The 49,684-nt window shown below is 43.2% G+C and carries 46 protein-coding genes and 2 tRNA genes; 7 read left to right on the top strand and 41 right to left on the bottom strand.

The window, feature by feature from the left end; all coding sequences use genetic code 11:
• Positions 1-241: 241 nt before the first annotated feature.
• The 10 genes from Q0I54_RS05170 to Q0I54_RS05125 all read right to left on the bottom strand — a co-directional run bounded on the left by Q0I54_RS05170 (position 242) and on the right by Q0I54_RS05125 (position 7,458).
• Positions 242-331, bottom strand: a tRNA-Ser gene (locus Q0I54_RS05170).
• Positions 332-368: 37 nt separating this feature from the next.
• Positions 369-454 (bottom strand) — tRNA-Ser (locus Q0I54_RS05165).
• Between the two features lie 137 nt (positions 455-591).
• Positions 592-1,290 (bottom strand): 2-C-methyl-D-erythritol 4-phosphate cytidylyltransferase, encoded by a 699-nt coding sequence (gene ispD / locus Q0I54_RS05160; RefSeq protein ID WP_296117009.1) that lies wholly within the window; start codon positions 1,288-1,290, stop codon positions 592-594.
• A gap of 1 nt (position 1,291) precedes the next feature.
• Positions 1,292-2,317 carry a tRNA (adenosine(37)-N6)-threonylcarbamoyltransferase complex transferase subunit TsaD gene (gene tsaD, locus Q0I54_RS05155; protein ID WP_296117007.1) on the bottom strand — a complete coding sequence of 342 codons (1,026 nt, stop codon included), beginning with the start codon at positions 2,315-2,317 and terminating at the stop codon, positions 1,292-1,294.
• Positions 2,318-2,358: 41 nt separating this feature from the next.
• Complete coding sequence (locus Q0I54_RS05150; RefSeq protein ID WP_296117006.1) at positions 2,359-3,270, bottom strand: ribonuclease Z; 912 nt, start codon at positions 3,268-3,270, stop codon at positions 2,359-2,361.
• Positions 3,264-3,494, bottom strand: coding sequence for a hypothetical protein (locus tag Q0I54_RS05145; RefSeq protein ID WP_296117005.1), 231 nt, complete (start codon positions 3,492-3,494; stop codon positions 3,264-3,266). Before Q0I54_RS05145 ends, Q0I54_RS05150 begins: the two co-directional genes overlap by 7 nt.
• On the bottom strand, positions 3,491-4,063 hold the full coding sequence (gene rimI / locus Q0I54_RS05140) for a ribosomal protein S18-alanine N-acetyltransferase (RefSeq protein ID WP_296117004.1): 573 nt from the start codon (positions 4,061-4,063) through the stop codon (positions 3,491-3,493). Before rimI ends, Q0I54_RS05145 begins: the two co-directional genes overlap by 4 nt.
• Positions 4,050-4,769, bottom strand: coding sequence for a tRNA (adenosine(37)-N6)-threonylcarbamoyltransferase complex dimerization subunit type 1 TsaB (tsaB, locus tag Q0I54_RS05135; protein ID WP_296117002.1), 720 nt, complete (start codon positions 4,767-4,769; stop codon positions 4,050-4,052). The genes rimI and tsaB overlap by 14 nt, the downstream gene beginning before the upstream one ends.
• On the bottom strand, positions 4,766-5,200 hold the full coding sequence (gene tsaE, locus Q0I54_RS05130; protein ID WP_296117000.1) for a tRNA (adenosine(37)-N6)-threonylcarbamoyltransferase complex ATPase subunit type 1 TsaE: 435 nt from the start codon (positions 5,198-5,200) through the stop codon (positions 4,766-4,768). Before tsaE ends, tsaB begins: the two co-directional genes overlap by 4 nt.
• Before the next feature lie 59 nt (positions 5,201-5,259).
• Positions 5,260-7,458, bottom strand: coding sequence for a Tex family protein (locus Q0I54_RS05125; protein ID WP_296116998.1), 2,199 nt, complete (start codon positions 7,456-7,458; stop codon positions 5,260-5,262).
• 129 nt (positions 7,459-7,587) lie between these two features.
• On the opposite strand from Q0I54_RS05125, the gene Q0I54_RS05120 reads away from it, so the two are divergent.
• A complete protein-coding gene (locus Q0I54_RS05120; protein ID WP_296116996.1) occupies positions 7,588-8,070 on the top strand; it encodes a hypothetical protein in 483 nt (160 codons plus the stop codon).
• On the opposite strand, the gene Q0I54_RS05115 is transcribed toward Q0I54_RS05120, so the two are convergent.
• Positions 8,065-8,502, bottom strand: a complete 438-nt coding sequence (locus Q0I54_RS05115; protein ID WP_296116994.1) for a DUF2752 domain-containing protein — start codon at positions 8,500-8,502, stop codon at positions 8,065-8,067. The genes Q0I54_RS05120 and Q0I54_RS05115 overlap by 6 nt on opposite strands.
• Positions 8,503-8,556: 54 nt before the next feature.
• On the opposite strand from Q0I54_RS05115, the gene Q0I54_RS05110 reads away from it, so the two are divergent.
• Positions 8,557-9,291: a DUF975 family protein gene (locus Q0I54_RS05110; protein WP_296116993.1), complete on the top strand. Its 735-nt coding sequence runs from the start codon at positions 8,557-8,559 to the stop codon at positions 9,289-9,291.
• Positions 9,292-9,357: 66 nt separating this feature from the next.
• On the opposite strand, the gene Q0I54_RS05105 is transcribed toward Q0I54_RS05110, so the two are convergent.
• From Q0I54_RS05105 to Q0I54_RS04980, 26 genes are all read right to left on the bottom strand, one after another.
• Positions 9,358-10,563 carry an aspartate kinase gene (locus tag Q0I54_RS05105; RefSeq protein WP_296116991.1) on the bottom strand — a complete coding sequence of 402 codons (1,206 nt, stop codon included), beginning with the start codon at positions 10,561-10,563 and terminating at the stop codon, positions 9,358-9,360.
• Entirely contained in the window at positions 10,557-11,768 is a 1,212-nt protein-coding gene (locus Q0I54_RS05100; RefSeq protein WP_296116990.1) for a cofactor-independent phosphoglycerate mutase, read from the bottom strand. The genes Q0I54_RS05105 and Q0I54_RS05100 overlap by 7 nt, the downstream gene beginning before the upstream one ends.
• 85 nt (positions 11,769-11,853) lie before the next feature.
• A complete protein-coding gene (locus tag Q0I54_RS05095; protein ID WP_296116988.1) occupies positions 11,854-13,056 on the bottom strand; it encodes a homoserine dehydrogenase in 1,203 nt (400 codons plus the stop codon).
• A 6-nt stretch (positions 13,057-13,062) separates the two neighbouring features.
• On the bottom strand, positions 13,063-13,506 hold the full coding sequence (locus Q0I54_RS05090; protein ID WP_296116986.1) for an ACT domain-containing protein: 444 nt from the start codon (positions 13,504-13,506) through the stop codon (positions 13,063-13,065).
• A 160-nt stretch (positions 13,507-13,666) separates the two neighbouring features.
• Positions 13,667-14,512: a TPM domain-containing protein gene (locus Q0I54_RS05085; RefSeq protein ID WP_296116983.1), complete on the bottom strand. Its 846-nt coding sequence runs from the start codon at positions 14,510-14,512 to the stop codon at positions 13,667-13,669.
• Positions 14,513-14,522: 10 nt separating this feature from the next.
• A complete protein-coding gene (locus tag Q0I54_RS05080; RefSeq protein WP_296116982.1) occupies positions 14,523-15,632 on the bottom strand; it encodes a TFIIB-type zinc ribbon-containing protein in 1,110 nt (369 codons plus the stop codon).
• Between the two features lie 10 nt (positions 15,633-15,642).
• A complete protein-coding gene (locus Q0I54_RS05075; protein ID WP_296116980.1) occupies positions 15,643-16,899 on the bottom strand; it encodes an SPFH domain-containing protein in 1,257 nt (418 codons plus the stop codon).
• Between the two features lie 66 nt (positions 16,900-16,965).
• A protein-coding gene (gene prfB / locus Q0I54_RS05070) for a peptide chain release factor 2 (RefSeq protein WP_296116979.1) occupies positions 16,966-18,091 on the bottom strand; the annotation gives its coding sequence in 2 pieces (ribosomal slippage) (positions 16,966-18,015 and positions 18,017-18,091; 1,125 coding nt in all).
• Positions 18,092-18,139: 48 nt separating this feature from the next.
• On the bottom strand, positions 18,140-19,510 hold the full coding sequence (gene glmM, locus Q0I54_RS05065) for a phosphoglucosamine mutase (RefSeq protein ID WP_296116977.1): 1,371 nt from the start codon (positions 19,508-19,510) through the stop codon (positions 18,140-18,142).
• Positions 19,511-19,573: 63 nt separating this feature from the next.
• Positions 19,574-21,397, bottom strand: a complete 1,824-nt coding sequence (cysC, locus tag Q0I54_RS05060) for an adenylyl-sulfate kinase (RefSeq protein WP_296116975.1) — start codon at positions 21,395-21,397, stop codon at positions 19,574-19,576.
• On the bottom strand, positions 21,398-22,291 hold the full coding sequence (gene cysD / locus Q0I54_RS05055; RefSeq protein WP_296116973.1) for a sulfate adenylyltransferase subunit CysD: 894 nt from the start codon (positions 22,289-22,291) through the stop codon (positions 21,398-21,400).
• A 22-nt stretch (positions 22,292-22,313) separates the two neighbouring features.
• On the bottom strand, positions 22,314-22,577 hold the full coding sequence (locus Q0I54_RS05050; RefSeq protein ID WP_296116972.1) for an HPr family phosphocarrier protein: 264 nt from the start codon (positions 22,575-22,577) through the stop codon (positions 22,314-22,316).
• Positions 22,578-22,618: 41 nt separating this feature from the next.
• Entirely contained in the window at positions 22,619-23,917 is a 1,299-nt protein-coding gene (locus tag Q0I54_RS05045) for a YbbR-like domain-containing protein (RefSeq protein ID WP_296116971.1), read from the bottom strand.
• The gene (gene cdaA, locus Q0I54_RS05040; RefSeq protein ID WP_367270781.1) at positions 23,883-24,758 is read right to left on the bottom strand and encodes a diadenylate cyclase CdaA; all 876 of its coding nucleotides are present in this window, start codon (positions 24,756-24,758) and stop codon (positions 23,883-23,885) included. The genes Q0I54_RS05045 and cdaA overlap by 35 nt, the downstream gene beginning before the upstream one ends.
• Positions 24,759-24,829: 71 nt before the next feature.
• Entirely contained in the window at positions 24,830-25,864 is a 1,035-nt protein-coding gene (locus tag Q0I54_RS05035; RefSeq protein ID WP_296116968.1) for a hypothetical protein, read from the bottom strand.
• 30 nt (positions 25,865-25,894) lie between these two features.
• Entirely contained in the window at positions 25,895-26,308 is a 414-nt protein-coding gene (locus Q0I54_RS05030; RefSeq protein WP_296116967.1) for a hypothetical protein, read from the bottom strand.
• A gap of 148 nt (positions 26,309-26,456) precedes the next feature.
• On the bottom strand, positions 26,457-27,152 hold the full coding sequence (locus tag Q0I54_RS05025; protein ID WP_296116965.1) for a ComF family protein: 696 nt from the start codon (positions 27,150-27,152) through the stop codon (positions 26,457-26,459).
• Positions 27,153-27,155: 3 nt separating this feature from the next.
• A complete protein-coding gene (locus Q0I54_RS05020) occupies positions 27,156-29,360 on the bottom strand; it encodes an ATP-dependent RecD-like DNA helicase (protein WP_296116963.1) in 2,205 nt (734 codons plus the stop codon).
• Positions 29,361-29,411: 51 nt separating this feature from the next.
• Positions 29,412-30,407, bottom strand: coding sequence for a rod shape-determining protein (locus Q0I54_RS05015; RefSeq protein WP_021740650.1), 996 nt, complete (start codon positions 30,405-30,407; stop codon positions 29,412-29,414).
• A gap of 403 nt (positions 30,408-30,810) precedes the next feature.
• Entirely contained in the window at positions 30,811-33,636 is a 2,826-nt protein-coding gene (gene uvrA / locus Q0I54_RS05010) for an excinuclease ABC subunit UvrA (RefSeq protein ID WP_296116962.1), read from the bottom strand.
• Between the two features lie 49 nt (positions 33,637-33,685).
• On the bottom strand, positions 33,686-35,668 hold the full coding sequence (gene uvrB / locus Q0I54_RS05005; RefSeq protein ID WP_296116960.1) for an excinuclease ABC subunit UvrB: 1,983 nt from the start codon (positions 35,666-35,668) through the stop codon (positions 33,686-33,688).
• A 146-nt stretch (positions 35,669-35,814) separates the two neighbouring features.
• Positions 35,815-36,042 carry a hypothetical protein gene (locus Q0I54_RS05000; RefSeq protein WP_296116958.1) on the bottom strand — a complete coding sequence of 76 codons (228 nt, stop codon included), beginning with the start codon at positions 36,040-36,042 and terminating at the stop codon, positions 35,815-35,817.
• Complete coding sequence (locus Q0I54_RS04995; protein ID WP_296116956.1) at positions 36,032-36,523, bottom strand: DUF3990 domain-containing protein; 492 nt, start codon at positions 36,521-36,523, stop codon at positions 36,032-36,034. Before Q0I54_RS04995 ends, Q0I54_RS05000 begins: the two co-directional genes overlap by 11 nt.
• Entirely contained in the window at positions 36,520-36,702 is a 183-nt protein-coding gene (locus Q0I54_RS04990) for a DUF3791 domain-containing protein (protein ID WP_296117012.1), read from the bottom strand. Before Q0I54_RS04990 ends, Q0I54_RS04995 begins: the two co-directional genes overlap by 4 nt.
• Positions 36,703-36,877: 175 nt before the next feature.
• The gene (locus tag Q0I54_RS04985; RefSeq protein ID WP_296116953.1) at positions 36,878-37,477 is read right to left on the bottom strand and encodes a helix-turn-helix domain-containing protein; all 600 of its coding nucleotides are present in this window, start codon (positions 37,475-37,477) and stop codon (positions 36,878-36,880) included.
• 119 nt (positions 37,478-37,596) lie between these two features.
• A complete protein-coding gene (locus Q0I54_RS04980) occupies positions 37,597-38,328 on the bottom strand; it encodes an alpha/beta fold hydrolase (protein WP_296116951.1) in 732 nt (243 codons plus the stop codon).
• A gap of 807 nt (positions 38,329-39,135) precedes the next feature.
• On the opposite strand from Q0I54_RS04980, the gene mgtE reads away from it, so the two are divergent.
• The gene (mgtE, locus tag Q0I54_RS04975; RefSeq protein WP_296116950.1) at positions 39,136-40,530 is read left to right on the top strand and encodes a magnesium transporter; all 1,395 of its coding nucleotides are present in this window, start codon (positions 39,136-39,138) and stop codon (positions 40,528-40,530) included.
• A 110-nt stretch (positions 40,531-40,640) separates the two neighbouring features.
• On the opposite strand, the gene Q0I54_RS04970 is transcribed toward mgtE, so the two are convergent.
• A complete protein-coding gene (locus Q0I54_RS04970; protein ID WP_296116947.1) occupies positions 40,641-40,838 on the bottom strand; it encodes a DUF6472 family protein in 198 nt (65 codons plus the stop codon).
• 107 nt (positions 40,839-40,945) lie between these two features.
• Complete coding sequence (locus Q0I54_RS04965) at positions 40,946-41,746, bottom strand: DAPG hydrolase family protein (protein WP_296116946.1); 801 nt, start codon at positions 41,744-41,746, stop codon at positions 40,946-40,948.
• 223 nt (positions 41,747-41,969) lie between these two features.
• On the opposite strand from Q0I54_RS04965, the gene Q0I54_RS04960 reads away from it, so the two are divergent.
• The gene (locus tag Q0I54_RS04960; RefSeq protein ID WP_296116945.1) at positions 41,970-42,680 is read left to right on the top strand and encodes a response regulator transcription factor; all 711 of its coding nucleotides are present in this window, start codon (positions 41,970-41,972) and stop codon (positions 42,678-42,680) included.
• A complete protein-coding gene (locus tag Q0I54_RS04955) occupies positions 42,664-44,118 on the top strand; it encodes a sensor histidine kinase KdpD (protein WP_296116944.1) in 1,455 nt (484 codons plus the stop codon). The genes Q0I54_RS04960 and Q0I54_RS04955 overlap by 17 nt, the downstream gene beginning before the upstream one ends.
• A 137-nt stretch (positions 44,119-44,255) precedes the next feature.
• Here Q0I54_RS04955 and secA read toward each other — a convergent pair whose 3' ends face one another.
• Positions 44,256-46,820: a preprotein translocase subunit SecA gene (gene secA, locus Q0I54_RS04950; RefSeq protein WP_296116942.1), complete on the bottom strand. Its 2,565-nt coding sequence runs from the start codon at positions 46,818-46,820 to the stop codon at positions 44,256-44,258.
• A gap of 305 nt (positions 46,821-47,125) precedes the next feature.
• On the opposite strand from secA, the gene Q0I54_RS04945 reads away from it, so the two are divergent.
• Together Q0I54_RS04945 and Q0I54_RS04940 are read left to right on the top strand one after the other, a co-directional pair.
• Entirely contained in the window at positions 47,126-47,383 is a 258-nt protein-coding gene (locus Q0I54_RS04945; protein ID WP_296116941.1) for a TIGR03905 family TSCPD domain-containing protein, read from the top strand.
• A gap of 1,094 nt (positions 47,384-48,477) precedes the next feature.
• Positions 48,478-49,335 carry a DegV family protein gene (locus Q0I54_RS04940; RefSeq protein ID WP_296116939.1) on the top strand — a complete coding sequence of 286 codons (858 nt, stop codon included), beginning with the start codon at positions 48,478-48,480 and terminating at the stop codon, positions 49,333-49,335.
• A gap of 241 nt (positions 49,336-49,576) precedes the next feature.
• Here Q0I54_RS04940 and Q0I54_RS04935 read toward each other — a convergent pair.
• Positions 49,577-49,684 (bottom strand): heavy metal-binding domain-containing protein (locus Q0I54_RS04935; RefSeq protein ID WP_296117011.1); only part of this gene is annotated, 108 nt, incomplete at its 5' end.

Genomic DNA, 49,684 nt, shown 5'->3' with positions numbered 1-49,684 from the left:
TAAATCGCGAATTGCTTCGCTGTTCTCAATGAATCTTTCAAGGTTATTTCACTGTTCAGTTATCAAAGTTCTTTGTGCTCTGCTGTTGTTCAGCAACTTTTGTATCTTACCAGATATCCAAGTGTTTGTCAACAACTTTTTTATATTTTATTTTGTCGCTCTTTTTTTTGCGACAGCTCAATCATATTATCATAATCATAATTGTTTGTCAACAACTTTTTTATGTTTTTTTGATTGATAGCGGAGAAGGAGGGATTTGAACCCTCGCGCCGCTGTTAACGACCTGCACCCTTTCCAGGGGTGTCCCTTCGGCCAGCTTGGGTACTTCTCCGAATTAACAAATATATGATCATCGACTTAGTCGATAACGGAGAGAGTGGGATTCGAACCCACGCGCCCTTGCGGACAAACGGTTTTCAAGACCGCCTCGTTATGACCACTTCGATATCTCTCCTTTTTCTGTGCGCATTTGACCAGCGCAAGAATTATTATACATATACCCCCCTATCTTGTCAACAAGTTTTTTTATTTTTTTTGTTTTTTCGAGTAAAACTCCTTATCATTCATACAAAACAGACTAAAAAGAACTGTTTAGGTGCAAAGGAAAGCCCCTGCTATCACCAGATCTTCCGGCGTTGTAATTTTTATATTATCATAACTTCCTTCATATAACTTAACCGGGGTCTGAAGCATTGTTTCCACTACCATGGCATCATCCGTAATCTGTATCTCCGGCATATTTCGGTACATTTTTTCATAAGCCTCACGAATCAGTGGATATTCAAACACTTGTGGTGTCTGAATCGTCCACGTATATTTTCGCTGTGGTGTGTCTGCCACAAATCCTTCTTCATTTATAATTTTAATAGTATCTTTACTTGGCATACCAGCTGCGCACGCATGATACTGTTCTACGTTCTGTTTTGCTCGCAGTAAAAGTTCATCATCTATAAACGGTCGTGCTCCATCATGGATATAGACATAGTCTGCCCCTTCTAGTGCAGAGAGTCCGCGATATACAGAATCATAACGTTCTTTTCCTCCTGCGATCACGTGAGATACCTTATGAAAATCATATTTTTCCACTATTTCTTTCTGGCAATATAATTCCTGACCCACACCTGTTACCAGCACGATTTCATCCACAAAGCTCTCCTCAAATACCCGAAGTGCATAGTAAAGCACTGGCTTCCCGTTTAACATCAGATACTGTTTCGGGATATCACTTTTCATTCGTGATCCTTTTCCAGCTGCCAGTACAATGGCAACATGCCGTTTTTTTTCACCCATTCTATCGTTCTCCCAGTTTCAAGTTTGGAACTGCATTCAGATCCCATCCGTGACGTGTTCCTGCCATATACTCATAATATGCAGCTGCACCAATCATAGCCGCGTTATCTGTACAGAAAATCGGTGACGGATGATAAAAAGCGATTCCTCGTTTTTCACACGCTGCTCTCATCCCCTCACGCAGTACACTGTTGGAAGCCACGCCGCCTGCAATTGCAAGTTTATGGATTTTAAATTCTTCCGCTGCATACATAGCATGGGCAATCAGCACATCTGTCACTGATTTCTGGAAAGATGCTGCAATATCTTCCGGCACGATCTCAATATTTTTCATCTTACAGCCATTAATATAATTCAGCACAGCTGATTTTACGCCACTGAAACTAAAGTCATACGGATTATCGTTGACTTTTGCTTTCGGAAATGGGATTGCCATAGGATCTCCATTTCGGGCCGCTTTTTCGATTTTCGGTCCACCCGGATAGCCAAGACCAATGGCACGAGCCACTTTATCAAATGCTTCTCCGGCAGCATCATCTCTGGTTCTTCCAAGGATCTCATATTTGCCGTAATCTGCTACTTTTACAAGGTGTGTATGACCGCCCGACACCACAAGGCATAAAAACGGTGGCTCAAGGTCTTTATTTTCAATATAGTTGGCGCTGATATGCCCTTCAATGTGATGTACGCCTACCAGTGGAATCTTTTTCGCATAACTGATAGCTTTTGCTGCTGCTACGCCAACCAGCAGGGCGCCTACTAATCCCGGGCCATAGGTTACACCAATCGCATCAATGTCATCTAAAGTTACGTGCGCTTCGTCCAACGCTTCCTGAATAACCTGATTGATCTTCTCAATGTGTTTTCTGGAAGCAATCTCAGGCACAACGCCTCCATATAATGTATGCAATGCAATCTGTGACGAAATCACATTGGATAATACTTCTCTGCCATTTTTTACGACAGCTGCTGCCGTCTCATCACAGGAGCTTTCGATTGCAAGAATCAATACATCTTTCTCTGCCATAATTTTCTCCCATCTGCCGCATTTGACACGACATTCATCTATTATTCTTCTTCAAATTCAAGTTCTACGCTGCGCCCGTCTTTGCCAAGAGATGCTCCCGGAAAGATTTTATGTACCTCGTCCATATAACTCTCAGCTCTGGTTAAGGATGGACTGTAGTGCGTCAGCCACATTTCTGCTACTTCTGCTCGTTTAGCGAGATCTGCAGCTTCATAAAAGGTCATATGTTTATACTGGCGGGCCTTTGCTTCTTTCTCTTTTTCTGCATACATGCCCTCACAGATAAACAGATCCGCATGCTTTGCACATTCTGCGATAATCGGAATCGGTCTGGTATCCGTACAGTAAGTCAGTTTTATTCCTTTTCGCTGCGGACCAAGTACCATTTCCGGTGTCAGCCTACGATCTCCATCTTCAATGATTTCACCTTTTTGCAGACGACTCCAGAATTTCTGTGGTATTTCCTGTCCACGGGCACGTTCCACATCAAATCTGCCCTGGCGCTTAATCTCCAGTGTATATCCATAGCAGGTCACATTATGATTTACGCGAAAAGCATGGATACAATATCCATTCATCTCAAATTCCTGCTCTTTTTCCGTTATTTCATGGTATTCAATCGAAAATGGCAGTTCCGGTGCAATGGTGCGCAGTGCATTTACCACACGCTCCAGTCCTTTCGGGCCGATCATATGCACTGGCTTCGTGCGATCTGCATTTCCAAGAGTCAGTAAAAGTCCAGGAAGTCCACTGATATGATCTGCATGATAATGGGTAAAACAGATTACATCAAGATCATGCACACTCCATCCTTTTTCCCGGATGGCAACCTGCGTCCCTTCACCACAGTCAATGAGCAGATTACTTCCATTGTATCGCGTCATCAACGCGGTTAATTTTCGATACGGCAGCGGCATCATGCCCCCCGTACCAAGTAAACATACATCTAACATTCAAATATTTCCGTCCTTTCCACGGTCTGTGGCGGAATCCGAAACTGTGCCATCCATTGCGTCAAGCAGGATTCACAGATATCCGCTGTCTGACTGGTACCATCTTTTTGTGAAAAATAGCCCCAGGTCTTTTCAAAATGGAAAAAATCTTCCCGTCGGGCATCACAGTTCTCAGGAATCATTTTTCCGCAGCAATTACAATATAATACGCCTGCTTTTCTCACTCATTCATCCTCCGTGTCATATCACAGCACATCACAATGGCATGCTCTGTTGGCTTGCGATAAAAGTTTTTCCTGATGCCGCAGGGTACAAAACCATGCTTTTCATACAGTTTTTGTGCTGGAATATTGCTCTCCCGCACTTCCAGATAAATGGTCCGGATACCTCGCTTCTGTGCCGCCAAAAACACTGCCGTCAGAATCGCATCGGCAATCCCCTGCTTTCTGTGATCCGGGCGCACTGCCACATTTGTGATCTCGCCCTCATCCGCAGACAGATAGATTCCGCAATACCCCAGCAGGTTGTTACCCATACCGATGGCTGCCATCATCAACGCTTCTGGCTGTTTTAAGGCATCCAGGAATGCCTGCTCACTCCAAGGTTCTGAAAAACACGCTGATTCCAGTGCCGCTACCGCGGAAACATCTTCCGGCCGCATTTCACGGATGACAATTGTCTGTTTTTCTCCATTTATATTTTGGGAAATGCACTCCTTCTTGTCACACAAATCCACACTTTTTTCTTTTTTTACCACATTTTCTAAAGGATGACTCACACTATTTTCCGACATTCTGCTTCTCCAGCATTTCCTGACGCTCACGTTCGGCCTGTGACAAACGCAAATAATCCGGGCAATGCTCTGCTGCTGTCTCTAATCTGCCTTCTTTTGCATACTGAAGTCCAAGCCATGCTACTGCCCCTGCCCTCTGTTTGTTCATATGCGCCGGTGCGTAATCATGAAGCACCGTACAGTTTTCTTCTATATAATCACGAAATACAGCCACGCCATCTCCAAGGAATGTCACTGCTCTGCCAATTTCATTGATCTGCGCAATGATTTCATTGATTCCAACCGCGCACTGCTGCTGCAAAATCTGAAGCGCACCATCTCTGAATTCATAAATACCGGTATAAGTCTGCTGCCGTCTTGCATCCATCAACGGACAGATCAGAGACTGATGTCCCCAGAGATTGCAGGCCAGTGCATCTACTGTCGGAATGTGGATCAACGGTTTGTCCAGAGCCAGTCCAAGTCCTTTTGCGGTAGCAGAACCTATGCGGAGTCCGGTAAAAGAACCCGGTCCTGCCGCAACGGCAATGGCATCAAGGCTATTCAGATCCAGATCGATCATTTTTGCAACTTCATCCAGCATCGGAAGTAGTGTCTGTGAATGCGTCTTTTTATAATTTACAGTATATTCTCCCAGCATATTGTCATCTTCCACGATGGATACGCTGGCTACAAGCCCTGAACTGTCTAAGGCTAAAAGTTTCATGTGTGATGCACCTCCCTGATAGTTATTGTACGATAATCAAATCCTTTTTCCAGATTTTTTTCAATCTGAACTTCCCGGTATTTCTCCGGTAAGATCTCCTCGATCAGGTTTGCCCACTCAATCATGGTCACACCGTTTCCATAAAAATAATCTTCATAACCAATCTCATCCATTTCTTCAATATCACCAATGCGATATACATCAAAATGATAAAATGGCAGTCTGCCTTCTTCGTATACTTGTACGATAGTAAATGTCGGGCTGCTGATCGGCTCTGTAATTCCGAGCCCATCTGCAAATCCCTGGGTAAATACGGTTTTCCCAACACCAAGGTCACCAACCAGAGTCAGCACGTCTCCCGGATTGGCTTCACTTCCCAGTTTTTTCCCTAATGCATAGGTTTCTTCTGCCGAAAATGTCTCTATCTTCATACTTTGTTTCCTCAATTAATTTGTCAGTCTGCGTGTTACATTTCCATGAAATCCGCAGGTTATTTTTTCTTCTTCTGCGTATTTTTGTGCTGCTTTTCTGCGGATGCATTTTGATCCTGAATCTTCATCGTCAGCGCAATTCGTTTTTTCGCCACATCCACACTGAGCACCTGCACGTCCACAACATCTCCGACAGATACTGCCTCCAGCGGATGTTTAATAAAGCGGTCACAGATCTGTGAAATGTGTACCAATCCGTCCTGATGTACGCCAATATCCACGAAAGCGCCAAAATCAATGACGTTTCGAACCGTTCCTTTCAGGATCATACCCGGCTTTAAGTCTTTCATTTCAAGTACATCGGTACGTAAAATCGGTTTCGGCATATCTTCACGGGGATCCCTGCCCGGTTTTTCCAGCTCACTCACAATGTCACGCAGTGTCAGTTCTCCGGTTCCAAGTTCTTCTGCCAGTTTTTTATAATCACTGATTTTCTTATGCAGTCCTGGAATGGCACCTTTTTTTAATTCATCTTCAGAATACCCCAGACGTTTCAATAAGGCTTCTGCCACTCCGTAGCTCTCCGGATGCACACTTGTAGCATCCAGCGGCTGTGTACCATCGCTGATGCGCAGGAAACCGGCACACTGTTCAAATGCTTTTGGTCCAAGTTTTGCTACCTTTAATAAATCTTTCCGATTCTTAAATATACCATTATCTTCCCGATATGCAACAATATTTTTTGCAATCGTTTTATTAATGCCGGATACATGTTCCAACAACGGAACAGAAGCAGTATTTAAATCTACTCCGACTTTGTTTACGCAGTCCTCTACCACGCCTTCCAGCGCCTCTCCGAGACGTTTCTGATTCATATCATGCTGATACTGACCAACGCCAATGGATTTTGGATCGATCTTCACCAGTTCTGCCAGTGGATCCTGCAGACGTCTCGCAATGGATGCCGCACTTCGCTGTCCTACATCAAAATTTGGGAACTCTTCTGTAGCCAGTTTACTTGCAGAATACACACTGGCTCCGGCTTCATTTACGATTACATACTGTACCGGAACCGGCAGTTCTTTTAATAATTCTACAATCACCTGCTCCGACTCCCTGGAAGCAGTTCCGTTTCCAACGGAGATCAGCGTAATATGGTATTTTGCAATCAATTTTTTCAAAACAGCTTTGGCTTCTGCCACTTTATTCTGCGGGGCAGTCGGGAAAATCACTACTGTATCCAGCACTTTTCCAGTAGCATCTACTACAGCCAGTTTACATCCGGTACGGAACGCCGGATCCCAGCCAAGTACCACCTGCCCACGGATTGGCGGCTGCATCAGAAGTTGTTCCAAATTTTTTCCAAAGACACGGATTGCGCCTTCCTGCGCTTCCTCTGTCAAGCTGTTTCGGATTTCACGTTCAATCGCCGGTGCGATCAGACGCTGATAACTGTCTGCGACAGCTTCTTTTAAATACGGTGTTGTATACGGATTATCTCTGCGAATCGTCTTTTTCTCCAGATAACGGATAATCTCTTCCTCCGGGGCTTCCAGTTTCACTGTCAGAATTTTTTCCTTTTCTCCACGATTTAGCGCCAAAATCCGATGTCCCGCCAGTTTGGCCACAGGCTCTTCAAAATCATAATACATTTCATATACAGATTCCGCATTTTCATCCTTCGCAGTGGAAGTCAATCTTCCCTTTTGCATTGTTTTTTCTCTGATATAAGTTCTATAATCGGCTTCATCTGCAATGGCTTCTGCCACGATATCCATGGCACCCTGTAATGCTTCCTCGGCGAATCCCACACCTTTTTCCTCGGAAATATAAGCTACTGCTTCTTCCTCGGCAGAATGATCTAACTGCTGCAAAGACAACAGATTTGCCAGCGGTTCCAGTCCTTTTTCTTTTGCAATTGTTGCACGGGTACGGCGTTTTGGGCGATATGGACGGTACAGGTCGTCCACGGCCACCAGAGTATCTGCTGCCAGAATCTGTTTTTTCAGATCCTCGGTCAGTTTTCCCTGTTCCTCAATAGATGAAAGCACCTGCTCCTTTTTTTCTTCCAGATTGCGCAGATAATTCAAACGCTCATACAGATTTCTGAGCACTTCATCGTTCAGTGCACCGGTAGCTTCTTTACGGTAACGGGAAATAAATGGAATGGTATTTCCCTCATCTATCAGTTTAACTGCTGCCTGTGCCTGCCCTGGGCGAATTTGTAATTCTTCTGCAATTTTTTTTATGATATCCATATTTGGTAATCCTTTCTGTACTTCTATCTTTCCGTTCATACGCTATATCGTATCATATCATACATTCTTCCGGTTGTCATTTTCTGATGCACATGTTAGAATCATGTTTTAAAGGAGGCAAATTATAATATGTACGAACAAAATAACAATCCATGGAATGATTCCTGGGAACAGCCGAATCAGCAGGATCCGAATTACCACAATCCCGCTCCGGGAAATGCATCCAACGGTCTTGCTGCGGCTGCCCTGATCTGTTCCATTCTCAGTATTGTATCTGTTTGTTGTCTGTATGGCGCGTTTATTTTTGGCGGTCTGGCAATTATTTTTGCCCTGCTCTCCAGAGGCAAACGCAAAAAGGCGACCGGAGCTGCACGCACCGCTCTGTTCCTTGGCACTGCCGGTTTATTGATCAGTCTGGTCATCACCATCGGCAGTTTTATCACTGTCAGCCGTCAGTACGGCGGATTTGACAAGTTTCTGGAACGTTATACCTATACCTTAGAGCACGATTTCGGCATCGATTTGAATCCGGGCAGTGATGGTTCCGGTACAGACGGCGGTTCCGGAAGTGATTCTATCCCGGATGGCAACGGTTCCGGAGAATATTTATAAAAACGGTTCGATTCCGGTTTTTATATAAAACAGATTTTTTACTATAAAATGAATGATTACGATAACAAGCGAGGCATATACCCACGCATGGCGGTATTTCATTCCTATTGGAATCCGATGTCTGCTGACTTTGTCTATGGTCTGACTGATCATAAACCAGACATATACCACAGCAGCATACATAATCATCGGGAAATCCACCGCGCAAACGAGGAATCTTCCGGATAACAATGCTTTCAGGCTTCTGGTTCCGCCGCATCCCGGGCAAAAATAACCGGTCAGTGTATGAAATACACACGGAGGCATCCGCCCGCCTGTAAACAAATCCGTGAAAAAGAATCTTTTTAGAATTATCCCTGCACCGAGTAGTATAAAAATTACCCAGCCACAGCGGTATAATCCATTTTCCAACGAAACTTTCGATTCTTTCATCTTTGCTTCCTCCTTGTCTCACACTATTTTAACAGATTGGAGCATGATATCAATATGAAATCTTTTGCAGATTTAAAAGCAAATGCCAGAGATGCTTTGCTTGGACGTTACAGTGTGCTCATCGGTACCGGCATTCTTGCCTGGCTCATCTCCACACTGATCGAACTCCCGTTTTCCCGCATGTTGGAACAGGGAATTTATTATATGCACATAGGACGTATCATCTGGGCTTACACCGGTATGCTTTTTGTCGGCCTGATCGGTTCACTTTTTAACATTGGCATCACATTTATGCATATGCAGGCAGCCAAAGGCATCCGCCCGCAGTTTTCGGATCTGCTGCATCCGTTTCGCAACCGCCCGGACAAATTCATCGGATGTGAGTTCATCCTTATTCTAATTTCCTTTGTCTGCACACTTCCGGGAGTGATTGTCACCGTAATTGCCGCATTTCAGGGTAGCACGATCACAGATCTTCAAATTAACACAATGCTGGTTATTGGAACTATTCTGATAGTCATTGGTTTTATTGTTCAGATCATACTTGGCTTTGCATTTTCCCAAGCTGTTTACCTGCTCATTGATTATCCGGATTATCAGGTAACAGAAGCGCTTCGCCAGAGTTTTATTCTGATGAGAAGACGGAAAATGCGTTATTTTATGCTGCAACTGTCCTTTATCGGATGGGGATTGCTGGGCTGTCTGACACTTGGTATTGGATTTTTGTGGATTATTCCTTACGTTGCTCAGACAAATACACAGTTTTACCTAGACTTAAAACAAGTTTGATGTATCTAAAAAAGCAGGATTCCATCTCTTTGAGAAATCCTGCTTTTTCTATCTTGCTTTCATTTATTACTCTTCGATAAATCTGTCGTGTGCGGCACGCATTGCTTTGTCTACATCTTTCTCGTCTACCAGAACAGTAACACGAATCTCAGATGTTCCGATCATACGGATGTTTACACCAATATTGTAAAGTGCCTCAAACATACCTGCTGCCACACCAGGATGTGTCTGCATACCAGCTCCAACGATGGATAATTTTGCAACAGTCGGATCTGCCTCAATCTTCTGGGCTTTGATACGCGCCTGATTCTCCTCAAGTACTTTTACAGCCTCATCCATCTGATCTCGGGATACCGTAAAGGAAATATCCTTTGTACCGTCACGTCCGATGGACTGTAAAATAATATCTACATTAATATTCTTCTTTGCCAGAAGATCAAAAATCTTAAATGCCATTCCCGGCTCATCTTTAATACCAATTACTGCGATTCTCGCTGCGTTTTTATCTACTGCTACACCACTAACAAGCATGCCTTCCATTTCTGTTTCCTCCTTAACAATTGTTCCTTCTGCTCTGTTTAAACTTGAACGTACAACTAACTGCACACCATATTTTTTAGCAAGCTCAACAGAACGGTTATGAAGAACTTTTGCTCCAAGTGTTGCCAGTTCAAGCATCTCATCGTATGTGATTTCTTTCAGTTTTTTTGCGTTTGGAACCACACGCGGATCTGCTGTGTATACACCCTCTACATCGGTGTAGATCTCGCAGGCATCTGCATGCAGAGCTGCTGCCAGTGCAACTGCCGTTGTATCGGAACCACCACGTCCCAGTGTTGTAATGTCATCGTATTTATTTACCCCCTGGAAACCGGTGATGATAACAATTCTTCTCTGCTCCAGTTCGTTGAAAATACGCTCGGTATCGATACGTTTAAATTTTGCATTGCTGTATGCTGATGTTGTATGCATAACTACCTGAAATGCATTCAAAGATACTGCAGAAACGCCAAGAGACTGCATTGCCATGGACATCAGAGCAACAGATGTCTGTTCTCCGGTTGCCAGAAGCATATCCATCTCTCTTTTTGAAGCTTTCGGATTGATGTCACGTGCCATCTCGATAAGATGGTCTGTTGTCTTTCCCATTGCGGACAGAACAACAACTACATCATTTCCTGCTTCATAATCTTCGATACATCTCTTTGCTACATTAAAAATTCTTTCTTTATCAGCCACAGAACTGCCGCCGAATTTTTTTACAATTAGCATGTCTTCCTCCCAAATAAGTAATCTATGATTTCATGGCCACACGCCACGTAGTTTCCACTGGCCTCGCCCTCAGCCTCATTGTATTTCCAGTCATGCTTCTGAAGGTTTGTGCTGTCATATAAGAGATATGGCACACTGTCAGATGAATGCGTCCGCATGCAGATTGGCGTCGGATGATCCGGAAGAACCAACATTCGGAAATCCTCTCCTGCTGCTTCAAGTCCTTCCTTCACTGGCTTGATAATCCGTGAATCCAGATATTCAATTGCCTTCACCTTACGCTCAACACTGCCCTGATGACCCATCTCATCCGGAGCCTCAACGTGGATATATGCAAAATCATATCCCTCTTTGGTCAATACTTCAATTGCTGCCTGCGCTTTTCCTTCATAATTGGTATTCAAACCGCCATTGGCTCCTTCTACTTCAATTACTCTCATGGATGCACCTACAGCTATTCCTTTTAACAGATCCACTGCAGAGATCATCGCACCTTTCAGATGTGTTTTCTCTTCAAAGGAAGAAAGAGCCGGTTTTGTACCTGCGCCCCAGAACCAGCAGGAGTTTGCCGGATTGAGACCCTGTTTCTTTCGTTCCACATTGATCGGATGGTTTACCAGAATGTCATAACTTTTCTTCATCATTTCGCGAAGAATATCATCCTCCGGAAGATACTGACCAATCGTCTGTCCAAGGACATCATGAGGCTGTGTCAGTTCCACCACTTCTCCGCGATCCCAGATTAACAAATGACGGTAGCTGGTTCCGACGTAAAACTTATATGTTTCATTTTCCAGCCCTTCTCTGACTGCGTCCAGCAAAACAGCTGCATCTGCAGTACTGATCTCACCGGAACTGTGGTCAATGATCGTACGATCCTCATAATTTTCCTGTTCTTCAGACAATGTAACCAGATTGCAGCGAAGTGCAATATCTGTCTCCTTCATGTCCACACCAATACTCAATGCCTCCAACGGAGAACGGCCAGAATAATAAATTCTGGGATTGTATCCCAAAACTGACAGGTTTGCTGTATCACTGCCCGGTTTCATCCCATCCGGAATCGTGTGTACCATTCCAATTTCTGATACTGCTGCCAGTTGATCCATCTCCGGCGTATCTGCATAAGCAAGCGGGGTCTGATCGCCAAGTTCTGCGATCGGACGGTCTGCCATTCCATCTCCTAAAACCACCACGTATTTCATCACTTTTTACCTCTGTTTATTTCTATCTTTTTACTCTCACAAACAATTTTTCACATTTTATTTACACATGCAAACAGAATGTTTCTTATTTTACGCGAATGCACTGAGACACTTCACCAAGTTCAGCCTCTGCTTTATCATATGCAAAGCCATCCATTTCTGCTGTAACAAATGCGTTCTCGCCTGTCACGCCATCTGCCTGTACATAGGAAACGCTTCCAAAAGCTTTCTCAATAGCAGCTTTGTCAGCTTTTGTACGGACAAAATATTTATTTTTGAGCTGTCTGTAATCGGCAAGCTCCAGTTTTTCCTCGCGCCATTCCACTGGAATATTCTCATCCAGATGTTTTGCAATCTCAATGATATCTGCAACAACTGCACTTGCGGTCGGAAGTTTTCCAGCTCCACTGCCGTAGAACATTGCATCACCAAGAACGTTTCCATGTACAAATACCGCATTGAATACGTCATTTACATTGTACAGCGGATGTGTCGGCTCCAGCATGAACGGTGCTACCAACGCACAGTAGCTGTCGCCAGTCTGATAGCTGGATGCAAGAAGTTTAATGCTTCTTCCAAGTGCTTTTGCATATTTGATATCAGTTGCAGTGATCTTTGTGATTCCCTCGGTATGGATATCCTGAAAATCAACCTGCTGTCCGCATACGAGAGATGTCAGGATCGCGATCTTTCTGCAGGCATCATGGCCTTCAATATCAGCGGTCGGATCTGCCTCTGCATATCCTTTCTGCTGTGCATCTTTTAATACATCTTCAAATTCGGAACCTTCCTCAGACATTTTTGTCATCATATAGTTTGTGGTTCCATTTAAGATACCGGATACTTCCTCGATCACATCTGCAGTCAGACAGGAATTTAATGGGCGGATGATCGGGATTCCGCCGCCCACACTTGCCTCAAACATACAGTTCACATTTTTCTCTTTTGCAATGCGGATCAGCTCTGCACCTTTTTCTGCGATCAATGCTTTATTGGATGTAGCAAAATGTTTGCCACTCTCCAGTGCCTGTTTTGCAAACGTATAAGCCGGCTCCACGCCACCCATGGCCTCAACCACGATTACGACCTCCGGGTCGTTCTGGATGACTGCATAATCATGAACAATCTTGTCTTCCATCGGATCACCTGGGAAATCCCGCAGATCCAGGATATATTTGATAGCAATTTCATCTCCCACACGTTTTGTGATGCTTTCTTTGTTCACTTTTAATACTTCGGCTACACCGGAACCAATGGTACCATAACCTAATACTGCAATCTGAATCATCGTTTGTCACTCCCTTGCTAATATTTTTAAATAATGAATGCCTTGCTGCTGTTCAATGGTATCTACCATCTGGGAAATATCCCCGGTCTCATTTAACACGTCCACACTTAGTGTCAATGAAGCAATTCCGTTAACCGGGATACTCTGATGAATGGTAAGGATATTCGCATGATAATCTGCTACGATCCGCAAAACCACGGATAACAGTCCTGGTTCATCATCCAGCTGAACGACCATAGTGATTGTCTTTCCTTTTGCATTATCATGGAATGGAAAAATATCATCTTTGTATTTATAAAAAGAACTTCGGCTGATGCCTACATTCTCCGCTGCCTCCTGCACAGAAGCAGCTTTCCCCGAATCCAGCAGCCGTTTTGCCTCTACTACCTTCAGTAAAACCTCCGGCACTGCTTTTTGTTTCAGGACAAAATATTTCGTTTTTTCTGCCATTATGCTCCCCCTCTGTGTATTTCTGAGAAATACATCTGTTTTCACAGTAAAGATATAGTATCATAATCAAACCCTTGATGCAACCCCGTTTTTGTGTTTTTCCAGATACCAAGAGCAGGAAATTCATCGTAATTTCCTGTCAAACAAAAAACCGGGGATTTTAAAATCCCCGGCCGCCACCGCCAAAAGTACGCCCACCGGCGCCCTGATGAACAGAACTGGTTCCACCGCCTCCTGACGGCGGATCATCTTTCGGAAGCTTTCTGCGCGTAATAAACTGACGCACAAAATGGTCTTCACTTCTGTGAAGTTTCACTGCTCCGTGTTCCCTGGCATTATAATGATATCTACCAAATTTCAATCTGTATTTTCCTGTAATAAACAGGCAGAATACCAGACAGGCTGCTGCGCCAGCCAATGTTGCAAATAAAAGTTCCATCTTATCCAGGTGCGGCTCACTGCTTCCTTCCTCCTGGTAATAAATACCACTGTCTTCATCATAAATCGCCAGATTATTCGGCTTTCCAGCCTGATAATAGATAAGCGTATCTTCCAGCATAGAATCCATAGCCTGCTTATAATCTCCGGATCCTGCATACTCCGTCGCATGATCCAGCATTTTATTCAGACGGGTATCTACAATATATTTGTAACTCTCACCGGCTGTCGCAATATAGAACACCCGCGCATTCATATCAAGGACAAAGGCTATACCATCGTCACTCTCTGTGTACTCGTTAAATTTTTCTTCTGCATAATCCTGTGTGGACACCACGGATGCATCATCTACCGTCAGAAGCATCAGATCCCAGCCGGTCTCACTTTCTGCTTTATCCACGGCTTCCGTAAGTTCTGTTATTTCCTCATCGGAAAACAGTCCGGCATCATCATATACCTGCCTTCCCGACGCATAAGCTGAAAGACTGACCGACAAACTCATTACAATACAAAGAAGCACACCCGCAAGGCAGATCCGACTTTTTGTTTTTCGCTGTATTATCCTCATTTTGTTCTCCCTAAAACACAAAATATCCCAGTAGCAGCATGATTGCAAAGGCAATCCCACCGATCAGAATTCCACACAGAGAAACTTTCTTCCGGTCGATTGGAAGTTCACCATAAGTTTTTCCATTCTGTCCGTTCATTGAATAGTAATATATTTTTCCATTCAGCCCCTTATATGTTACCGTCCATACCGGAAGTAATGTATACTTCCAGTTTTCCTGCAGTAATCTGATATTATCGGATATAATATGTACTCCGGTATAGCCTTCGATGGTGTCCTCCAGCAGATCTCTGGTGCAATTTTCCACCTCACCGCGCACTTCCGACTCCAGCTCGGTTCTCTCAATATCTCGTTTTTCCGCATAAAAGCCGGACAGATATCCCATATGAAAAGGTTCTGCCTTGGAAAAATCATACGGCAATACCCCTTCTGCCAGCAGACGGTCTGATTTTTTCAGTGCGTGTTTTGTAATCTCACGCAGAGAAACCTCACCCTGGCGTTCCATACGGAAGATACGCGTTTCTGTAATTTCCTCATCTCCGGCTACAAATACCCGGACTTTGCTTCCCTCTGCTGTCAAGGCACCGTCCACCTCGGCATCACACACCCAGTATGGATAATAAATTCCCGTCAGTTTTTCAATCTGCTGCTTCTGAAAAAATGCATTCGGCACAAATTTCTTTTTCTGAACAAAATCCAGGAAATGCTGCTCCGCCTGCTTCCGGTCAATCTCAAAGGGTACGATCTGATCCGGATGAAAATCTCCGGTCAGCTGTTCCGAGAGAAGCACCGGATTATGACAATAATAACAGAACGTTGCAGCCGTGGTCTGATCTGTCACGATCTGTGCACCACAGTTCGGACAGGTATACACAACTGCTGAAGCCTCCTGGTCTTCTGCTTCAGAATCATGAGAAGCTGTTTCCGCAAATAATCCTGCAGTTGTTCCGCCCCCGGCCGATTCCGCTGAATCTGAAGTCTCCTGTGTCCCGCTATTTTCGGTTTCGATCTCATCCAAAGCAAAATCTGAACCGCAATATTCACATTTATATTTCTGACTTTTCGGGTCAAAAATCAATTCGCCGCCACAATTGGGGCATTTTATACTGATCGTTGACATATCATTCCTCTTACGCTTTCGGTTTGCCACACTCAGAACAGAATTTTCCACTGTTTACTGCCCCACAACTGCAGGTCCATGGTGCTTCGGGTGCCGGTTTTCCACATTCGGTACAGAATTTTCCACTGTTTACTGCCCCACAACTGCAGGTCCATGTGGTCGGCATCGGTTTACCGCACTCGGAGCAGAATTTCCCGGTGTTTGTCGCTCCACAGCTGCAGATCCACTCATTGGAAGTTCCATGCTGCTGTGCTGCCTGTGCCTGCTGACGATTCATCTCCATCTGACGGATATTTGCTTCAGATGCAGCGCCCATAACACCTGCTCCTGTCTGCATTCCCATACCCATGCCCATAAAGCCGGATACGGAACCTGACGCATTAGAGCCTGCTGCTTCCATACCCCGGGCAACAGACCCCTGCACATATCCCTCGCGGATCGTCGGATCAGAGAGCATTGCGCCCTGATTTCGCATGTTGATCAGCTTTGTGGATGCATCGTCATAGGAAATGCTCGCAATACCAACCGATGCGATCTCCACACCGCGGTTTTGCTTCCAATCCTCATCCAGAATATCGGACATGTATTTGCCAAGTTCCCGCCCTTTAGAGGTCACAAAAGAAATTCTTATGCCATCCGCAGACATCTGATTGATGGCTGACTGCAGTGCCTCTAAAAATTCATCCAGAAACTGTTCGTTGACATCTGATACTTCCACCTGTGCCATATTCCGCGGAATTACTTCTGCATAAAATTTCAGCGGATCACTGATGCGGATAGAATAGGTTCCGTGTGTCCTTAAAAACAGCTCTGCATTATAAAAGTTATCAAAATAATTGATCGGATTTCTCGTACCGAATTTGATGCCTTTGATTTCCTGCAGATTCAGATAATATACTTTCTGTTCGGTCGGGGACTGTCCGCCGTATTTGATACGTTCAAACGTAGCCTCCATGGCACTGGAAAAATCTCCATGAAACAGAGAAGGCTCCATGTCATTTTTCACTTCAAAATACCCCGGCTCGGCCGTGTAATCAATAATCTTGCCGCCATCGGTCAGGATCATAAACTGATTATCATACACATGAATGACAGAACCATCGGAAATCACATTTCTGCTGCCTTTCCGGTTCTGGGATTTTTTATTTATCAAAACACCCGGTGTCATCAGTGTCTGCGCACCCATATCTGCCGGTTCGATTACTTCCAGCCACTGATCTGCCAGACCTGAACTGATACTTTTTACTGCTGCTCGAATGATTCCCATGGTAATTTCTCCTTTTTGCTGTCACATACTCTCAAAAAATCACTTCCGATTCCCCGGAGTATAGTTCTATGCTTCCTGATCGTTTTTGGACAATGTAATCCATTTCAGGTATGCATTGATAAACAGATCAATATTTCCATCCATGACACTGTCCACATTTCCGGTTTCTGCGTTGGTACGATGATCTTTTACCATCGTATATGGCTGCATAACATAGGAACGGATCTGATTTCCCCAGCCAATCTCTGTCACATCACCTCGAATATCTGCCGCTTTTTCTGCATTTTCCTGCTGTTTTAACAAATACAGTTTTGCTTTCAGCATCTGCATTGCTTTATCTTTATTCATATGCTGAGACCGCTCATTCTGACATTGTACCACGATACCGGTCGGTAAATGTGTGATACGGATGGCAGAAGATGTCTTGTTGATATGCTGACCACCGGCTCCGCTGGAACGGTAGGTATCGATACGCAGATCATCATCATTGATCTCGATTTCCACATCTTCTTCAATATCCGGCATAACATCGCAGGATACAAAGGATGTCTGACGTTTTCCTGCCGCATTGAACGGGGAAATACGAACCAGTCTGTGAACACCTTTTTCTGATTTCAGATAGCCATAGGCATTTTCGCCATGTACCTGAAATGTCACAGACTTGATACCGGCTTCCTCCCCGTCCAGATAATCCAATACTTCCACCTCAAATCCTTTGGCAGATGCCCATCTGGTATACATACGGTACAGCATACTTGCCCAATCACAGGACTCTGTGCCGCCGGCTCCTGCATGCAGAGTTACGATCGCATCGTCTCTGTCATATTCGCCGGAAAGCAATGTCTTCATGCGAATATTCTCAAAACTTGTTTCAAATTCATCCAGCAATTCCTGAATCTCCGGAATGACTTCCGGGTCATTTTCTTCGTATCCCATTTCGATCATGAGCTCCATGTCTTCCATCTGGGATACCAGCTGTTGGTAAATCTCCACATCATCTTTTTTGCTTTTGAGCTCTTTCATAAGCTCCTGGGAACGCTCCGGATCATTCCAGAAATCCGGTTCCTCCATCTTCCGCTCTAACTCCTGAATCCTCTGCTCTTTGTTAGCGAGGTCAAAGTGAATCCCTTACTTCCTGGAGCGGGTGTTTGTATGCGTTCAACTTTGTTTTGAACTGGTCTAATTCAACCACCGAAATCACCTCTTTCTCTTATTTCAGGATATTTTATCCTGTTTATTCTTATACAGTATGTCCTTTTTCTTTGATCACTTCAATTACCTGATCGACATATTTCTCACAAAGACTTTCTGTCTCTGCTTCTACCATAACACGGATCACCGGCTCTGTTCCGCTCTCACGAACAAGGATACGTCCGGTATCGCCCAGTGTTTCTGCAACCTTTGCTACTGCCTGCTGTACATCAGTATCATTCTGTGCTTCTGGTTTGCTCTTTACTCTTACATTTTTGAGTACCTGTGGGTAAATGGTCACCGGCTCAGCCAGTTTGCTTAACGGCAGTTTCTTCGCCAGCATAACTTCCATCATTTTCATGGATGTTAAGATACCATCACCTGTGGTTGCATATTTGCTGAAAATAATGTGTCCGGACTGCTCACCGCCAATACGATGACCATTCTGAACCATGTTCTCATATACATATTTATCACCAACTGCTGTTTTCTCATAATTAATACCAGCCTCATCAAAAGCTTTGTACAGACCAAAATTAGACATAATGGTCGTTACAACAGTATTGTTCATGAGTTTTCCTCTCTCTTTCATATATTTGCCGTAAATATATAAAATCAGATCTCCGTCGATAACATTTCCTTTTTCATCTACTGCAATACAACGGTCTGCATCTCCGTCATAAGCAAAGCCAACGTCCAGATTGTTGTCTTTTACAAATTTCTGAAGTACTTCAATATGTGTGGAACCTGCATGATTATTAATGTTTGTTCCATCCGGCTCTGCGTTGATGACATATGTTTTTGCGCCAAGTGCGTCAAATACACTCTTTGCGATCATCCAGGAACTTCCGTTTGCGCAGTCAAGCCCAACACGGACATTTTTGTAAGAATAAGTAGCCAGCGAAATCAGATAACCTACATAACGGTTTCTTCCTGCTGCATAATCTACGGTGCATCCAATCTCCTCGCGGACAGCAAACGGCACATCTGCCATCTCTTCTCCGAAGAGATTCAGTTTTCCATCAATGTAATCCTCGATATAGGAAATGGTTTTCTCATCCATCTTCTCACCATTTCCATTGATCAGTTTGATACCATTATCATAATACGGATTGTGGCTTGCGGAGATCATGATACCGCAGTCAAAATCTTCTGTTCTTGTCACGTAAGATACGGACGGCGTTGTGGTTACATGAAGCAGATATGCATCTGCGCCTGAAGCAGTCAGACCTGCAACCAGAGAATACTCAAACATATAGCTGGAACGTCTTGTATCTTTTCCGATTACAACTTTACATTTTTTTCCTGTAATCTGATGATAATACCATCCGATAAAACGTCCTACTTTGTAAGCATGCTCTACTGTTAATGTTTTGTTGGCCTCCCCACGGAAGCCGTCTGTTCCAAAATATCTTCCCATTTTGAATCCTTTCCATTTGTTATTAACTTATGATTATATATATTTTTTTCAAAACGCATGAATCTACAGCCGGTCTTTTAACTGTTCCAAAATCAGATCCACGCACTCTTCCACGCTGTATTTTGCCGTATCGATCACTGCATCCGGATGCTTCGGCGCTTCATACGGACTGGAAATACCGGTAAAGTGATCCACCTTTCCTTCACGGGCCATTTTATACAGGCCTTTGACATCCCTGCGCTCACACTCCTCGATCGGAGTATTTACATATACTTCCATAAATGCATCTCCGATGATCTCACGGGCATTCTGACGGTCCTGTGCAAACGGAGAAATAAAAGATGTCAGTACGATCAGTCCCGCATCGTTCATCAGTTTGGATACCTCAGCGATTCTACGAATATTTTCAATTCGGTCTGCCTCACGGAAACTCAGATTTTTATTCAGTCCCATACGGACATTATCGCCATCCAGCAACATCGTATGTTTGCCCATGGCCACCAGACGCTTTTCCAGTTCATTTGCCAGCGTCGATTTTCCGGAGCCGGACAGACCAGTAAACCAGATCGTCTTTGCATTCTGGCCAAGCTGTTTCTCACGGAATTCCCGTGTAATATCCATATCATGCCAGGTCAGCTGATTTTCTCTGTTTAATGTATGCTCTACAACACCACATGCTGATGTCATATGAGATACCCGGTCAATCAGAATTAAGGAACCTAACGCATTATTTTTTTCAAATTTATCGAAAACCAGTTTTGAAGCAGTTGCAATTTCGCAGCGCGCAATCTCATTTTTATAAATCGCCTCTGCATATACTTCCTCCCCGGAATTGACGTCAATCTTGTACTTGATGTTCATGATCGTTGCAGGGACACTCTGTGTGCCGAGTTTCAACAGAAAATTCTTTCCTGCCACCAGCTTCGTATCATCCATCCAGAGCAGTGTTGCAGAAAACATGGAATTTACATTCAGTGAAGTACCTTCCACCAGCACACAGCCTCTGGAAATATCAATCTCTGTATCCAGCTGAATGGTTACGGCATGACCCACAGAACTGGTCTGTACTTCTTTGTCGCCTTCATAAATCAGTTTTACAACAGCTGTTTCACCACTTGGCAATACCTGAATCGTATCGCCCACTGACACACTGCCACTTTCGATCTGTCCCTGGAATCCACGAAATGTATGATTCGGTCTGCAGACACGCTGTACCGGCATGGTAAATCCTGTCTCTGTCGGATTTTCCTTTACGTCAATGGTCTCCAGATAATCCAGCAGTGTTTTTCCTGTATACCACGGCATATGGGAAGAACGCTTTGTAATATTATCTCCCTCAGTCGCAGATACTGGGATCATCTGTGCAGTGCTGTACTCAAATTCTGCCAGCAGCACTTTAATATCTTTCTTGATCTTCCGGAATTTTTCCTGTTCAAAATCGATCAAATCCATTTTGTTGATGGCAAATACAAAGTGTTTGATTCCCATCAGAGAACAGATCCGGGTATGGCGTCTGGTCTGTGTCAGTACGCCCTGGCTGGCATCTACAAGGATAACCGCCAGATCCGCAAAAGATGCACCTACTGCCATATTTCTCGTATATTCTTCGTGTCCCGGTGTATCAGCCACAATAAAAGAACGGCGCTCTGTCGTAAAATAGCGGTAAGCAACATCTATGGTAATTCCCTGCTCACGCTCCGCCATCAGGCCGTCCAGAAGTAAACTGTAATCAATAGCTCCGCCTCTGGAACCGACTTTGGAATCCAGTTCCAGTGCACGCTTCTGATCTGCAAATAATAATTTTGCATCATAAAGCATATGTCCGATCAGTGTGGATTTTCCATCATCCACACTTCCACAGGTAATAAATTTCAACAATGCGTTCATCTAGAAGTAGCCCTCCCTTTTCCGTTTCTCCATGCTGGCCGCTCCACCGTCCTTATCGATCACACGACTGGTACGTTCAGAAGATACCGCACTTAAAGTCTCCTGAATGATTGCATCCAGCGTATCCGCATCAGACTCCACGCCACCGGAAAGCGGATAACATCCAAGGGTTCGAAAACGAACTTTCTTCATCATCGGTTTTTCTCCCGGAAACAGACGCATACGGTCATCATCTACCATGATCAGATTGCCGTCACGCTCTACGACAGGACGCTCTGCTGCAAAATACAACGGAACGATATCAATATTTTCCCGCTTGATATACTGCCAGATATCCTTTTCTGTCCAGTTAGAAATTGGAAATACGCGGATGCTTTCACCTTTGTTGATCTCCGTATTGAACAGCTTCCACATCTCCGGACGCTGATTTTTCGGATCCCAGGCGTGCTCTGCATTACGGAAAGAGAAAATACGCTCCTTGGCACGGCTCTTTTCCTCATCACGTCTGCCGCCACCAAATGCTGCAGTAAAACCATACTTATTTAACGCCTGCTTTAAGGCCTGTGTTTTCATGATATCGGTATAGGCTGCACCATGATCAAAGGGATTGATTCCCTGTCGAACACCGTCTTCATTAATGTATTCCAGCATCTCAATTCCATATTTTTCCGCTACTTTATCGCGAAACTCAATCATTTCTTTGAATTTCCATGTAGTATTTACATGTAAGAATGGGAATGGTGGTTTCTCCGGATAAAATGCTTTTAACGCAAGATGCAGCATAACCGATGAATCCTTTCCGATGGAATATAACATTACCGGTTTTTCACACTGTGCTGCCACTTCTCGCATAATGTATATTGCTTCCGCTTCCAGTTCATCCAAATGATCCATACTTTTGTCCTCTTTTCCTGTGTTATTCCCCCAAACCGTTTTGTATCGCGGATACGATTCCTGCCAGCGCCTCGTCTTCGTCTTCTCCCTCACATACAAATTCAATTTCATCATTGTATTTGATACTCGCCGCCAGCACACTTAAAAGGCTTTTTACATTTGTCGTCATATTTCCTCTCTGAAAAGAAATCTTTGACTTGTATTTGATCGCCTCATCACACAATTTTCCCGCAGGGCGCAAATGCAGTCCTGCAGGGTTTTTAATTCTTACTTTCTGACAAACCATTTTGTATCCCCTCCAAATACATCCTTGGTATCTTTACCTTCTTATTGTGTGGAACTGTCTGTTCCTCCTGTATTATCTGTACTGTCTGTATTTCCCGTATTATCTGGCTTTTCCGTCACTGTCACGGATGTGTATGGTGTCTCACTGACTGTGTAGCCACCGTCAATGGAAACCTGCGCTGCCATAACTCCCAGGTTAAATGGTGATGCATCAATCGTTCCGGTAATATCATTCGGATTGATATCTGAAAAGTCCTCCTCAAATCCCAGCAGGTTTACCGTTACAGTATCTGCATTAAATTCCAGTTGATAATTGGATGAAAGATTTCTCACCGTGATATTTTTCACTGGCACGGCAAAGGCTTTCGCCGTTCTTCCCTCGATCACCAGTGTCACACTGATCTGTTTCGACTGATCAGATGCCAATGATACACCTTCCGGCAGGAATTTTGACAAATCCACACTCGCCGCTACGTTTGATGATGCACCGGCAATATTCATCTGAGAACCAGTGATTTCAAGTTCGCTTATAGACGCCAATGCTTCCGTGCTTCCCACAAGGTTTACGTTTGAAACACTGCATTCCGCTTTCTGAAACCGGTAACCATCCGCAGGTGTGCCATTTGTCACAAATTTCAACGGTACGGATTTGCCCATGGTAACGGTCACATCCACAGCAACAGATGTACGGTTCAGCGTCAGTCGTTCCTGTGGAATTTCATTTCCATCTTTGTCCAGCAATACCACTTTGCTGTTCGTTGCGATATTTTCCTCTGCACCGCTAACATCTACACTCGCCTGCACCGTGGCGATCTGATTCAGAATTGATTCCGGTCCGGTGATGGTAATTTTCTTCGGATCCGCTACCGTCGACTCGATATAGCAATATGCTGCCGGTGTACCGATCGTCGCAACCTGAACGGTATAGCGTTCTGTCTTCAGATTTTCCACACTGATCTTCAGCGTCGCATCCCGCTTGTTAATTTCAATCTGACTTGCATATCTGGATGCCGTTACACTGACCGGCACCGTAGTCATCTCATCATTAATATTTTCCATATTGGCTACTGCCGTAAAATCCGACTCAGAAAGTTCTTCTATAATAGAACGTTTTCCGGTAACCGTAAAGGAAATCTTATCTGAATTATTTAAAATATCGTATGTCTTTCCCATGTCAGTCAGGTAATCGCTGTTCTCAATCGTTACCGGTATCACAAATCCTTTTGTTTTTTCCGGGTCTTCAATATTGACAACCACCAGCCAGATGACAATTGCAAAAACTGCCGCCAATATTTTGAGGCCAAAATTATTTGTTATCCGCTTTGTTACTTTGCGCAGCATTTTTCAGCCTCCTTTTCAGTTTTTCAAAATAGTTCTCCGTCTCTCCTGACAGTTTTGCCGCAAATTTCAATTTGCTTCGCAGGAAATCTGCATCAATATTGCGATACAGTGTACTTTCCACTGCCAGCGATACTGCTCCCGTCTCCTCTGAAACCACAATGGTCATAGAATCACTGACTTCACTGATTCCGACAGCAGCACGGTGTCTTGTTCCAAGTTCCTTACTCAGTTCCATATTATCCGATAATGGCAGATAACAGGTTGCTGATACAATTCGGTCTCCCCGCACAATGATCGCGCCATCATGCAGAGGTGTATTATGTTCAAAAATATTGATCAGAAGCTGACTTGATACGAGGGAATCCAGTGGAATTCCTGTTCGAATATATTCATTCAGCATCACATCCCGCTCAATTACGATCAGGGCTCCCGTTTTTACTTTACCCATCTCATAGCAGGCTTTTACGATCTCATTGATTGTTTTCTCAGAAAAACGGACAGCATTTGCCTTTTGAAAATCAAAACTAAAAAATGCAGTAAGAAAATTCTTTCTTCCCAGCCGCTCCAGTGCATTTCGCAGTTCCGGCTGAAAAATAATAACCAGCGCGATCGCTGCTACATTTACTACTTTTCCCGACAACCACAAAATCGTATTCATCTGGAAAAGTGCCGCGATCAGAAGGAAGATCAATATCACAATGATACCTTTAAACAGCATCCATGCTCTGGTGTTTTTCACCCATACCATAACCTGATATAATACAAAGGCAATAATGATAATTTCTATGATATCGGTGGCCCCGATCTTTGGTTTGTCTATCCAGGAAAGATATTTATCCATAAAAGCATATAATGCTGCTCCTATTTCCCGCATCTTTTCACTTCCTCTCTGATTTTCCTGTTTCTTATTTTTTATTTGTCATGCAGCTCTCTGAACACCTGCTCTTCCAAATCATCTTCCGGATGGCTGACATGAACAGAATTTACTTTCTTTCCACGCGTGGATTTTCTTTTTTTGGAACGTTTTGCGTTAATGTGTTTTACCTGTTTGTCTTCTACGGAAACAAAAGTCTTCGGTACCGCTTTGACATAATAATAGTACTCATCATCTTCAAACTGTGTATGTTCCACCCTGCTGTAATCCACACTCAGGGTCATAAAATCAATCACTAATGCAATTATCAGTGAAACCACACATCCAACGATGACTTTTACAATACGGCTGCTTTCTCCCAGATAGATTTCTCCACTGCAGATCACACCCATCTGCACGGCAACTCCAAGCACAATTGCGATGATCCGCGCATGGTCCACGCTGAGTTTTCTCACGCAATATACCACAATGGATGCTGCAGCAAAGGCTCCAAGATAAAAATACATTTCTTTATCTGTAAAAATTTCCGTTACGGCAAGGGTTACCACACTTTTCTTTGTGATAGACTCTTTTGCAGAAAACAGTGCCGCATTTTCGTTAATATTTTTCAATAAAAAGTAAATAAATTCTCCGCATACAACGGCGATGGCTGTATAGATTCTATCCATCAGTCCGGCGCATACCGGCATGATGTAAGGGACCCCCGCCACATTCAGCACCGGTGTCAGCACTGTATACATGCCTTTTCTGCTCGTAAACCGAAAGTACAGACAGAAAAGTGCTGCAAATACCAGTGCTACAATGCCACACAATTCCAGAGACAGTGCATAGCAATTCAACAGAACCAGCAGTGCCCCGAAAAACAGCATAACTCCGGATGGTAAAAAGGAACACAGCAATGCACACAGCAATGCAATCGGATATTCCTTCAGCACATCCATGTATCCGATTTTGTGGTCAATCAGCGTAAATGCGAAAAATGCAACTAAAAAGCGCCCTATTGCTACAACAAATATCTCATATTTCCCGACAAAACGGTAAATATATTCCTTTATTTTCAACAGCTGAACCATACGTTACCTCCTGCTCCACGTTTCAGAATTTTATTCCTCCTGTGTATTCTCCTTCTCCTCAGCAGCATAAGACTTATTCAGCCGATGAAGATAATGCAGGTACAAATCTCTCCTGTCCCGGCATTGTTTATGCCTGTGAACTGCCACGAGTGCGCAGATCACCAGATAACATGCCAGAAATATCAGATATATCACAACAATTTCTTTGATCAGTACCCTATAGTTTACATTGGCAAAGTATTGATTAAAATCATCCCATTTGGAGCAGATCCACAACATCAGAACAGCAAAAAAACAGATCGTTCCAAGGACAAATCCTTTTACCATCTGCAAAATCACATAATCACCCCGACGATATGTGCTGATCTTCAGTTCTCTTTCTCCGGGTCCGTTTTCAAGCATGGCCATTCTGGTCATTTCACGAACTCTTTCCTGATTAATCATAGCTTCACCTTTTTTTGCTCATACTATATGAAAAGTATATCATGAACAAAAAACAGTTCATGATCGACATTCACCACTCGTCAATTATGCAAGCATATTGACTCATTTTCACTAATTATATCATAAATTACTATCTAAGAAAAGTTTTTTATCCCCCGATTGCGATCACTGCCACATACACCTGACAGCCAAGTGCGTTCTGCAGACACCCGGCCGCAGCATCTACGGTACTTCCCGTTGTATAAATATCATCAACAAGTAAAATCCGCTCCCTGCTGTCGATCTTTTTTCTCACTTCGAAGGCATTTTTCAGGTTCTGCTTCCGCTGCCGGTCATCCAGTTTTTTCTGTGGTTTTGTTCTGCGGATTCGATACAAAAGTCTTGTATCCACAGGCAGTTTCAGTTCTTTTCCCATAGCACGGGCAATCCATTCTGCCTGATTATAACCACGTTTTCTTTTCCGTGACGCATGCAATGGAATCGGTACGATGCGTGTAATTCCTGTATGGTAAATCCACGGGCCAAGCATTTTCGCCATTTCCCGTCCATAAGTCACCGCATATTCCCGCCGGTTTCCATACTTCATCTGATAAAGCGACAGTTTCACTGGTCCACGGTAGGACAGCAGCGCACGATTGCGGACAAATACATGCCGCCTGCGCCTGCAGTCCCTGCAATATTCATCCTGTGCATGATCCAGTAGTTTTCCACACTTCATACAGTAATCTTTCTGAATAAACTGTATCTTTTTCCTACACTCCGGACAGATTCCCCCGGCACTGATTTTTTCACAGACCGGGCATCTGGGCGGATATAAATAATCCAGCCATTTTAAAATATTCAAATATTATAATTCCTCCAATCGGTCCCGCAGACCGCTGTAACGTTTCTGCTCGTTTACATTTGCCTCCATGTTGTAAAATGCCTTCTCATCCCCTACCAGTGTCACGCATTTACGAGCTCTGGTCACCGCTGTGTACAACAGATTTCTGTTCATCAGCATGCGCGGCCCCGTCAGAAGCGGAATGATCACTGCCGGATACTCGCTTCCCTGGGATTTATGTATGGTGATCGCGTAGGCCAGCTCCAGCTGTTCCAGTTCCTTAAATGGATATTCAACCATACGGCCTTCCTCGTACTCTACCGTCAGTGTCTCTGAAAATCCATTAATTTCCCGGACAATTCCCATATCCCCATTGAATACACCAAGTCCTTTTTCAATCGGAATATTGTATCTGCTGCGGATCTCCCACTCCGCCTGATAATTGTTTTTTATCTGCATCACTTTGTCGCCCTCGCGGAACACCATCTGTCCATGTTCCCGTTCCGCTTTCTTCGGATCCGGAGGATTCAGATACTGCTGCAGGATCGTATTCAGCCGTTCCACGCCAAGCAGACCTTTCCGCATCGGCGTCAGCACCTGAATGTCAGAAGGTGACGCATTCACATATTTCGGCAGCTTCTGCCGGATCAACTGAATGCAGATGCTGATAATCACGTTTGCATCATATCGCTTTAGGAAAAAGAAATCCCGGCTCTTGTTGTCCAGCATGACTTCCTCACCGCGATTGATCTTATGTGCATTTACGATAATATCACTCTCGGATGCCTGGCGGAAAATACGGTTCAGACGTACCACATTGCACGCATGGGAATCAATGATATCTTTCAGCACACATCCCGGGCCGACACTCGGCAGCTGATTGACATCTCCCACCAGAATCAGTCGTGTTCCCGCAACTACTGCTTTCAGTAGATTATGCATCAGACTGATATCCACCATGGACATCTCATCAATAATAATGACATCTGTCTCCAACGGATTCTGCTCATTTCTCTCAAATCCGGCCCGTTCCTCCATCCCACCGGACAATTCCAGCATTCGATGGATCGTTTTTGCCTCATACCCGGTGGTTTCGCTCATACGTTTTGCCGCGCGTCCCGTAGGCGCTGCCAGACAGATATCCATGCCCTCCGACTCAAAATACTGAATGATCGTATTGATGGTCGTCGTCTTTCCGGTACCTGGTCCACCGGTGATAACAAGCAGTCCGCTGCGCACCGCTTCCTTTACGGCGATCCGCTGCATTTCATCCAATTCCAGTTCTGACAGTGCTTCTATTTTTCGAATACGCTGCTCTACCGCAGTTTCAGAAAAATCGTATTTCACGTTCAGTTCGCGCAGCATAACCGCCACATTCAGTTCCATGTAATAGAAAGTAGACGCATAAATCTGTATCTGCTCTTCGGATTGTTTCAGCACAAGTTTTCGGTCAATGGCCATATCCATATAATGTTTTTCAATCGCAGAAGCATCAACCCCCAGAAGTTCGCATGCCCTGCGGGTCAGAATCTCCTCCGGCAGATAAGTATGTCCCTCCAGGGAAGCCTGCTGCAGCACGTACAAAATACCACTTCGGATGCGAAAATCTGAATCCATATGAATTCCAACTTTATGTGCGATCTCATCCGCAATCTTAAATCCCACACCGGACACGTCTTCCGCCAATTTGTACGGATTCTCCTGGATAATTCGATACATATCCAGCTGATAGGTCTGGTAAATCTTCACTGCCAATGTCAGGGAAATCCCATAATTTTGCAAAAAAATCATGGCCTGACGGAGTTCTCTTTTTTCCTCTGTCTGCTGTGCGATCTCCTGCGCTTTCCGTTCACTGATGCCCTTAATTTCCACCAGTCGCTCCGGTTCTTCTTCAATGATACGGAAGGTATCTTCTTTAAACCTGCGCACAATTCGGGCTGCAAGTGCCGCTCCCACGCCTTTGATTGCACCGGAGCCCAGATAACGTTCAATGGAAGCGGCATCCTCCGGTGCCTTAATTGTATAAGTATCTACTTTAAACTGCGGACCGTAGGACGGATGCACCGTATATTCTCCGGTTGCTTCCATACATTCTCCTTCGCTGATGACCTGAAACACGCCCACACAGGTGATCTCATCCTCGTCCTGGGAAACCAGATTCAAAACCGTATAACCATTCTCTTCATTTCGATATACAATATGCTCTACAAACCCGGTAATTGTCTCCATAGTTCTCCTTTGTTATAAAAAGAGACAGCCTGATGACTGTCTCTCTCATTCTTACTGCTCGTCTCTTTTTCCGGATAGAAACTCTACATATTTTCCAGTTCCGATGGCAACACAGGTCATTGGATCTTCTGCTGTCATCGTATTGATTCCGGTATGTGACTCAATCAGTTCTTCCAGTCCCCGGAGCAACGCTCCGCCTCCAGTAAGGACTATTCCGCGGTCAGCCACATCAGCAGCTAACTCTGGCGGTGTCTTCTCCAGTACGCTGTGTACTGCATCAACGATCTGCATGGTTGCCTCGCGTAATGCTTCCTCTGTCTCCTCAGAAGAAACGGTTACTGTCTTCGGCAGACCTGTTACCAGGTTTCGTCCTCTGACATCCAGTGTCATCGGCTCCGGTAACGGATAGCAGGTACCGATCTTGATCTTGATATCTTCTGCGGTACGCTCACCGATCAGAAGGTTATGTTTCTTTCTCATATAACGCACAAGCGCCTCATCAAAATCATCTCCAGCGATTTTGATGGATGTACTTACTACGGTTCCTCCAAGAGAGATTACCGCAATATCAGCTGTTCCACCACCGATATCTACGATCATATTTCCACATGGTCTGGAAATATCGATTCCGGCTCCGATTGCTGCCGCGATCGGCTCCTCGATAATTTTTACATCTCTTGCACCGGCCTGGAATGTCGCATCCTCTACTGCTTTCTTCTCAACTTCTGTGACACCACTCGGTACACAAACGCTGATCAGCGGTTTTCGGAAACTCTTTTTACCAACGGCTTTCTGAATGAAATATTTCATCATTTTCTCAGTTACTGTATAATCAGAAATAACACCCTGGCGAAGTGGTCTGACTGCTACGATGTTTCCCGGAGTTCTTCCGAGCATCAGTCTTGCCTCCTCACCGATTGCTTTTATTTTATTTGTATCGCGGTCAAATGCTACAACTGACGGCTCTTTTAATACAACGCCTTTGCCTTTGACGTAAACAAGAATACTTGCTGTTCCTAAATCAATTCCAATATCTGTTGAAATCATCTCATTTTCTCCTTTCCCTCTTCATGCTCTTTTTCATCTGTCTATTATAAATTCTGTTTGTCTTACTCGTTTTCTTTCAAAATGATAAACTCGCATACGTGTACTTATTATATACAAATAATTGCATTTTTCAAAGACTTTTTTTCCTTTTCAGAGAATTCCACGATGATTTAACCATTTCTTAATATTTTTTTAGGAAAAGTAATTCTTTTTTTCTAAAATGTTCTCACTTTAATCACAAAATGGACACATTCTCTTTTTATACTAACACTCGTAATCGATTATAAAAGGCTTACGCTTTTTATAATAAATTTTTCATAACTCAAGCTTCCCGGATCCCCCAAGTCCGGGAAGTACTCCCCGAAAATTCAGGCACCGCAAAACGCGGTGCCTTTTTATTACCTTATTTCAAGTATTTCTTCACATATTTTCCGGTATAGGAAATCGGATTTTCTGCCACCTGTTCCGGCGTACCCTCCGCAATAACAGTTCCGCCGCCGTCACCACCTTCCGGTCCCATATCAATGATATAGTCTGCCGTCTTGATCACATCTAAATTATGCTCAATAACAACCACCGTATTGCCACCGTCTGCCAGACGATGCAGAATCTCGATCAGTTTGTGTACATCTGCAAAATGAAGTCCCGTCGTCGGCTCATCCAGAATATAAATTGTCTTTCCGGTGCTGCGCTTGCTCAGTTCTGTTGCCAGTTTGATTCGCTGTGCCTCACCACCAGATAACGTTGTGGATGGCTGTCCCAGACGTACATAGGAAAGTCCTACATCATATAAAGTCTGGATCTTACGCTGAATGGAAGGTACATTTTCGAAAAATGTCAGCGCTTCTTCCACTGTCATATCCAACACATCATAAATACTTTTTCCTTTATATTTAATTTCCAGTGTCTCACGATTATAACGTTTCCCCTGACACACTTCGCACGGCACATACACATCCGGTAAAAAGTGCATTTCAATCTTTAAGATTCCGTCTCCGGAGCATGCCTCGCAGCGTCCGCCCTTAACGTTAAAGCTGAATCTGCCTTTTTTGTATCCTCTTGCCTTCGCATCCGGCGTTGCCGCAAACAGATCACGGATCTGATCAAACACACCGGTATAAGTTGCCGGATTGGAACGCGGAGTTCTTCCGATCGGCGACTGATCAATACAGATTACTTTGTCAAGCTGCTCCAATCCATCAATGTCTTTGTGTTTTCCCGGAATGCATCTTGCACGGTTCAGGCTTCGCGCCAAATGTTTGTATAAAATTTCATTGACCAAAGAACTTTTACCGGAACCGGACACACCCGTCACACAGGTCATAACACCCAGCGGAACTTTTACATCAATATTTTTCAGGTTGTTTTCCTGCGCTCCACGCACTGTAATAAACCCAGTCGGCTGTTTACGCTCCTTCGGCACCGGAATCAACAGTCTGCCACTCAAATACGCTCCCGTCAGAGATTTTTCACATGCCATAATATCATCAACTGTTCCCGCTGCCACGACTTCTCCACCGTGCTCTCCGGCTCCCGGTCCGATATCCACGATATAGTCCGCCGCGCGCATGGTATCTTCATCATGTTCTACTACAATTAATGTATTTCCAAGATCTTTCAGATTCTTTAAAGCCGCCAACAGCTTATCGTTATCACGCTGATGCAGACCGATACTCGGCTCATCCAGAATATATGCCACGCCGACCAGACCGGAACCGATCTGGGTTGCCAGACGGATACGCTGTGCCTCGCCCCCGGACAAAGTTCCCGTTGCTCGCGACAATGTCAGATATTCCAGTCCTACTTCTTTCAAAAATCCCACGCGTGCACGGATTTCCTTTAAAATCTGATCACCGATCAGATGCTGTTGCTCGGTCAGCGCCAGATTTTCCAAAAATGTGCACAGATCCTTTACTGACATGGATGTGATCTCATGGATATTTTTATCTGCAATTGTAACTGCCAGAGATTCTTTTTTCAGACGCTGTCCATGGCAGGCTTTACATGGGGTGATCCTCATAAATGTCTCATATTCCTGCTTGGTCAGATCAGATCCGGTCTCACGGTAACGACGCTCCACATTGCGGATCAGTCCCTCAAATGCCACATCGTAAACACCGACACCTCGCTGTCCGCGGTAATGTACCACTAATTTCTTACCATCTGTTCCATGAAGAATCACATCACGCACGGATTCTGGCAATTCTTCATACGGTGTGTTCAAGTCAAAATCATATTCTTCAGACAATGCTTTCAAAATCGCATACGTGTAACTGGACGGATCATTAGAAGACTGCCATCCCATCACCTGGATCGCACCTTCTGCCAACGACAGATGCTTGTCCGGAATCATCAGGTTCTCATCAAATTCCATTTTATAGCCAAGTCCGAAACACTCCGGGCAGGCACCAAATGGATTGTTAAAGGAAAAACTTCTCGGTTCGATCTCATCAATGCTGATGCCGCAGTCCGGGCAGGAAAAACTCTGGGAAAACTGAATCTGTTCTCCCCCGATCACATCCACGGTCATCAGTCCATCTGCCAGATCCAGTACATTTTCAATAGAATCCACCAGACGTTTTTCAATGCCTTCCTTTACTACCAGACGGTCTACTACAACCTCGATATTGTGCTTTTTATTTTTATCCAGACTGATCTCCTCGGTCAGTTCATACACGCTCCCGTCAATCTGTACACGAACATAGCCGCTGCGCTTGATGCTGTCTAATAGTTTCTGATGCGTACCTTTTCTGCCACGAACTACCGGCGCCAGAAGCTGGATTTTTGTCCGCTCCGGGAGCTGCATGATCTGATCCGCCATCTGATCAACGGTCTGCTTTTTAATTTCTTTTCCACACTTTGGGCAATGCGGAATACCGATTCTTGCATATAGCAATCGGAAGTAATCATATATTTCCGTCACGGTTCCGACCGTAGAACGCGGATTTCGGTTTGTTGATTTCTGATCGATGGAAATCGCCGGAGACAATCCTTCAATTTTTTCCACATTCGGTTTTTCCATCTGCCCCAGGAACTGACGGGCATAAGAAGACAAGGATTCCATATAACGGCGCTGCCCCTCTGCATAAATAGTGTCAAATGCCAGAGAAGATTTACCGGAGCCGGACAGACCGGTCAGTACGATAAACTTGTCTCTCGGCAGTGTAACATCAATATTTTTCAGATTATGCTCATTGGCTCCTTTGATCTTAATGTATTGTTGTGCCATAGTTGTTCTCTTTTCTTTCGATTTCTAGTATTCACGTTTTCTTAGTGGTTTATGTGTTTTGCAGCATTTTCTTCAAATCCACCATCTGATCACGCAGCTGTGCTGCCGCCTCGAAATTCAGTTCTGCTGCCGCTTTCTTCATCTTCTTTTCCACGTCTTTGATCAGTTTCTCCAGTTCCTTCTTGCTCATGGATTCCGGATCTTTCTTAAACTGCATCTCTTCCTGCGCAACCTTTTTTGAAATACTGATCAAATCTCGCACGGATTTCTGAATCGTTTTTGGTGTAATTCCATGTTCCTCATTATACGCCATCTGGATCGCACGACGACGCTCCGTCTCATCCAGAGCCAAACGCATGGAATCCGTGATCGTATCTGCATACATAATAACGTGTCCTTCACTGTTTCGCGCCGCACGTCCGATTGTCTGGATCAGAGATGTCTCAGAACGCAGGAAACCTTCTTTATCCGCATCCAGAATCGCCACCAGCGTAATCTCCGGAATATCCAGTCCTTCTCGCAGAAGGTTGATTCCAACCAGTACGTCAAACACATCCAGACGTAGATCACGGATAATCTCCGCACGCTCCAGGGTATCAATATCAGAATGCAGATATTTGACACGAATACCAATCTCGCGCATATAATCCGTCAGATCTTCTGCCATTTTCTTCGTCAATGTCGTGATCAGTACTTTATGTCCTGCAGAAGTTTCCTTATTTACCTCACCGATCAGATCATCAATCTGTCCCTCTACCGGTCGAACCTCCACGTATGGATCCAGCAGACCGGTCGGGCGGATAATCTGCTCCGCACGCAGCAGTTCATGCTCTTTCTCATATACGTTCGGTGTTGCAGAAACAAACAACATCTGGTCAATCTTGCTTTCAAATTCTTCAAAATTCAATGGGCGGTTATCTTTCGCCGATGGCAGACGGAAACCATAATCAACCAGTGTCGATTTTCTCGACTGATCGCCTGCATACATGCCGCGCACCTGCGGGATCGTGATATGTGACTCATCCACAATGATCAGAAACTCATCCGGGAAATAATCAATCAGCGTATAAGGTGGGACTCCCGGCTCCAGTCCTGCCAGATGTCTCGAATAGTTCTCAATTCCGCTGCAAAATCCCGTTTCGCGTAACATCTCAATATCAAAATTCGTGCGTTCCGCGATACGCTGTGCCTCGATCAGCTTATCTTCCCCTTTAAAATAACGCACCCGTTCTTCCATCTCTTTTTCAATTTCAACCGTGGCCTGATTGATTTTCTCCTGTGGAACAACATAATGAGAAGCCGGAAAAATTGCACAGTGCTCCAGTCGGCTCTTGATTTCTCCGGTCAGCACATCAATTTCCGTAATCCTGTCAATCTCATCTCCAAAAAACTCCACACGCACCGCCGTATCTGTATTATTTGCCGGAAAAATCTCCAGCACATCACCACGCACACGAAACGTACCACGATGAAAATCCATATCATTTCTCATATACTGAATGTCAATGAGCTGGCGGATCACATCGTCACGATCACGTTCCATGCCCGGGCGCAGAGAAACCATCATGTTCTGATAATCCACCGGACTTCCCAGACCATAAATGCAGGAAACACTGGATACGATGATAACATCGCTACGCTCCGTCAGTGCAGCTGTGGCAGACAGACGCAACTTGTCAATTTCTTCATTGATTGCTGAATCTTTTGCAATGTATGTGTCCGTGGACGGAACATAGGCCTCCGGCTGGTAATAGTCATAGTAGGAGACGAAATACTCAACGGCATTGTGCGGGAAGAATTCCTTCATTTCCCCGTAAAGCTGCGCTGCCAACGTCTTATTATGTGCAATGATCAGCGTCGGTTTATTCAGCTGCTGAATGACATTCGCCATAGTGAATGTCTTACCGGAACCAGTGACACCAAGCAGGGTTTCAAACTGATTGCCTTCCCTGAAACCTTCCACCAGTTCCGCGATTGCCTGCGGCTGATCGCCGGTTGGTTTATATTGTGAAACTAATTCAAAATGATCCATGCAGACCTCCTGAGTGAATCTGATCTATTTATATAATCAATTACAATGTTTTTACTTTCTTAGTATTGTTACCCGATTAGTATATCATTCATATAGAAAAAAGTACAGAACAAATCGAATGTTTGTTCTGTACTTTTTTACAGCATTTATTCAAAAAGCTTTGGCTCATTCTCAATCAAATCTTCAGCTAAATACTTAGCATCTAAATTTTCTATTCCATAATTACCATTTGAAATTTGTTCAGCAAGTTTACTGGAATAATAAATATCAAGTGCCTTTCGTAAATCAATTCCTTTCATTTCAGAAATTGCGTTGATAATATCATTTTCCAAATTTTGCTTATAAAATTCTTCCAATTGATTCTTATCTACCATTGTTTTCCACCTCATAAGCTCTTTTAAAAGTAATAAGCTGATTCAATGTTTCCTGATTTACAATACATATTTGATTATTCATTTTATAATATCGCAATTCACCCAATACTTTTTCTTTATCCCATAATCCCCTAAAATACATGTCTACAGTTTTAAACACATCATCATCTGCAACATTTCCTACGATAATATCATATTCTTTATTTAATGGTTGTCCTTTTCTACATGCACATACAAAATCAAGCCATTTCTCATTCTCTTTTTCAAAAGATAACACCTTAAAATCATCCCATTCCTCAGATAGTTCATAAACATTAACGATTGCTGTCTTTTCCTGTCTCATACCTTTTCGAACTGCCCATTTCTTTGCCTGATTTTCAAAAGTTGTAATATAAAATCCTCGGCCAAAATCCAGGTACTTTTTCGAATGTACTACATCCGGATTTTTTATAATTTCTGTTGATCCATGATATACAATCATACATTGACCCCTTTTTCTCTCACATAATCAGTAATATCTTCTACCAAATATTCCTTTCCCTGTGTATGAAGGACATCGTAGCATTTAATAATGTAGTTATCAAAAATTCCGGTTGAATTTAATATTTTATACACTTTGGCTGGAGACATCTTCCATTTATCCGCAAGACTATATAACATAAATATAGAAAAACTCAATTCTTTTTTCTCACACATAATCACTACCAACCTTTCTGTCATATTTATATTTAGATTATAACAAGTATTTTATGTTCATACACTATTTTTTATTCCAATAAGGACCGCGTCTTAATTTGAATTAAGCGACTATATAGTCCATAAAATATATTTAACTCTAGCAGTAGATTTTTCCATTTTTTACTATATAGTTTTTAAAAAATTCCGGCAAATACTTTTCACCTATATCCTTTCTTACAAATGCGTGTCCTCCATATACTCGAAAAGTCGCTGCATTCAATTCACTATTAATTACCATCGGTTTCCCATATAGTTCTGTACATGCTTCAATACATGCTCTTGGTTTAACTGGACGTAACCTTCTAATCTCAATGGTACATTTTAGATCCACCCAACGAACCCATTCTGTTTGACCTCCAACCAAATTGTCTTCTAATGTTATCCAATAATATTCTGCGTCTTCGTCTATCTCGTAGTCATTTATACATCTGACGTAATTTTTATATAATTCATCTCCTCCCTTTAACTTTTCTTCCCGCTCTTTTTGTATTTCTGTGTACCCCTTTGTCCCCAACAAATAATCGGTTGAAACATTGAAATATTTTGCCAACTGCTCTAATACAGCTGTATCCGCTCTACCTCCTTTTTCATATCTTTGTATAGATTTCACTGTGATTCCCAATGCATTTGCCAATTCAACCTGACTTTTTCCTGATGCTTTCCTAAGTTCTTTTAATCTCTTCCCAAAATCCGTCATTATTCAAAACTCCTTTTTTATTGGTTAAGACACGGCCGTTATCTTTACTGGTACATTAGCATATTCTGAAATTTATTGGTAGAGAAATAAATGTCCTATTTTCAAAATCTAACCCTGCTCTACTCACAAAACTCCACAATCTTCTCCGCAGTCTCTTCCTGCTGCTCCTTTGCCGAAACATCCGCTTCTCCATCGCCTTTCTGCACACCATAATCTCCATATCCCGCGTGATTACCACCCTGGATGCAGAATTCTTCATAAACAGACGGCATCAACTTTCGTCCTTCCGTCACCTTATCCATATTCACAACTCCATCCTTACTTCCATAAATGGACAGCACTTTCAAATCCGTATCTGACAAATCTTTTGTGGAGTATGCTGCCAGAAAAATCAATCCATCCAGCTTTTCACTGTTCTTATCCGCATAAACGGCTGCCATCGCACCTCCCAGAGAATGACCGACAAGGTACCAGTGCTCATAGCTATATGTTTCCATGACTTTATCCGCACGGTTCATTCCCATAAATGCCAGATTGCCCGGCATATGCACAAGATAACAGTCAATCCCGTCCGCTGCCAGCTGTTTCAACAAACTTGCATATGCCAAATCTTCCACCTTTGCTCCCGGATAAAAAATCAGAGCTGTATCATTGCCCGGTCCATCGAAAAAGTAGCCATAATCCACTTCTTCTACCTTTACATCATCTGTACTCTCAAGTGCTGCCTGTCGGTCCTGCACATGATAATAATTGCTTACATAAACAAGGAACACAATCACCATAATGGCTATCACAATCAGGCTAACCAAACCTGCCTGTTTTAATCTTTTTCCATTTTTCTTCTTACTCATTTTCTTTTCCTTTCTCATCATACAATTCTTCTATTATTTTTTGAATGCACTAACAATGAATCTCTTCAAAATTTTCGGCTGTAATATCTAAAAACAATTCCCCCAGCATCCGTATTTTTTCTCTTTCATATCCTCAGATCTTGCTTCATTTTCACATCCACTATTTCTTAAAATTGTTGTAAAAATTCCGTAAATTCAATTTTTCTCTTGACGAATCCATTTTTTCGTATTAAACTGACCAAGGTTTTGAGAGGATAACCTTTTAAACAACCTTGATTCATAATACATCAGATTTATGTTTTCTAAAAGTTTTTTATAGAATATGACTCTTCTTTTCTGCTTAACAAGCAGATAAACAACGGAATCATCCACAGAAAACATTCTGAAATTTTAACAGGAGGTGTGATCATGGACAATTGTGATAGTACAGGACGAAGTATGATCTGCGGTGGCAGACAATGGAAACTGAATATGCAGCTGTTCCATGTAATTCACTGATTCCTGCATTTTCATTTCCAACTGAATATAAGATTGATATAAAACTATACAGAATGCCAGTTCATTTTAATTTATATATATTACATATTCATTTTCTCACTTGGACTGCGCGTTAATCTCTATAACTTTATTCAATTTACTCCCACCGCATAAAGAATTCCTATACTGCACAGTAGTAACTGTAACGTTTGCTTTCGGAATTTCGTAAAGCGGTGATTTTTTATGCCTTTTTTTCAAAAATACGGGTGGATTCTTCATTTCATTAAAAAAGATTTCAACTGTATCTAAGGGCTGTCAGGAGGAAATGAGATGAAAAAAACATTAAACAACAGACCAAACTACGCAGAAGAATTACTGAAAATCATTCAGAGCCCGTTAAAAAATGAGGTTCTTCTTGATCGGCTGAATGATTATCATGAGAGAGATATTGCAGATGCATTAGAACTGCTGTCACCACAGCAGCGCAAAAAACTGTACCCGGTACTCGGTGCCGAAAGACTTGCAGAGATTTTTTCCTATCTCGAAACACCGACACAGTATTTGTCTGAGCTCAGCATCAAACAGGCTGCAAAGATCGTATCCTTCATGGATTCTGACGATGCGGTAGATATTCTGGAACAGATGGAAGCATCTGCAAAAGAGAAAATCGTAACACTTCTGGATGCAGATTCCAGCCATGACATCCGGCTGATCCTCTCCTATGATGAGGATGAAATCGGAAGTATGATGACAACAAACTTTGTTGCTATCAAAAAAGATCTGACTATCCGTCAGGCTATGCGTGAACTGGTAGCACAGGCGGGCGAAAATGATAACATTTCTACCGTTTATGTAATTGACGATATGGATCATTTTTATGGTGCCATAGATTTAAAAGATCTGATCGTTGCAAGAGAAAGTGATGATCTGGAAAACATCATCAGTACTTCCTATCCATATGTAACTGATCATGAAAAAATTGATAACTGCATCGAAACCATCAAAGATTATGCCGAAGATTCTCTGCCGGTTCTGACTGACAGTGGAAAACTGATCGGTATTCTGACTGCCCAGGATATCGTGGAAGCCATAGATGATGAGCTGGGTGAGGATTATGCAAAACTGGCTGGTTTGACCGCAGAAGAAGATCTGCACGAAAAAACATCCACCAGTATCAAAAAACGTCTGCCATGGCTGATCATTCTACTGTTTCTCGGCATGGCGGTATCCTCCGTGGTCGGAGTATTTGAGACAGTTGTAGCCGTACTTCCGATTGTTATGTGTTTCCAGTCCCTGATCCTTGATATGGCAGGAAACGTCGGCACTCAGTCTCTGGCCGTTACTATCCGCGTTCTGGTAGATGAGACACTGACCGCAAAGCAGAAATTCAACCTTGTTTTGAAAGAAATGAAGGTCGGATTCCTGAACGGACTTTTCCTCGGAATCCTCTCCTTCGTATTTATTGGACTGTACATCTGTGTGTTAAAACATTATCCGATGGGACATGCATTCCTGATTTCCGGCTGCGTTGGTTTTTCTCTGATGGTAGCTATGGTGATCTCCAGCATGGTCGGCACTCTGATCCCGATGTTTTTTCACAAGATCAAAATCGATCCTGCAGTTGCTTCCGGTCCGCTGATCACAACCGTCAATGACCTGGTTGCTGTTATCACTTACTATGGACTTGCATGGCTGCTGCTGATCCATGTGCTGCATATGATCTGATAATAACTATTAAAAAGACAGCTGTATACTGGAGATTTTTCTCAGTATATAACTGTCTTTTCTGCTAAAAATATTTTTTTACATACTACTGCTGCTCTTTATGATACAGACTACATCTGTTTTCTTACAATACTGTACTCATCTCCCGGACGATAATACGGACATTCCCGAAACTGCCCGGTGATAAACCGATACATTTCGTCCTGATCCAGATCCTGGGTACAGACATAGTACTCATAATCCTCGTCATATTCATAATTCATACAGTATTCGCAATTTGATCCTGCGCGTTTCTGCTTTTCACTCATATTCTGCCTCAATCCTGTTTATATAATTTTTCTTTCCATTCTGTTAAATTATACTATAGCATTTACAGCTTCAAATATCTATAGAAAAGCTTCTTTACAGGTATATTTTACACTCTTACCGGACCGTTTTCTTTGATATAACACCATCCCTCGGCTGTCTTCTCTACTTCCAGGCAGCACTGTACATTCTGGGACGGATCCGGATGATTTTTCCACAGATCATATAATTTCGGTAAAAATACCGGCCACTGGCTTGCCTCAAAGTCCTCATGCTCGGTCAGGAAGTTCGGTACGATCTTCGCATTCGGATCTTTTTTCAAAATATCAATGATGAATGCCGGCGGTGCAGATACTTTGGAATTCTGTACCGTTGCTGTGATATGTACGCAGCCACCTTCTACGTCTTCCCACATATGAACCGTAGAATCTACCAGTTCGCCAAGGTCATTAAATACGCCTTCACAGATCACATGTTTCAGACATGTGGTAAACGGGAAGAAATCTTTTAATGCCAGTCTGTGGATTTCTACGCCTTCACCGCCAAATACAGCTGCGCCCGGCTCACATGCCTCAGAGATCATATGGACAGAAGCTTCCATACCATACTCTACCGGAGTTTTTACCCATGTAAATTTCTTATGAGAGCCCGGAGCCCACAGATAGTAACCTTTCTCCATGTTTGCCCAGAACCAGTCCATCATCTCGGATGTTACACCCGGGAGAAAATGCTGCTTCTGTGACGGAAGTACATACCCCTTATCAATGGCATCCTGATTTAATTCCAGTTCCGGAAGTAATGGATTTGGTTTTGCCGGTTTCTCGTATGCTGCAAACGGTACATTCACGTTATCCTGACATGGCAAGTAGGTCTGTCCTCCGTTTGCCACATATGTTACATGCTCGCTCATAAATAATCCTCCTCTTCTTATCCAGCTCTCTCATGTCATCTGCTCTGCTGGTCTTACCTAATTTTTATTGTAGCTGTTTTACACTTCTTTGTCCAGAGAAAATAGCAAATGAAACTTCTTTCTGAATTTTTCTTAAGAAAACATAATACAACTTCATAACTATGCTATGATGTGTATGATAAACGTTAATTTACAAAAATATATGGAAAGGTTCGTTATCATTATGGAACAAGCAGCCATTTTAATTGTAGACGACAATCCCGAAATCCGGGAGATCATACAGATTCTCCTGACGGGAGAAGGCTTTCAGGTACATGAAGCCGCCAACGGAACCCAGGCTCTCAGCCTCTTAAAAGAAAACACCTTTGACCTGATCATTCTGGACATCATGATGCCTGGTCTTAATGGCTATCAGACGTGTCTGGAAATGCGCAAGATCACAAATGCACCGATTCTGTTTTTGAGTGCCCGCACCCAGGAAAGTGACAAAACACTTGGTTTTTCCAGCGGTGGGGACGATTACCTGGCAAAACCTTTTTCTTATGCGGAACTGGTAAGCCGAACCAAAGCCATGATCCGCAGATATCAGGTGTATCAGGGAAAGTCAACGCAACCCACTCAAACGGCAAAAATCACTTATCAACAGTTACAGTTGGATGAACTGACGCAGGAAGTGACAAAAAACGGTATTCCTGTAGAATTAACAGATACTGAATACTCCATTTTGCTCCTGCTGCTGACACACCCGGGACAGATTTTTTCCACAGAACACCTTTACGAATCTATCTGGAACGAACCGTATTACTATGGAGCAAACAACGTCATCATGGTGCACATCCGAAATCTGCGCCGAAAAATTGAAGATGATCCAAAAAATCCAACACTGATCAAAACTGTCTGGGGAAGGGGATATCGCTGTGACAAAGAAAGTTAAGTGCAAAAAGAAACGTTCCTACTCAAATCATTTGACTGCCCTTCGTGGTAAAAATCCACTTTGGAAAATTCCACGGATCCGCCTGCAGTTTCTTGTCACAATCCTGTTTTCCTTCCTGCTTGCTGTTGGTGGGTTCTCTCTGACCTGGCACATGATGCCCTGTGCATGGAAAATTGCCCGCCACATTCCCGGTATGGATCTGGATCGCGATGCGCTAAAGGCAGAACTTACGGAGCGTGCAAAAAACTATGATCTGCCCTCTTCTGAAAAAAATAAGCAGGAGCAGGCAGCGTTCAAACCTTTTTTTGACTGCCTGGATTCTTACACTGGCATCGCAATTTACAGTGGGTCTAAACATTACTTTCGTTCACAGCATACCGCCGACATCGTTCACAGCAAGAACTGGAACTTTTTTACCAACATGATCTTTCAGATCACATACAGTAATTACGCAAGCGTGTTACCATTGAACGGAATTGAAGATTATTTTCAAATAGAAATAAATTTCAGAAACGAAACCGGAGAGCTTTACATTTCCAGTTTCCACAACTCCAGGCTAACCATTCCATGGTTCCTGTTTTCCATCGGAATTGCCCTCTTTCTGCTATTATTACTTCCACTTCTGTTTTTACAGAAAAAAGTGCAAGACATCGGGATTTTGAAAGACCACATTTTACAAATGTCCGGCGGTGACTTAAATCAGGCGATTACCTCCATGGGAAATGATGAACTTGGCATTCTGGCACGGGAACTGGATCAGATGCGCAGTACACTGCACACAAATATACAGCAGGAGGCAGAGAGTCGTCAGGCTAACCAGGATCTCATCACTGCCATGTCCCATGACCTGCGCACACCACTTACGATTTTACACGGATATCTGGATATTCTGGCACTTGGCCGCAACCCGGAGCAGCAGTCCGAATATATCCGGCGCTGTCTGCAAAAAACCGAAGACATCCAGCAGCTGACCGACCGCATGTTCGAATATTCACTGGTTTACGAACCACTGCAATCCCCTCTTCTGGTTCCGATTCCACTGGAAAATATGCAGCACATGCTCTCCGAGCATCTGGATTTTCTCTGCCTCGCCGGATTTCAGACATCAGAAACCATCGCTCCATTGTACGGACAGATCGAAGGCGATGAAACATCCCTGAAGCGGTTGTTTCAAAATCTGTTTTCTAATGTTTTGAAATATGGGGATAAATCGGAACCAGTGACTTTACAGATTTCTCAGAAAAATGATATTTTCCAGATCATACTTTCCAATGCAGTAAAAAAAGACCTGACCGGCATTGAAAGCAACCGAATCGGATTAAAAAGTGCGGAAAAAATAGCCAAAATGCACCATGGAACCCTGACTTTTGCGCAGAAAGATGAAACGATTTTTCTTGTTGAGGTAACGTTTCCTTTGCAACACTCTTCCATTACATAACAAAATTATTTCCGCTACATACAGAAGATATTTTCTGTCAAAATTAACATTCTTTCACGAAAAAATGGCATCTGACGCTACTATCGATCAGATGCCATTTTTTTATTTCATATAGTATTTTAAGTATTTTACACTTCCTATGCCATTCTTCCGCAGCACTGTTTGTACTTCTTGCCGCTTCCGCACGGACACGGATCATTCGGATATACTTTCTTGGTCTCACGAGTCTTCGGTGCTCTCTGTACAGAATCATCTTTGTTTGTTCCTGTTACTTTGGCAACCTCTTCACGCTCTACCTTCTGCTCCACTTTGATATGATACAGCAGGCGGATCGTCTCTTCCTGAATGTTTGCTGTCATCTCATCAAACATCTCGAATCCGGCCATCTTGTACTCAACCAACGGATCTCTCTGTCCGTAAGCCTGCAGACCAATACCTTCACGAAGGATCTCCATATCATCAATGTGATCCATCCACTTACGGTCAATGGTTTTCAGCAGAACCACACGCTCCAGTTCACGGATCATCTCTGCCTCCGGGAACTCAGCCTCTTTTGCTTCATATAACTTCACTGCACGCTCTTTGAGCATGTGTTTTAACTCATTTGCGTTCAGGCTCTGGATCTCATCATCACCAAGTGGCTGCATAGGAATAACCGGAATCAGCAGTTCGTTTAACTCCAGAACATCCCAGTTCTTGCCTTCCTCATCGGATACACAGTGATCTACGGTATCTTCCACACGGTCTGTGATCATCTTGTAGATCGCACTGCGCATGTTCTCGCCATCCAGTACGCGACGGCGCTCGCCGTAGATAATCTCTCTCTGGTCGTTCATAACCTGATCGTACTCCAGCAGGTTTTTACGGATACCAAAGTTGTTACCCTCAATCTTCTCCTGGGCTTTTTCAATCGCGCTGGAAAGCATCTTATGCTCAATCTGCTCACCGTAAGGAACACCCATAGCGTTAAACATCGTGATCAGTTTCTCAGAACCGAACAAACGCATCAGATCATCCTCCAGAGAAATGTAAAAGCGGGATTCACCCGGATCTCCCTGTCGACCGGAACGTCCACGCAACTGGTTATCAATACGACGGGACTCATGGCGCTCTGTACCAATGATCTTCAGACCTCCGGCAGCTTTTGCCTCGTCGTCCAGCTTGATATCGGTACCACGGCCAGCCATGTTTGTTGCGATAGTAACCGCGCCATGTACACCGGCCTGGGCTACGATCTCAGCCTCAAGCTCATGGAATTTCGCATTCAATACGCTGTGCTGAATGCCTTCTTTTTTCAGCATTTTACTTAAAAGTTCGGAAGTCTCAATGGTAATGGTACCAACCAGAACCGGTTGACCGGTTGCATGTGCTTTGACAACTTCCTGTACAACAGCCTCAAATTTCTCCTGTTTTGTCTTGTAAACAGCATCTTCTCTGTCGATACGTGCGATCGGACGGTTGGTCGGAATCTCGATAACGTCCATGCCATAGATATCACGGAACTCTTTTTCCTCTGTCAGGGCAGTACCTGTCATACCGGCTTTTTTCGCGTATTTATTAAAGAAATTCTGGAATGTGATGGTTGCAAGTGTCTTGCTCTCACGTTTTACTTTTACATGCTCTTTTGCCTCAATTGCCTGATGCAGGCCGTCAGAATAACGACGTCCCGGCATGATACGTCCGGTAAACTCATCAACGATCAGGATCTCATCATCTGCAACAACATAATCCTGATCACGGTGCATTAAGTTATGTGCACGCAGGGCAAGAATGATATTGTGCTGAATCTCAAGGTTCTCTGCATCAGCAAGGTTGTCGATTTTGAAGAATTTCTCTACCTTCTCCACACCTTCCTGTGTCAGATTGATAACTTTATCTTTCTCATTTACGATGAAATCACCGGTCTCCTCAATCTCAATACCCATGATGGCATCCATCTTGGAAAACTCCTGGCTTGCTTCACCACGTTTCATCTGTCTTGCCAGAATATCACATGCTTCGTACAGCTTTGTAGATTTGCCACTCTGACCGGAAATGATCAGCGGTGTACGTGCCTCATCGATCAAAACAGAGTCGACCTCATCGATGATCGCATAGTGCAGATCACGCTGTACCAGCTGCTCCTTGTAAATAACCATATTGTCACGCAGGTAATCGAAACCAAGTTCATTATTGGTAACATACGTAATATCACACTCATATGCTTTCTTACGCTCGTCATGATCCATATCATTTAAAACAACGCCAACGGTGAGTCCCAGGAACTCATGTACTTTTCCCATCCACTCAGCATCACGCTTTGCCAGATAGTCATTGACTGTAACAATATGAACACCTTTTCCTTCCAGTGCATTCAGATATGCCGGAGATGTGGAAACAAGTGTCTTACCTTCACCGGTTTTCATCTCTGCGATACGTCCCTGATGAAGAACGATACCACCGATGAGCTGTACCCGGTAATGCTCCATGCCAAGCACACGTTTTGCAGCTTCACGGACAGTTGCAAATGCCTCTGGAAGCAGATCATCCAGAGTCTCTCCTTTTGCAAGTCTTTCTTTATATTCTTTTGTCTTTCCACGCAGTTCCTCATCGGATAATGCCTGCATCTGCGGACGGTAACTTTCAATTTTATCTGCGATTGCATATACAGATTTCAGTTCCCGCTCACTGTGGGTTCCAAAGATTTTTTCTATAATACTCATGTAGTTCTCCTGTACCTTTCCTTCTTTGCGGCTATAAACCGCTAAACACAATCTATATTTTACCACTGAATAAGTCATCGCACAATACACAAACCGGTAAACGATTTGTGAACTTTTTATAAACGAAAAACTTTTTTCTATACATCTCTTTTCAAAGTATGCTATACTTAATTCTTGAAATCAAATTTTTCCGGAAATCAGATTTCATCTCAGTTTTTGCTATAAAACATGGAAAAAACATGCACGCTCGAAATCTTTTTATAAAGGATTCTGAGCATACACAAACATAAAAGGAGGATTTTATCATGAGTTATTTATACAAAACAAAAGGCACTTGTTCCACAATGATTGAAGTAGAACTGGATGGAAACATCGTAAAGGACGTAAAATTTACCGGCGGATGCAACGGTAACCTGCAGGCCATCCCGAAGCTGGTGCAGGGACTTACTGTAGAACAGGTAGAAGAAAAACTGTCCGGCATCTCCTGTTCCGGACGCCCGACTTCCTGCGGTGATCAGCTGGCCAAAGCCTGTCGCGCTGCCCTGGAAGCACAGAATGCATAAGCATTACATTATAATTATGCATCATTTTCCGATATCGGATATTGTTCGAAAAATTCTTTTACAAAGCATTGCAAATAAAAAACTGTGATCTCAACGCATCTGTCAGAGGCTGTCTTTTGTCAGGTGCGTATTTCTTTTATTATTGCCCGTAATTATCTGATAATTTAATTATATTCCTCAGTCATTTCTGTTTATTTATATTTTTTTGATATTTTTTCTAATTTTGTATTGACAAACACTATATTGTCTGTTACTATGAGTACAACAAATAAAGAACTTACAAGTTCTTAAAAAACTACAGAAAGAGAGGTACAGTCCACCGGAAACATAATTTAAACTTCAAAAAACGATACTAAGCATAGGAGGTACAGTCCAATCTACATTTAAATTTTAGCTTCATTTATTTTTTAAGAAAGAGGTACGGTCCAATGAAATAGTTATTCAAACTTTCATCATTTAAATTTTTGAAAACGAGGTATAGTCCAATGAAATAGTTATTATCTTTTCATAATTTAAATTCTTGAAACGGAGTATAGACCAATGGACAGGTAAATGAATTAATTTAATCTTAGAATGATACATAGTTGGAGGTACAGTCCACCAGAGATTAAAGTAATCAGCAGTTTTTTCTAATACCAGAATTGAATACATGACAGTTACCATAGTAAAAGAGGATCAAGATTCAGATGGCAACGTTCAGATATGAATCGGATCAAAAGGTCATGATTGAAGGAGATTTGAAAACGTAAAAGAAAAGACTCAAAGGAAAAATTGAATCAGAAAATTGTATAGTGAAACATATCAAAAGAAAACGGAGGTTAATTCCATTGGAGAGTATATGTTATTAAGGCTACATTGATATCTGTAAGTGAAAACAGTGTTGATGTAGCCTTTTCCAATGCACTTTTTCATGCCAGTCCATTTCATCAAAGTTCTTACATTTTCTCAACCTCTGCTGTCATTTCTATTTTTGTCACTTCCCCACTTTATCTGCCGGTTGTTTTCTATTGACACAATTCTCTCATAGGTGTAATCTAGTATTGAAAACTACATGTTGTCGTTTTTACAGACAACAAGAAAGGTATACAACTGAAATGAGAGAGATTATTATCACCACTGAGAGTGGTTCCGATCTTCCGGAAAACCTTGTAAAAAAATACGATATAAAAGTAATTCCAATGCATATTGTCATGGACAGCACATCTTATGCCGATGGAACCATCAGCGTAGACAATGTTTACGAATATTATAACGAAACAAAAAAAATCCCGACAACTTCCGCCGTAAATGTCGGTGAATACATTGACTTCTTTAACGAGATCCGCGCAGAACACCCGGATTGTGTCATCATGCACCTAGCTTACTCTTCTCTGGCTTCTTCTACTTATCAGAATGCAGAGATCGCCATCCGCGAATTTGATGACATCTATCTGATCGATACCAAAAATGTATCCGGCGGCTGCACCGCTCATCTTGCAAAAGCTTATGAGATCGTTCAGGCAAAAAAAGACACTGTAACTGATTACAAAGCTCTGGCGGACGAGATTGAATCCTGGAATCAGAAAGTATTCTGTTCTTTCATTCCAGGGAATTTAGATTACCTGAAAGCCGGTGGACGTGTATCCAATGCAGCCTACCTTGGTGCCACCCTGCTTCGTCTGAAACCACTGATCGAGATTGTGGACGGAAAGCTTCTGGCTTCCAAGAAATACCGTGGATCTATCGAGAAATTCGTGGATACATATATGGAAGAATATCTGGCCAAACATGATGTTTCCAGAAAATGTCTGTATCTGATGTACTCCAAAGGACTTTCTCAGGTGGCACTTGACCGTATGAAAGAAAATGCAATCCGATTCGGCTTTGAAAACTATGAATATGTCATGACCGGATGTGTTATCAGCTGCCATAGCGGTCCGGGAGCAATCGGACTTGCCGGATGTTGTGAATAATAATTCCTTCGCATGTTTTTGATATAATTCTGTGATGTTTAGAATTTAATTTTACGAAAAAATTCCTGTATTTTGCATCACGCAGGCTAAGACGCCTTGCGTTGATGAAAAATACAGGAATTTTCTATTTAATCTTTGATTTCTAAAACAGTTCTGCATGAAGCATTTTTGCAACTAACATGCTCTCTCACACCGCATAGCATGCAAGTTCTATGTTTTTTACCAGTGCTGCATTTTGGTTTTATTTGTTTACAAACTTGACTGCGGTACCATATGCGATGACTTCGGCTGCTCCCTGGATGATAGCTGATGTCGCAAAACGAATATTTACCACTGCGTCTGCACCAAG

Origin of the sequence: uncultured Eubacterium sp. (genome assembly GCF_934295145.1) — a bacterium.
In the GTDB taxonomy this organism is placed as follows: Bacteria; Bacillota; Clostridia; order Lachnospirales; family Lachnospiraceae; genus Eubacterium_I.
The sequence above is the reverse complement of the archived record's forward strand: the minus strand, read 5'-3'. Positions and strand labels throughout refer to the sequence as shown.

Excerpts from the sequence above, each read along its gene's own strand:
- Q0I54_RS05095 (WP_296116988.1), bottom strand. The coding sequence starts at position 13,056 with ATGATTCAGATTGCAGTATTAGGTTATGGTACCATTGGTTCCGGTGTA.
- uvrB (WP_296116960.1), bottom strand. The coding sequence starts at position 35,668 with ATGGATCATTTTGAATTAGTTTCACAATATAAACCAACCGGCGATCAG.
- Q0I54_RS04995 (WP_296116956.1), bottom strand. The coding sequence starts at position 36,523 with ATGATTGTATATCATGGATCAACAGAAATTATAAAAAATCCGGATGTA.
- uvrA (WP_296116962.1), bottom strand. The coding sequence starts at position 33,636 with ATGGCACAACAATACATTAAGATCAAAGGAGCCAATGAGCATAATCTG.
- Q0I54_RS05100 (WP_296116990.1), bottom strand. The coding sequence starts at position 11,768 with ATGAAATACGTGGTGGTTTTAGGAGATGGAATGGCAGACCGTCCGATC.
- cdaA (WP_367270781.1), bottom strand. The coding sequence starts at position 24,758 with ATGGATAAATATCTTTCCTGGATAGACAAACCAAAGATCGGGGCCACC.
- Q0I54_RS05030 (WP_296116967.1), bottom strand. The coding sequence starts at position 26,308 with ATGATTAATCAGGAAAGAGTTCGTGAAATGACCAGAATGGCCATGCTT.
- Q0I54_RS05090 (WP_296116986.1), bottom strand. The coding sequence starts at position 13,506 with ATGGCAGAAAAAACGAAATATTTTGTCCTGAAACAAAAAGCAGTGCCG.
- tsaB (WP_296117002.1), bottom strand. The coding sequence starts at position 4,769 with ATGAAACTTTTAGCCTTAGACAGTTCAGGGCTTGTAGCCAGCGTATCC.
- Q0I54_RS05110 (WP_296116993.1), top strand. The coding sequence starts at position 8,557 with ATGAAATCTTTTGCAGATTTAAAAGCAAATGCCAGAGATGCTTTGCTT.
- ispD (WP_296117009.1), bottom strand. The coding sequence starts at position 1,290 with ATGGGTGAAAAAAAACGGCATGTTGCCATTGTACTGGCAGCTGGAAAA.
- Q0I54_RS04990 (WP_296117012.1), bottom strand. The coding sequence starts at position 36,702 with ATGTTATATAGTCTTGCGGATAAATGGAAGATGTCTCCAGCCAAAGTG.
- Q0I54_RS04940 (WP_296116939.1), top strand. The coding sequence starts at position 48,478 with ATGAGAGAGATTATTATCACCACTGAGAGTGGTTCCGATCTTCCGGAA.
- Q0I54_RS05085 (WP_296116983.1), bottom strand. The coding sequence starts at position 14,512 with ATGAGGATAATACAGCGAAAAACAAAAAGTCGGATCTGCCTTGCGGGT.
- Q0I54_RS04965 (WP_296116946.1), bottom strand. The coding sequence starts at position 41,746 with ATGAGCGAGCATGTAACATATGTGGCAAACGGAGGACAGACCTACTTG.
- tsaD (WP_296117007.1), bottom strand. The coding sequence starts at position 2,317 with ATGGCAGAGAAAGATGTATTGATTCTTGCAATCGAAAGCTCCTGTGAT.
- Q0I54_RS05080 (WP_296116982.1), bottom strand. The coding sequence starts at position 15,632 with ATGTCAACGATCAGTATAAAATGCCCCAATTGTGGCGGCGAATTGATT.
- Q0I54_RS04985 (WP_296116953.1), bottom strand. The coding sequence starts at position 37,477 with ATGACGGATTTTGGGAAGAGATTAAAAGAACTTAGGAAAGCATCAGGA.
- mgtE (WP_296116950.1), top strand. The coding sequence starts at position 39,136 with ATGAAAAAAACATTAAACAACAGACCAAACTACGCAGAAGAATTACTG.
- Q0I54_RS04970 (WP_296116947.1), bottom strand. The coding sequence starts at position 40,838 with ATGAGTGAAAAGCAGAAACGCGCAGGATCAAATTGCGAATACTGTATG.
- Q0I54_RS05150 (WP_296117006.1), bottom strand. The coding sequence starts at position 3,270 with ATGTTAGATGTATGTTTACTTGGTACGGGGGGCATGATGCCGCTGCCG.
- Q0I54_RS05035 (WP_296116968.1), bottom strand. The coding sequence starts at position 25,864 with ATGGTTCAGCTGTTGAAAATAAAGGAATATATTTACCGTTTTGTCGGG.
- Q0I54_RS04945 (WP_296116941.1), top strand. The coding sequence starts at position 47,126 with ATGAGTTATTTATACAAAACAAAAGGCACTTGTTCCACAATGATTGAA.
- Q0I54_RS04960 (WP_296116945.1), top strand. The coding sequence starts at position 41,970 with ATGGAACAAGCAGCCATTTTAATTGTAGACGACAATCCCGAAATCCGG.
- Q0I54_RS05015 (WP_021740650.1), bottom strand. The coding sequence starts at position 30,407 with ATGATTTCAACAGATATTGGAATTGATTTAGGAACAGCAAGTATTCTT.
- rimI (WP_296117004.1), bottom strand. The coding sequence starts at position 4,063 with ATGTCGGAAAATAGTGTGAGTCATCCTTTAGAAAATGTGGTAAAAAAA.
- secA (WP_296116942.1), bottom strand. The coding sequence starts at position 46,820 with ATGAGTATTATAGAAAAAATCTTTGGAACCCACAGTGAGCGGGAACTG.
- Q0I54_RS05115 (WP_296116994.1), bottom strand. The coding sequence starts at position 8,502 with ATGAAAGAATCGAAAGTTTCGTTGGAAAATGGATTATACCGCTGTGGC.
- Q0I54_RS05105 (WP_296116991.1), bottom strand. The coding sequence starts at position 10,563 with ATGCTAATTGTAAAAAAATTCGGCGGCAGTTCTGTGGCTGATAAAGAA.
- Q0I54_RS05125 (WP_296116998.1), bottom strand. The coding sequence starts at position 7,458 with ATGGATATCATAAAAAAAATTGCAGAAGAATTACAAATTCGCCCAGGG.
- cysD (WP_296116973.1), bottom strand. The coding sequence starts at position 22,291 with ATGGATCATTTGGATGAACTGGAAGCGGAAGCAATATACATTATGCGA.
- glmM (WP_296116977.1), bottom strand. The coding sequence starts at position 19,510 with ATGGGAAGATATTTTGGAACAGACGGCTTCCGTGGGGAGGCCAACAAA.
- Q0I54_RS05050 (WP_296116972.1), bottom strand. The coding sequence starts at position 22,577 with ATGGTTTGTCAGAAAGTAAGAATTAAAAACCCTGCAGGACTGCATTTG.
- Q0I54_RS05045 (WP_296116971.1), bottom strand. The coding sequence starts at position 23,917 with ATGCTGCGCAAAGTAACAAAGCGGATAACAAATAATTTTGGCCTCAAA.
- Q0I54_RS05020 (WP_296116963.1), bottom strand. The coding sequence starts at position 29,360 with ATGGAGACAATTACCGGGTTTGTAGAGCATATTGTATATCGAAATGAA.
- tsaE (WP_296117000.1), bottom strand. The coding sequence starts at position 5,200 with ATGAAGATAGAGACATTTTCGGCAGAAGAAACCTATGCATTAGGGAAA.
- Q0I54_RS05075 (WP_296116980.1), bottom strand. The coding sequence starts at position 16,899 with ATGGGAATCATTCGAGCAGCAGTAAAAAGTATCAGTTCAGGTCTGGCA.
- cysC (WP_296116975.1), bottom strand. The coding sequence starts at position 21,397 with ATGAACGCATTGTTGAAATTTATTACCTGTGGAAGTGTGGATGATGGA.
- Q0I54_RS05000 (WP_296116958.1), bottom strand. The coding sequence starts at position 36,042 with ATGGTAGATAAGAATCAATTGGAAGAATTTTATAAGCAAAATTTGGAA.
- Q0I54_RS05120 (WP_296116996.1), top strand. The coding sequence starts at position 7,588 with ATGTACGAACAAAATAACAATCCATGGAATGATTCCTGGGAACAGCCG.
- Q0I54_RS04980 (WP_296116951.1), bottom strand. The coding sequence starts at position 38,328 with ATGAGTAAGAAGAAAAATGGAAAAAGATTAAAACAGGCAGGTTTGGTT.